The sequence below is a fragment of the Haloarchaeobius amylolyticus genome, from assembly GCF_042678045.1.
Lineage (GTDB): Archaea > Halobacteriota > Halobacteria > Halobacteriales > Natrialbaceae > Natrinema > Natrinema amylolyticus_A.
The window spans coordinates 1-54,326 of the sequence record NZ_JBHUDI010000010.1 but is presented as its reverse complement, the minus strand read 5'-3'; the positions used below and the strand labels follow the sequence as shown (position 1 = coordinate 54,326).

Annotated in this window: 61 protein-coding genes and 3 tRNA genes; 20 read left to right on the top strand and 44 right to left on the bottom strand. The window is 61.9% G+C overall.

What is annotated here, in order from left to right; all coding sequences use genetic code 11:
• Positions 1-107: 107 nt before the first annotated feature.
• Entirely contained in the window at positions 108-704 is a 597-nt protein-coding gene (locus tag ACFR99_RS15975; RefSeq protein ID WP_390289303.1) for a GNAT family N-acetyltransferase, read from the bottom strand.
• A 240-nt stretch (positions 705-944) separates the two neighbouring features.
• On the bottom strand, positions 945-3,761 hold the full coding sequence (locus ACFR99_RS15970; protein WP_390289300.1) for an ATP-dependent helicase: 2,817 nt from the start codon (positions 3,759-3,761) through the stop codon (positions 945-947).
• Between the two features lie 147 nt (positions 3,762-3,908).
• On the opposite strand from ACFR99_RS15970, the gene ACFR99_RS15965 reads away from it, so the two are divergent.
• Positions 3,909-5,126, top strand: a complete 1,218-nt coding sequence (locus tag ACFR99_RS15965) for a zinc metalloprotease (RefSeq protein WP_390289298.1) — start codon at positions 3,909-3,911, stop codon at positions 5,124-5,126.
• 728 nt (positions 5,127-5,854) lie between these two features.
• Positions 5,855-6,127 carry a HalOD1 output domain-containing protein gene (locus ACFR99_RS15960; RefSeq protein WP_390289295.1) on the top strand — a complete coding sequence of 91 codons (273 nt, stop codon included), beginning with the start codon at positions 5,855-5,857 and terminating at the stop codon, positions 6,125-6,127.
• Positions 6,128-7,285: 1,158 nt separating this feature from the next.
• On the opposite strand, the gene ACFR99_RS15955 is transcribed toward ACFR99_RS15960, so the two are convergent.
• The 4 genes from ACFR99_RS15955 to ACFR99_RS15940 form a co-directional block, all read right to left on the bottom strand.
• Positions 7,286-7,356, bottom strand: a tRNA-Pro gene (locus ACFR99_RS15955).
• A 76-nt stretch (positions 7,357-7,432) separates the two neighbouring features.
• The gene (locus ACFR99_RS15950) at positions 7,433-8,341 is read right to left on the bottom strand and encodes an RNA-guided pseudouridylation complex pseudouridine synthase subunit Cbf5 (RefSeq protein WP_390289292.1); all 909 of its coding nucleotides are present in this window, start codon (positions 8,339-8,341) and stop codon (positions 7,433-7,435) included.
• Positions 8,341-8,916, bottom strand: a complete 576-nt coding sequence (gene cmk / locus ACFR99_RS15945) for a (d)CMP kinase (RefSeq protein WP_390289289.1) — start codon at positions 8,914-8,916, stop codon at positions 8,341-8,343. The genes ACFR99_RS15950 and cmk overlap by 1 nt, the downstream gene beginning before the upstream one ends.
• 135 nt (positions 8,917-9,051) lie before the next feature.
• Positions 9,052-10,011: a DUF106 domain-containing protein gene (locus tag ACFR99_RS15940; protein WP_390289286.1), complete on the bottom strand. Its 960-nt coding sequence runs from the start codon at positions 10,009-10,011 to the stop codon at positions 9,052-9,054.
• 281 nt (positions 10,012-10,292) lie between these two features.
• On the opposite strand from ACFR99_RS15940, the gene ACFR99_RS15935 reads away from it, so the two are divergent.
• Positions 10,293-11,834 carry a DUF7289 family protein gene (locus tag ACFR99_RS15935; RefSeq protein ID WP_465260904.1) on the top strand — a complete coding sequence of 514 codons (1,542 nt, stop codon included), beginning with the start codon at positions 10,293-10,295 and terminating at the stop codon, positions 11,832-11,834.
• Between the two features lie 67 nt (positions 11,835-11,901).
• Here the strand turns inward: ACFR99_RS15935 and ACFR99_RS15930 are convergent, their stop codons facing one another.
• On the bottom strand, positions 11,902-12,537 hold the full coding sequence (locus ACFR99_RS15930) for an adenylate kinase (protein WP_390289280.1): 636 nt from the start codon (positions 12,535-12,537) through the stop codon (positions 11,902-11,904).
• Between the two features lie 58 nt (positions 12,538-12,595).
• Here ACFR99_RS15930 and ACFR99_RS15925 point away from each other — a divergent pair, with 58 nt between their 5' ends.
• The 3 genes from ACFR99_RS15925 (at position 12,596) to ACFR99_RS15915 (ending at position 17,172) form a co-directional block, all read left to right on the top strand.
• Positions 12,596-13,003: a hypothetical protein gene (locus ACFR99_RS15925; RefSeq protein WP_390289278.1), complete on the top strand. Its 408-nt coding sequence runs from the start codon at positions 12,596-12,598 to the stop codon at positions 13,001-13,003.
• A gap of 681 nt (positions 13,004-13,684) precedes the next feature.
• Positions 13,685-14,680, top strand: a complete 996-nt coding sequence (gene coxB / locus ACFR99_RS15920; protein ID WP_390289275.1) for a cytochrome c oxidase subunit II — start codon at positions 13,685-13,687, stop codon at positions 14,678-14,680.
• Positions 14,680-17,172, top strand: coding sequence for a cbb3-type cytochrome c oxidase subunit I (locus ACFR99_RS15915; RefSeq protein ID WP_390289272.1), 2,493 nt, complete (start codon positions 14,680-14,682; stop codon positions 17,170-17,172). Before coxB ends, ACFR99_RS15915 begins: the two co-directional genes overlap by 1 nt.
• A gap of 392 nt (positions 17,173-17,564) precedes the next feature.
• Here the strand turns inward: ACFR99_RS15915 and ACFR99_RS15910 are convergent, their stop codons facing one another.
• Positions 17,565-17,852, bottom strand: coding sequence for a DUF7410 domain-containing protein (locus ACFR99_RS15910; RefSeq protein ID WP_390289269.1), 288 nt, complete (start codon positions 17,850-17,852; stop codon positions 17,565-17,567).
• A gap of 106 nt (positions 17,853-17,958) precedes the next feature.
• Positions 17,959-19,386: a hypothetical protein gene (locus tag ACFR99_RS15905; protein WP_390289266.1), complete on the bottom strand. Its 1,428-nt coding sequence runs from the start codon at positions 19,384-19,386 to the stop codon at positions 17,959-17,961.
• A gap of 111 nt (positions 19,387-19,497) precedes the next feature.
• On the opposite strand from ACFR99_RS15905, the gene ACFR99_RS15900 reads away from it, so the two are divergent.
• Positions 19,498-19,761 carry a cytochrome C oxidase subunit IV family protein gene (locus ACFR99_RS15900; protein ID WP_390289263.1) on the top strand — a complete coding sequence of 88 codons (264 nt, stop codon included), beginning with the start codon at positions 19,498-19,500 and terminating at the stop codon, positions 19,759-19,761.
• A 372-nt stretch (positions 19,762-20,133) separates the two neighbouring features.
• Here the strand turns inward: ACFR99_RS15900 and ACFR99_RS15895 are convergent, their stop codons facing one another.
• The 27 genes from ACFR99_RS15895 to ACFR99_RS15765 form a co-directional block, all read right to left on the bottom strand.
• Positions 20,134-21,600 carry a flippase gene (locus ACFR99_RS15895; protein WP_390289260.1) on the bottom strand — a complete coding sequence of 489 codons (1,467 nt, stop codon included), beginning with the start codon at positions 21,598-21,600 and terminating at the stop codon, positions 20,134-20,136.
• Between the two features lie 387 nt (positions 21,601-21,987).
• A complete protein-coding gene (locus ACFR99_RS15890) occupies positions 21,988-23,148 on the bottom strand; it encodes a glycosyltransferase family 4 protein (RefSeq protein ID WP_390289257.1) in 1,161 nt (386 codons plus the stop codon).
• 750 nt (positions 23,149-23,898) lie between these two features.
• Positions 23,899-25,359, bottom strand: coding sequence for a preprotein translocase subunit SecY (gene secY / locus ACFR99_RS15885; RefSeq protein WP_390289254.1), 1,461 nt, complete (start codon positions 25,357-25,359; stop codon positions 23,899-23,901).
• Between the two features lie 2 nt (positions 25,360-25,361).
• The gene (locus ACFR99_RS15880; RefSeq protein ID WP_390289251.1) at positions 25,362-25,856 is read right to left on the bottom strand and encodes an uL15m family ribosomal protein; all 495 of its coding nucleotides are present in this window, start codon (positions 25,854-25,856) and stop codon (positions 25,362-25,364) included.
• 2 nt (positions 25,857-25,858) lie between these two features.
• The gene (locus ACFR99_RS15875; RefSeq protein WP_390289248.1) at positions 25,859-26,326 is read right to left on the bottom strand and encodes a 50S ribosomal protein L30; all 468 of its coding nucleotides are present in this window, start codon (positions 26,324-26,326) and stop codon (positions 25,859-25,861) included.
• Positions 26,323-26,979 carry a 30S ribosomal protein S5 gene (locus tag ACFR99_RS15870; RefSeq protein ID WP_390289245.1) on the bottom strand — a complete coding sequence of 219 codons (657 nt, stop codon included), beginning with the start codon at positions 26,977-26,979 and terminating at the stop codon, positions 26,323-26,325. The genes ACFR99_RS15875 and ACFR99_RS15870 overlap by 4 nt, the downstream gene beginning before the upstream one ends.
• Entirely contained in the window at positions 26,976-27,524 is a 549-nt protein-coding gene (locus ACFR99_RS15865; protein ID WP_008011529.1) for a 50S ribosomal protein L18, read from the bottom strand. Before ACFR99_RS15865 ends, ACFR99_RS15870 begins: the two co-directional genes overlap by 4 nt.
• Entirely contained in the window at positions 27,524-27,973 is a 450-nt protein-coding gene (locus ACFR99_RS15860; RefSeq protein ID WP_008011527.1) for a 50S ribosomal protein L19e, read from the bottom strand. The genes ACFR99_RS15865 and ACFR99_RS15860 overlap by 1 nt, the downstream gene beginning before the upstream one ends.
• Positions 27,966-28,685 carry a 50S ribosomal protein L32e gene (locus ACFR99_RS15855; RefSeq protein ID WP_390289241.1) on the bottom strand — a complete coding sequence of 240 codons (720 nt, stop codon included), beginning with the start codon at positions 28,683-28,685 and terminating at the stop codon, positions 27,966-27,968. Before ACFR99_RS15855 ends, ACFR99_RS15860 begins: the two co-directional genes overlap by 8 nt.
• Positions 28,686-28,688: 3 nt before the next feature.
• On the bottom strand, positions 28,689-29,222 hold the full coding sequence (locus ACFR99_RS15850) for a 50S ribosomal protein L6 (protein WP_390289238.1): 534 nt from the start codon (positions 29,220-29,222) through the stop codon (positions 28,689-28,691).
• 2 nt (positions 29,223-29,224) lie between these two features.
• Positions 29,225-29,617 (bottom strand): 30S ribosomal protein S8, encoded by a 393-nt coding sequence (locus ACFR99_RS15845; RefSeq protein WP_008011522.1) that lies wholly within the window; start codon positions 29,615-29,617, stop codon positions 29,225-29,227.
• 1 nt (position 29,618) lies between these two features.
• Entirely contained in the window at positions 29,619-29,801 is a 183-nt protein-coding gene (locus ACFR99_RS15840; protein WP_390289235.1) for a 30S ribosomal protein S14, read from the bottom strand.
• Positions 29,794-30,333: a 50S ribosomal protein L5 gene (locus ACFR99_RS15835; protein WP_390289232.1), complete on the bottom strand. Its 540-nt coding sequence runs from the start codon at positions 30,331-30,333 to the stop codon at positions 29,794-29,796. The genes ACFR99_RS15840 and ACFR99_RS15835 overlap by 8 nt, the downstream gene beginning before the upstream one ends.
• Positions 30,330-31,028, bottom strand: coding sequence for a 30S ribosomal protein S4e (locus ACFR99_RS15830; RefSeq protein ID WP_390289229.1), 699 nt, complete (start codon positions 31,026-31,028; stop codon positions 30,330-30,332). The genes ACFR99_RS15835 and ACFR99_RS15830 overlap by 4 nt, the downstream gene beginning before the upstream one ends.
• On the bottom strand, positions 31,025-31,381 hold the full coding sequence (gene rplX / locus ACFR99_RS15825) for a 50S ribosomal protein L24 (protein ID WP_390289227.1): 357 nt from the start codon (positions 31,379-31,381) through the stop codon (positions 31,025-31,027). Before rplX ends, ACFR99_RS15830 begins: the two co-directional genes overlap by 4 nt.
• Before the next feature lie 2 nt (positions 31,382-31,383).
• Positions 31,384-31,782 carry a 50S ribosomal protein L14 gene (locus ACFR99_RS15820; protein ID WP_008011513.1) on the bottom strand — a complete coding sequence of 133 codons (399 nt, stop codon included), beginning with the start codon at positions 31,780-31,782 and terminating at the stop codon, positions 31,384-31,386.
• Positions 31,782-32,219, bottom strand: a complete 438-nt coding sequence (locus tag ACFR99_RS15815; RefSeq protein WP_390289224.1) for a 30S ribosomal protein S17 — start codon at positions 32,217-32,219, stop codon at positions 31,782-31,784. The genes ACFR99_RS15820 and ACFR99_RS15815 overlap by 1 nt, the downstream gene beginning before the upstream one ends.
• Positions 32,210-32,614, bottom strand: a complete 405-nt coding sequence (locus tag ACFR99_RS15810; protein ID WP_390289221.1) for a ribonuclease P protein component 1 — start codon at positions 32,612-32,614, stop codon at positions 32,210-32,212. The genes ACFR99_RS15815 and ACFR99_RS15810 overlap by 10 nt, the downstream gene beginning before the upstream one ends.
• Before the next feature lie 10 nt (positions 32,615-32,624).
• Positions 32,625-32,840, bottom strand: coding sequence for a 50S ribosomal protein L29 (gene rpmC / locus ACFR99_RS15805; protein WP_390289218.1), 216 nt, complete (start codon positions 32,838-32,840; stop codon positions 32,625-32,627).
• Positions 32,840-33,778, bottom strand: coding sequence for a 30S ribosomal protein S3 (locus tag ACFR99_RS15800; protein ID WP_390289215.1), 939 nt, complete (start codon positions 33,776-33,778; stop codon positions 32,840-32,842). The genes rpmC and ACFR99_RS15800 overlap by 1 nt, the downstream gene beginning before the upstream one ends.
• Positions 33,778-34,257 carry a 50S ribosomal protein L22 gene (locus ACFR99_RS15795; RefSeq protein ID WP_008011503.1) on the bottom strand — a complete coding sequence of 160 codons (480 nt, stop codon included), beginning with the start codon at positions 34,255-34,257 and terminating at the stop codon, positions 33,778-33,780. The genes ACFR99_RS15800 and ACFR99_RS15795 overlap by 1 nt, the downstream gene beginning before the upstream one ends.
• A 7-nt stretch (positions 34,258-34,264) precedes the next feature.
• Complete coding sequence (locus tag ACFR99_RS15790) at positions 34,265-34,687, bottom strand: 30S ribosomal protein S19 (RefSeq protein WP_390289212.1); 423 nt, start codon at positions 34,685-34,687, stop codon at positions 34,265-34,267.
• A complete protein-coding gene (locus ACFR99_RS15785) occupies positions 34,684-35,406 on the bottom strand; it encodes a 50S ribosomal protein L2 (protein WP_390289209.1) in 723 nt (240 codons plus the stop codon). The genes ACFR99_RS15790 and ACFR99_RS15785 overlap by 4 nt, the downstream gene beginning before the upstream one ends.
• Before the next feature lie 2 nt (positions 35,407-35,408).
• Entirely contained in the window at positions 35,409-35,663 is a 255-nt protein-coding gene (locus ACFR99_RS15780) for a 50S ribosomal protein L23 (protein ID WP_390289206.1), read from the bottom strand.
• Entirely contained in the window at positions 35,660-36,412 is a 753-nt protein-coding gene (gene rpl4p, locus ACFR99_RS15775) for a 50S ribosomal protein L4 (RefSeq protein WP_390289203.1), read from the bottom strand. The genes ACFR99_RS15780 and rpl4p overlap by 4 nt, the downstream gene beginning before the upstream one ends.
• Before the next feature lie 3 nt (positions 36,413-36,415).
• The gene (locus ACFR99_RS15770; RefSeq protein WP_390289200.1) at positions 36,416-37,435 is read right to left on the bottom strand and encodes a 50S ribosomal protein L3; all 1,020 of its coding nucleotides are present in this window, start codon (positions 37,433-37,435) and stop codon (positions 36,416-36,418) included.
• 4 nt (positions 37,436-37,439) lie between these two features.
• Entirely contained in the window at positions 37,440-38,315 is an 876-nt protein-coding gene (locus tag ACFR99_RS15765) for a putative RNA uridine N3 methyltransferase (protein ID WP_390289197.1), read from the bottom strand.
• Positions 38,316-38,618: 303 nt separating this feature from the next.
• Between ACFR99_RS15765 and ACFR99_RS15760 the strand changes: the two genes are divergently transcribed.
• Positions 38,619-38,689: transfer RNA gene (locus ACFR99_RS15760), tRNA-Gly, on the top strand.
• Between the two features lie 351 nt (positions 38,690-39,040).
• Positions 39,041-39,111 (top strand) — tRNA-Gly (locus ACFR99_RS15755).
• A 226-nt stretch (positions 39,112-39,337) separates the two neighbouring features.
• Here the strand turns inward: ACFR99_RS15755 and ACFR99_RS15750 are convergent.
• Positions 39,338-39,748: a DUF4112 domain-containing protein gene (locus ACFR99_RS15750; protein ID WP_390289194.1), complete on the bottom strand. Its 411-nt coding sequence runs from the start codon at positions 39,746-39,748 to the stop codon at positions 39,338-39,340.
• Between the two features lie 236 nt (positions 39,749-39,984).
• On the opposite strand from ACFR99_RS15750, the gene ACFR99_RS15745 reads away from it, so the two are divergent.
• The 4 genes from ACFR99_RS15745 to mch all read left to right on the top strand — a co-directional run bounded on the left by ACFR99_RS15745 (position 39,985) and on the right by mch (position 42,062).
• Entirely contained in the window at positions 39,985-40,338 is a 354-nt protein-coding gene (locus tag ACFR99_RS15745; protein WP_390289192.1) for a HalOD1 output domain-containing protein, read from the top strand.
• 96 nt (positions 40,339-40,434) lie between these two features.
• Positions 40,435-40,749 carry an MTH1187 family thiamine-binding protein gene (locus tag ACFR99_RS15740; protein ID WP_390289189.1) on the top strand — a complete coding sequence of 105 codons (315 nt, stop codon included), beginning with the start codon at positions 40,435-40,437 and terminating at the stop codon, positions 40,747-40,749.
• An 85-nt stretch (positions 40,750-40,834) separates the two neighbouring features.
• Positions 40,835-41,044 carry a heavy-metal-associated domain-containing protein gene (locus tag ACFR99_RS15735; RefSeq protein WP_390289186.1) on the top strand — a complete coding sequence of 70 codons (210 nt, stop codon included), beginning with the start codon at positions 40,835-40,837 and terminating at the stop codon, positions 41,042-41,044.
• 85 nt (positions 41,045-41,129) lie between these two features.
• Positions 41,130-42,062, top strand: a complete 933-nt coding sequence (gene mch / locus ACFR99_RS15730) for a methenyltetrahydromethanopterin cyclohydrolase (protein ID WP_390289183.1) — start codon at positions 41,130-41,132, stop codon at positions 42,060-42,062.
• Between the two features lie 127 nt (positions 42,063-42,189).
• On the opposite strand, the gene ACFR99_RS15725 is transcribed toward mch, so the two are convergent.
• From ACFR99_RS15725 to ACFR99_RS15705, 5 genes are all read right to left on the bottom strand, one after another.
• Complete coding sequence (locus tag ACFR99_RS15725; protein WP_390289181.1) at positions 42,190-43,527, bottom strand: glutamate-5-semialdehyde dehydrogenase; 1,338 nt, start codon at positions 43,525-43,527, stop codon at positions 42,190-42,192.
• Positions 43,520-44,353 (bottom strand): glutamate 5-kinase, encoded by an 834-nt coding sequence (proB, locus tag ACFR99_RS15720; RefSeq protein ID WP_390289178.1) that lies wholly within the window; start codon positions 44,351-44,353, stop codon positions 43,520-43,522. The genes ACFR99_RS15725 and proB overlap by 8 nt, the downstream gene beginning before the upstream one ends.
• Complete coding sequence (gene proC, locus ACFR99_RS15715; RefSeq protein WP_390289175.1) at positions 44,346-45,122, bottom strand: pyrroline-5-carboxylate reductase; 777 nt, start codon at positions 45,120-45,122, stop codon at positions 44,346-44,348. Before proC ends, proB begins: the two co-directional genes overlap by 8 nt.
• A gap of 110 nt (positions 45,123-45,232) precedes the next feature.
• Positions 45,233-45,928, bottom strand: coding sequence for a TMEM165/GDT1 family protein (locus ACFR99_RS15710; RefSeq protein WP_390289171.1), 696 nt, complete (start codon positions 45,926-45,928; stop codon positions 45,233-45,235).
• Between the two features lie 231 nt (positions 45,929-46,159).
• Entirely contained in the window at positions 46,160-47,761 is a 1,602-nt protein-coding gene (locus ACFR99_RS15705; RefSeq protein ID WP_390289168.1) for a GTPBP1 family GTP-binding protein, read from the bottom strand.
• A gap of 187 nt (positions 47,762-47,948) precedes the next feature.
• Between ACFR99_RS15705 and ACFR99_RS15700 the strand changes: the two genes are divergently transcribed.
• Positions 47,949-48,125 carry a hypothetical protein gene (locus ACFR99_RS15700; RefSeq protein ID WP_390289165.1) on the top strand — a complete coding sequence of 59 codons (177 nt, stop codon included), beginning with the start codon at positions 47,949-47,951 and terminating at the stop codon, positions 48,123-48,125.
• A gap of 63 nt (positions 48,126-48,188) precedes the next feature.
• On the opposite strand, the gene pyrF is transcribed toward ACFR99_RS15700, so the two are convergent.
• On the bottom strand, positions 48,189-49,043 hold the full coding sequence (pyrF, locus tag ACFR99_RS15695) for an orotidine-5'-phosphate decarboxylase (RefSeq protein ID WP_390289162.1): 855 nt from the start codon (positions 49,041-49,043) through the stop codon (positions 48,189-48,191).
• Between the two features lie 161 nt (positions 49,044-49,204).
• Between pyrF and ACFR99_RS15690 the strand changes: the two genes are divergently transcribed.
• Positions 49,205-49,465 (top strand): hypothetical protein, encoded by a 261-nt coding sequence (locus tag ACFR99_RS15690; RefSeq protein ID WP_390289159.1) that lies wholly within the window; start codon positions 49,205-49,207, stop codon positions 49,463-49,465.
• A 38-nt stretch (positions 49,466-49,503) separates the two neighbouring features.
• Here ACFR99_RS15690 and ACFR99_RS15685 read toward each other — a convergent pair whose 3' ends face one another.
• A complete protein-coding gene (locus ACFR99_RS15685) occupies positions 49,504-49,923 on the bottom strand; it encodes a VOC family protein (RefSeq protein ID WP_390289156.1) in 420 nt (139 codons plus the stop codon).
• Between the two features lie 186 nt (positions 49,924-50,109).
• Between ACFR99_RS15685 and ACFR99_RS15680 the strand changes: the two genes are divergently transcribed.
• The 5 genes from ACFR99_RS15680 (at position 50,110) to ACFR99_RS15660 (ending at position 53,948) form a co-directional block, all read left to right on the top strand.
• On the top strand, positions 50,110-50,811 hold the full coding sequence (locus tag ACFR99_RS15680; protein ID WP_390289153.1) for an SDR family NAD(P)-dependent oxidoreductase: 702 nt from the start codon (positions 50,110-50,112) through the stop codon (positions 50,809-50,811).
• 114 nt (positions 50,812-50,925) lie between these two features.
• Positions 50,926-51,294 (top strand): methylglyoxal synthase, encoded by a 369-nt coding sequence (locus ACFR99_RS15675; RefSeq protein ID WP_390289150.1) that lies wholly within the window; start codon positions 50,926-50,928, stop codon positions 51,292-51,294.
• 79 nt (positions 51,295-51,373) lie between these two features.
• The gene (locus ACFR99_RS15670; RefSeq protein WP_390289147.1) at positions 51,374-51,868 is read left to right on the top strand and encodes a cation:proton antiporter regulatory subunit; all 495 of its coding nucleotides are present in this window, start codon (positions 51,374-51,376) and stop codon (positions 51,866-51,868) included.
• Positions 51,869-51,902: 34 nt separating this feature from the next.
• On the top strand, positions 51,903-53,234 hold the full coding sequence (locus ACFR99_RS15665; protein ID WP_390289144.1) for a cation:proton antiporter: 1,332 nt from the start codon (positions 51,903-51,905) through the stop codon (positions 53,232-53,234).
• 54 nt (positions 53,235-53,288) lie between these two features.
• Positions 53,289-53,948, top strand: coding sequence for an HAD family hydrolase (locus ACFR99_RS15660; RefSeq protein ID WP_390289141.1), 660 nt, complete (start codon positions 53,289-53,291; stop codon positions 53,946-53,948).
• Positions 53,949-54,326: the final 378 nt, after the last annotated feature.

Sequence of the window (54,326 nt, the reverse complement as noted above, 5' to 3'; positions counted from 1 at the left end):
GGAACGCCGAGCCGAGCCACGCCCTGTGTCCAGTGCGGCGGTCGAGGAGCGGGGACTCGAGACGAATGCCAGAGTAACGTCGCCGATATCGGTGTCACGGACGCCGCTTACGCGTTCGCCGGTCGCTCAGCCGGCGGCAGCTGGACGGTCTCGACGATCGGTTCGTCGAACGATAGCCGCATCCGCAACTCGCCCGTGTTTCGCTCGACCGTCTCGAACCCCAGCCGACGGTAGAGGGAGATCGCCCGCTCGTTCGTCGGGTCGACGTCGAGTACGAGTGCCTCGTGGCCGGCGTCGGCGGCTCGAGCGATCACGTGCCGACAGAGTTCGTTTCCGATACCACGGTTGTGGTAGTCCGGATCGAGGAACACGACGAAGTGGGGCTCCGGGCTCGAGCGGGGGACGTACGCCGCATGGCCGATGGGCTGTCCATCGTGGACGGCGACGAGGACGACACCGCGCTCGACCTGGTGCTCGAGCCAGTCTTCGATATAGCTGCGACCGATCGGCGGGAGTCCCATCGACCGATGGGTGGTGGGATAGCCGTCGTACAGCGAGACGAGCCCCTCGAGATGCGACGGCGAGGACGGCACGACGAGGACGGACTCGCCGTGGCGATCGATAAACCGCGGACAACGGGGCGGACACTCGGGGGTCCCCTCACACAGTGCCGGGTCCCACGCGGGACAGGTATCGGTCGTCATGGCCGATACATCGTCTGCCACGATCATGACGACTGGCCCCTCTATGTGTGGGGCTTTATCACGACGACAGGTCGCGTCATCTGAACGCCTGTCAATCAGTGTAGGCACACCAGAATCCGCAATACGGGCGCGCTGGGGCCCGGCGACACAGCCCCGTTTATATGGACTCCTCTCAGTCAGTGCCGGCGCACCCGCGACCCGTCCTGCGGGTGCGCCGGGAACCAGTGATAGCAGACCGTATCAGTCGATCGACTCGGAGAGGCCCCGAAGGGACTCGTCGCCGATCTCCTCGAGGACGTGTTCGTGGAACGCCTGCAGTGCGGCGCTCTCGTCGTCGGCGAGGACGACGTCGCTGGCCGACAGCGTCGCGAGCCCGAACGCCCGCGGCGTCGGCGAGTCGAGGAGCTGCCGCGAGAGTTCGAGGTCGCCCCCATCGATCGCGTCGACGATGGCCTCGATCTCGGCGACGTTCAGTTTGTCCTCGAGGATTTCGCGGTAGGTCTCCTCGATCACGGCGAACTCCTCTAAGTCTTCGGCGAAGCCGAGCAACATCTCGCTCGAGACCTGCTGTTCGCTGGCGGACTTCTCGTAGCCCTTGTAGCGTTTGAGGATCATCAGCGAGCGGGTCGCGTTGATCCGGAAATAGCGCTGGAGCAGGTCGGTTCCCGACAGCGCCGCCCGGAGATCCGCGCGAACGTCGTCGGCTTCGAGATCGGCGACGATCCCCTCGAGATCGACCTTCCGGTTTAACGGCATCGAGAGGACGAAGCCGTTGTCCGCGACCGCGACGCGGACGTTCGCCGTCGCCTCCTGGGCACAGCGATAGGCGAACAGGCGGGAGAGCCCGTCGTTGACCTTCCGGCCGTAGTTCGAACGGACGTAGTAGTGGCGTTCGTACTCCTCGCGGTCGCGGACGACCTCGATCGCGAGCCGATCGGGCGTGCTCACGCTTGCCATGCCGGCGTACTGACACTGGTGGTCGAACAGTCGGGCGATCGCGCGGACGCTGTCGTCGTCGAGAGGAAACTCCCGGAGCCACGCCCGAACCCGCGGGGGGCCGCCAGCGTCGTAGCGCTCGAGGAGGTCGCGCTGAAACGCGAGGATCTTGCGGCCCAGATCGTACGAGAGGGGGAGCCGCTCGGAGTACCACGAGGGGACGGTCGGCCGGGCACTCGTCCGATCGACGTAGACTTTCGAACCGCGTCGGTAGCGGTACTCGAAGTGATCGCCACCCAGGACGAAGACGTCGCCTTTCTCTAAGGTATCGAGGTAGTTCTCGTCTAACTGGCCGACCCACTCGTCGCTCGCCCGCGTGTGGACGTCGCAGGTAAACGAGTCGGGGATCGTCCCGATGTTGGTCATGTAGATGACTCGCGCGAGCCGACCGCGTTTGCCGATCAGCGACTCGCCGACCGGGTACGTCTCGTGGTGGTGCTCGCCGTCCGGCGGGTCGTTTTCGTCGCGCCAGACCTTCGCGTAGACGTTCTTGTCCTCCAAGCCGGCGTACTCGGCGGTGAGATATCGCATGAGCGATTCGTACTCCTCGTCCGTGTAGTTCCGGTAGGGATACGCCCGTCGGAGAACGCCTTTCAGTTCGGATTCGGGCCGGATCTCGGCGATCGCCATCCCGTAGACGTGCTGGGCGGCGACGTCCTGGGCGTTCTCGGGGATCGACACCGAGTCGACAAAGCCCTCCGTGGCCGTCTTGAGCATGACCGCACACTCGATGAGTTCGTCCCGGTCGAGCGCGATCACCCGCCCCGTCACGGTCTGACCGACGCGGTGGCCCGCCCGGCCGACCCGCTGGAGCAAGGCGGCGACGCTTTTGGGTGAGCCAACCTGCACCACGAGGTCGATATGGGGCATGTCGATACCGAGCTCGAGACTCGTCGAGGTGGTGACGACCTCGAGATCGCCGGCTTTCAGCCGGTCCTCGACGTCCTGACGGACCTCCTTCGAGAGGCTGCCGTGATGACAGGCCGAGTTGGCCTCGTCGTAGGCGTCGAAGCGCTCCCGGAGGTTGTGGAGGACCCGTTCGGCCCCCGAACGGGTGTTAGTGAACACCAGCGTGTTCGTGTGCGCCTGGACGTGGTCGTGGAGTTGCTGGTAGAACCGCTCTTGGACCACCTCGCGGGACGTGTTGATCAGATCGGCGGTCGGACACTCGAGTTGCAGGTCGAACTCGCGGGCGAAGCGGGCGTCGACGATCTCGTAGTCGCGCGGCGCACCACCCGGCTCATCGCGACCCACCAGAAACTCCGCGACCCGAGAGAGGGGTTCGATCGTCGCTGAACAGCCGATTCGCGTAATCTCACCGTCGGCCATCGCTTCGAGTCGCTCGAGGCTCACTGCGAGGTGGGTCCCCCGCTTGCTCGCCGCCAGCGAGTGGATCTCGTCGACGATGACGTACTCGACGGTGCGGAGTTTCTCGCGGAACTTCGGCGAGTTCAGCAAGATTGCGAGCGTCTCGGGGGTCGTGTTGAGGATGTGGGGCGTCTCCTCGAGCATCCGCTGGCGCTCGCTGGAGTCGGTGTCGCCGTGGCGGATGGCGTGGCGGATCTCGCCTATCGATACGTCCTCGCGCTCGGCTGCGATCGACTCGATGCCCGCGAGTGGCACCTCGAGGTTGCGATGAATGTCGTTCGCGAGGGATTTCAGCGGCGAGATGTAGAGACAGTACACCGAGTTCTCGAGGCCAGCGGAAGACTCCGTCTCCCGGGCAGACGGGCTCTGGCCGTCGATGTCGTCGGCGTCCCGTTCGCGTCTGTACAGGGAATTGATGATCGAGAGAAACGACGACATCGTCTTCCCCGAGCCCGTCGGCGCACAGACTAACGTGTTCGTCCCCGCGTCGATCTTCGGGATCGCACCCCGCTGTGGCGGCGTGAAAAAGCCCTCGTTCTCGGGAACGAACTCGCCGAACTCCTCGAGCCACCACTGCTGGACTGCCGGCTCGAGGGACTCGAAGACGTCGCCGTCGCTTATGGTCGTGGTGGCTGGGTCGAACGGCATAGAATCGTCGTCGACCGGCACCTCGAAGCGTTCGTCCCCGTCCATTATCGTCGTCTCCGGGGCCGGCGTGTAAGAGCGTTTGGACAGCACAGTGAAAGTGAAGCCACGATCCGACGGTTCCGATCGAGCCGGATCGATCCTGACTATGAATAACAGAAATTTAATTGGTCTCCTGGACGTGACCTTCAGGAAATGCGGTCATCGCGTCTCCTCGTCGGTCTCGTACTCACCGTCGGGGTGTTGACGGCGGGGGTCCTCGCCGGAACGACGGTCATCGACCCCGACGACGACGGGGAACCGGTGGTGGTGGAACTGCGCGACGGGACGGCTCCGTTCGACGCCGACACCGATGACGACGGGCTGGCCGACGGTGCGGAAACGCGACACGGGACCGATCCGACCGTCGCTGATACGGACGGCGACGGCCTCGACGACGGCGTCGAAGTGGACCGCGGAACGGATCCACTCGAGGCCGATACCGACGGCGACGGCCTCGATGACGCGACGGAAGTCCACGAGCATGGGACCGACCCGCTGACGGCTGATTCCGACGACGACGGAATAGCCGATCGTGCCGAACTCGAGACGTACGAAACCGACCCCACCGACCCGGATACGGACGGCGACGGTCTCACGGACGGTGCGGAAGTCCACGAGCACGGGACCGATCCGAGCGCGGCTGACACCGACGACGACGGGCTGGACGATGGCCCGGAAGTGCACGAGTATCGGACCGATCCGACCGTCGCAGATACGGACGGGGACGGGCTCTCGGACGGTGCGGAAGTCTACCGCCAAGATCTCTTTCCCGACGCCGATCCGCTCAGTACTGACGTGTACGTTGAGGTCGACCGCATGGAGGGGGTCGCCTTCGAACGCGCCGAACTCGAGCGGGTCGTCGCGGAGTTCGACGACGCGCCGCTTGCAAACCCCGACGGATCGTCCGGTGCGAACCTGCATATCGTCGTCAACGAGACGATTCCGAGGGAGTCGTCGACCGATATCGTCGATCTAACCCAATACCGGTCACAGTACTTCGACCGGGCAGGGCAGGGCTATCATTATCTGGTCATCGTCGAGGACGTCGCCGGCGACACCGACCGCGGGAACGTCATCGGCAAGGCCGGACTGGGAACGATGATGGTCGAATCACAGCCGGATCGCGACCATACTGGCACGACCGTGATGCACGAACTCGGCCACTCGCTTGGACTGTCCCCAGCCGACTTCGACGGCATCGATTCTACCCGGTACAGCTTCCGGCAGTACACGAGCGTGATGAACTACAACGCACCGCGGGACTACTACGGCTTTTCGTCGACCGGCAGCACCGACAGTTTCGACGACTGGGACTATCTCGAGAACCACATGTTTACGCCGGCAACGTCGTTCGTCACCGTCGACGACTAGCCGAGACACCGGGACGCTCGACGCTTCGTCCTCGAGTTCCATGCCGCCGGCGCCGCTCACGACTCCGTGAAAGAACCGCCGCGATGACTGAAAGAAGACAGTCCAATCGCATCGAGAGTGCCATGAAGCGATATCGACGATCGATACTCAGCAGCGTCACGATGGGGACGGTAGCGCTGCTGGCAGGCTGTTCCGGCAGCGGCAGCGGCGGATTCGGCGGCGGATTGACCATCGACGACACATCCACGGAGACGACCGCGTTCGGAAACATCGTCCTCACCGTCGCGGTCTCGAATACAAGCGGTTCGTCGAAGGCCGGGACACTGATCGGGCAGATCGACATCACCGGGGTGATACCTACACCGAACGGCGGGAGGTCTCAGTCCCCGGAGAGGGGTCGAACACGTACGAACTCGAGTTCGATATCGACATCTCCGAATCGCTCAGCGCCAGCGAGTACGAGTACAACGCTCGGATCGAGTGATCAATCTTCGAGCTGTGAACACTGACCCGTCACACAGGCACTCGTCCGCTCGAGCCAGGGGCAGAGAATTCACACCGTGTTCTCGCTGATTCGCTCCCCTCAATCAGATATTACGTTAGAAAGATTACCAGCAGTCATAGGATCCCGGATTATGAAATCATTTATCGGAAATCGTTCATAGCCGGTTTGTCTGACGCACGTCATTAGAGGAACGGTTGATTTTATATAGCAGTATCTGGCAGCGGTGATTGTGCAATCTACCCACTCGATCAGCCTCACGGTTGTGGAGGAAATCGCCAAACATGAAGAGGTTCCACCGGAAGAGCTCCGGCCGCCGCTTCACAGCGTTATTGACACAGACGCACTCGACTCGCTCTTTCAGTCAGTTGCCGCCGAACGGGCCCCTTCCACGGTTGAATTCGCGTACAACGGCTACATCGTCTCGATCGATGAGACTGGCGACGTGGACGTGACCGATCACGCGTCGGCCGTAGAGGCCGACAAAACGGCAGTGTGAAGCGATCCGGAGTTCCAGACCTCGATTTCGATCTCTTACTCGTCGGTCGTAACGGCATACGCAGTAACAAATCTATGACACTGTTGGACAAAGCGGACAACACGCCGATCGGACTTGAGACGCTGTCGCCAGCGGCGACAGAAAGTCGGCAACCGCCCACTTCGGAACGCGTAAAGTCCCCGCACTCGGGGGGGTGAGCTACCGAAAACAACCGTTTTCACCTCCGAATAGGCGCTTAGCGAGACCGCCAAGCGATACAAACAGTTATTGTAGTGTGTGTATACAGAATTTGTAATGACCGAGCCCGAGACGGAGAAACAGCGACAACTCGGTATCTGTGAACGCTGCGGAAACACAGCCGTCGTCTGGGTAGCGGTTGACGGAACAGTCTGGCCGGTAAGCGGATACAACGTCTGTCCCTGCAGTGACTGTTCGTTTCGTACGATAGATGACGCTCCGCTTCGAGAGCAACCGTAAGAACGCGAAAATTGGGTTTTCGGCCGCCTCGTGGGCACACCGCTCGGACGCTCGAGAACTCATAGTGGCCCTTCCCGCGGGTCCCGAACCCCGCGTGTACAGTTCGGTTCGGACGCGGCCAGCGGACGCGTTAACGCGGTCACCGCAGCGTTTGCACTCGCCAGAGTCGATGAGGCGACTCATCGAGAATCACCGTCCTCGTAATCGATGTCCAAATCAGCTGACCATTCAATTAGAAATAGTCTTCTTTCACTTCCAACAGGATTTGGAGGTACGGTAATTACGAAGCATACCGCTTGGACAATTACGATGACGACCCACAGTGTGCGCAAAAAGATCGCTGCGAGGTGTGTGAACTGTAGATCTATCTTCGCTTCAGAAATCAGTGAAGATGGAGAAATCCGCCCGATTGGAATCAGATCCGGCTGTACCTGCGGGAACGGTGATTTTCGAACACTGGCGTGACCCTCACGGTCTTCGAGAGCACGCCGAACGGCCTCGTCGATGGCCTGATGTCCGGGATGGGCGATTGGCGTCCGACCCCCGACGACGTACAGCCGACACGCCAGCCACCTCCCGGTAGCCTGTCGGCTACGTGGGAATGTACTGAAACCGAAAATTGGATTTTAGTTACTTCAGGGGTACAAACGGCTAGAAGTTGAACACGGAGAGAATGTGTAGTGGGACCGCCGAGAATTGAACTCGGGTCCTACGGACCCCATCCGCAGAGGATACCACTACCCCACGGTCCCGTACTTGGATCGATGGGCGTCTGCCGTTTAAGCGTGTCGTTTCAATGTCGGTGTGTCACCGGGTTTCGGACCAGTCTCAGACCAGCACGCGCTCGAGGTCGACGACGAGACCGCTGTCGGCCTCGGGGTCTCCGACGAACGTGCCGAGACACACCGCCGCGCCGTTCGGGGTGTAACAGGCGACCAGCGTGTCGCGCTCGATGTCATCGTCAGCGTCGAGAACACCCGGTGCGTAGACGGGTGCCCCCTCTGCCACCTCACGGGCGGCGCTGTCGGCGATCACGACGCTGGGGATCCCCTCGAGGATCCGTTCGGCGGGGTCGACGACCTCGTAGAGCGGGTCGGGATCGTCGTCCTCGAGCCAGAACGCCAGCGCATCGAGGAAGTCGTGGGCGCTGTGGAGCGTCCGGTCGTCGAACGGGTCCGTCGCGGTGCGACGCAGGTGGCCCATGTGCGCGCCGGTGCCGAGTGCCAGTCCCAGGTCGTGACAGAGCTTGCGGATGTAGGTACCACTCTCACAGCGAATCCGCAGGAGGAGGCGTCGCTCCTCGGCCTCGAGCACTTCGAGGTCGTAAATCTCGCGCACGCGCAGGCGGCGGGACACGGCGCTCTTGCGCGGGGGCTTCTGGTAAATCGGCCCCTCGAACTCGGCAACGACCGACTCGGCGTCAGCCGGCACCGGCGCATGACATTCGAGGACGGCGACGTATTCCTTGGCCCCCTCGAGGAAGACAGGCGCGAGGCGGGTCGCGTCGCCAAGCATGACCGGGAGACAGCCGGTCACTTTTGGATCGAGCGTCCCCGCGTGGGCAGCGCGGTCGATGGTGGTATCGGCATCGCGCTGGACGAGCGTCTCGTCGACGGCGTCGCGCAGCCAGCCGCTGACCTGGTGTGAGGAGGGACCCGGCGGTTTGTCGAGGTTGACGACGCCGAAGGTGAGCAACTCGGTAGGCGAACGTTCCTCGGGAGGACCACGGAGGGACATTAGAACTCGTAGCCAGTATCGACGGGTGTTTTCCCTTCGTCGCCGTCCGCCTCGTAGCGTTCGACGGCGGTGACGAGCATGTCAAGGACGGCCTCGGGTTCCCAGCGAGCCGTGTTCACCGAGAGATCGTAGATCGTCAGATCGCGAATATCGATCCCGTAGTACTCCTCGTAGCGCTGGGCCTCACTGGCTTCACGGGCCGTCGTTTCCTCGGTCGCGCGGGCAGGCTCTTTTCCTTCACGCTCGGCGATCCGTTCCCCACGAACCTGTGCCGGGGCGTCCAGCCAAAAGCGGAAATCCGCCTGGTCGCCAGCAAGCCAGCCGGCGAGTCTGGACTCGAGCACCAGATCGTCCTCCTCGACGGCGATCTCGCGGAGCCGGCGGTCGAGATCGCGATCAATCTCGTCGTTTTCCTCGGCGAGTTTGTTGAACTCGAGTGGGGTGTAGCCGCGTTCGTCGGCCAGTTCCCGGAAGATGTCACCGCCGCTGACGTGGTCGAGCTCGAAGGCGTCGGCGAGCAACTCGGCAGTCGTGCTCTTCCCGCTGCCCGGCGGGCCGGAGACGGTGAGTAACATAATCGATCTGCGAGCGGACGGGTAAAATGGGTTTTGAATCCACGAGCACGGTCGACGATGATGGCTGCGAACGACAGCCGACGAGTGGCCACCCTGGCGACGAGTCGTAACGATCGAAACGGGAAGCCGACGCGATTAGGCGCCCGTCGGCGACATGTCGATGTTCAGTGATTTGCGCAGGAGCTGGGAAAAGCCCATCGAGCACAGGAAGTACCAGACGATCCAGGCTGGCATCGGCCCGACCAGACCTGCCTGCCAGTTGGTCTCGCCGACGAGCGGCAGGATAGCTGTCGCTTCTGTACCGTCGAGGCCGACCGACTGGATCTTCCAGTACATCCAGAGGAACAGCGGGATCGTCAACAGCATGATCCAGACCATCGGACGGAACTGCTCTTTGAACATCCCGAGGTTGTCCGCCATGGCCTCCATCTGCTCTTCGCGGACCTGCTCGAGTTCGTTCTCGAGGCGTTCGATTTCGGCCTCGCTTGCGCCGCGTTCCTCGGCCTCTTTCTTGCGCTGGCGGATGTCTTTTTGCTCCTCCTGAACGGCTTTCATCCGCTCTTGATACTTGCCCATGACCTCCGTATTCATCAGGTTCGCCTGTAGCAACGACGAGTACAGGCCAGTGATCAGTGCAACGGAGAGGATCACGGCGTAGAAGGGCAATGCCGCGTCGAGCGGCCCGAGGACGATGTCGATCGTCCCGCCCACGACGTTCCGGATCGAATCGAACCAGTACCCCGGCATCAACAGGAGCGCACCAATGCCAGCGATCTTGTCCCACTGCGACCAGCTCGACTCCTCGTCGTCGATATCGACGTCGGCACTGGCCACGGCACCGCCACTGTCACCGTTCCCATCGAGGGCCCGATCGTAGGCCTCACGATCGGCGATTTCGAACCCTTCGTCGCCATCGACTAATACGCCTTTCTCGATCAGCCGCCCCCACTGGCCGCTCGTCAACTCGTCGCTGACGTCGGCCCACTGGACCTCGCCGCCGTTCCTGTCGGCTTCCTCGCGGATCGCCTCGAGCGCGTCCGCCATCGAGGAGTCCTCACGGACGAGGGCGTCAATCTTCTCGGCTGTACGCGTCATCTGATTGTCCTAGGGCACGTCCGATATACAAGTGTTTTTCTTCGGTAGTCTCGAGTCGACCGATGTCTGGGTTGTTGGTGATGAGAACAGGATTGTCAACGCGCAGCTGGTCGTGATCGCTTCGTCGCCATGACTGTTGACCGCGATGTCGTACCACCGAGCCGAGCTATCGCCCATCTAACCACGCCACGATGCAGTATCCTGCACACACAGTCCGGAATAAACTATCTGACCGGTCGAACCCTTTATTATAAGGATTCCCGAACTAGTCGACTGTATAAATGGGATTACGACGTGATGGCGGAGTCGTTCGTCCGTCGGGCCGCGGGCAATCCGCACTACTCGGACTCGTGTTGTTGATCGGAATGGTCGCTGCCGCCAGCGTCGGGATGTTACTCGTTGCCGGCGACATGATGTCCGATGCCGAACAGCAGTCGGAAAACGAGCGAATCGAACAGTCATTTACCGAACTGAGCCAGCAGATGTCGACGGTCGCAATGGACAGCGACGCGCCGCGGTCAATGGCGTTCGATGCCGGGGAGAAAGGGGCAATTGCGAAAACCGACACTGCCCGTATTAACATCACTGGTGACGGTATTGACGAATCGATCCGCGTCGGTGCGATCGAATACGAGGGTGATGATGGAACCAAACTCGCCTATCAGGCTGGCGGTGTGTTCCGGGAGACGGGAGCAAAAACGCGAGTCGTCTCCGGGCCCCCTCTCAAATACAACCCGAGTACACATACGTTCTCGTTTCCGATAGTGAAACTTGACAAGGAAACGGAACTCAGCTCAGGAGACGTTCGGTTCGATCGGACCAATAATAGTACGGCATATAGTGATTCGATCTACGTCGAACAAAGTCCGATACAGATCAATATTACCAGTGAGTACTGCGTCGGTTGGCAGACGTACTTCGAAGAGGAGACGAACCAGATTGACGGCGAGGCGATACAGAAGTCCTGCAACGAGGGCAAACAGGATACCCTCCGTGTCGAACTCGGCAGACTGGATATCGAGGAAGGAACATTCGAAAATGGCGTCGTCGTCAACTCAGCATCGGGCAAAACAGGCGAGACACCGGGCGAAGGGGAAGGTGGCTCGAGTATGGACATCACAGAACGACCTGGTCCGGGACCCGCATCGATCGATAAAACCATCGACCAGATGGTGTCTGACATGAAAGATGATGATAATGTTACGGATTTTAATGAAGTCGACAAGACAGAGGACGTAGAAAGCGGGGCATACTTCGTCGAAAACGAAACGATCAGCGAGGAGCGAGTCTTCGATCTCGAAGACGGAAACATCACACTCGTCGTCGAGGACGAACTCATTGTCAACGATATGCTTCGGGTCGAAAACGCGGAGCAACCCGGAGCCAATCACTCCCTTCAGGTGTATGTCAGAGATGGGATGAAAATAGACGGAGAAGCGTGTGTCGACGACTGTTCGGACGACGACGACGATTCGAGACACCTCCAGGTCTACGGAACGTCGGACACCCACTTCGGCGTCGGGACAGGAAGGTCGTACTTCGAGGGGATTATTTATGCACCGTCAGGTGACGAGAGTTGGGACGAAGAAAACAAATACTTCGAGAAAACAGCCCAGTTAGTAATGAAGTCAAAGACCGATATAGACGGGTCGGCCGTCGTATCGTCTATCCACGTGAAAACTGGCAAAGGTTCTACATCTGTCTCGTATGATGAATCCCTCGATTCGTTCAGCCCCGAGATGAACCCCAATGGATACGTCTTTCCGCCGAGACTGTCGTACCTCAACCTTGCCGAACACTCGATTGAAGTGAAAAATACCTGAGCCGCCCTGAAACGGCGATGGCCTGTTCAATCCGCTCGAAACCGTTGTATACCCTTCCAGACTGGAGTTATGCAGCGTCCTCGATCGTCGCCTTCACGTCTTCCCAAACTTCGTCGGGTGCCTGCTCGCCGTCGACACGTTCGAGGTCGCCCTGCTCGTCGTAGTACTCGATGACCGGTTCGGTGTTCTCGTGGAAGACGGAGAGTCGTTCGCGGACCGTCTCCTCGGTGTCGTCGTCGCGCTGGACGAGTCGCTCCTCGACTTCGGGGTCCTCCGGCGGGTTGTACTCGACGTGGTAGATGTCGCCCGTCTCGGGGTCCATCCGGCGGCCCGTCAGGCGGTGGACGAGTTCCTCCTCGCCGACTTCGAGATACAGTGCGAGATCGAGGTCGGTCATGTCCTCGAGCTCCTCGGCCTGCTCCAAGTTCCGTGGATAGCCGTCGAGAACGAAGCCGTCAGCCTGGTTGAGCGCCTCGTCGACGATGGCGTTGACGACCTCGTCGGGGACGAGTTCCCCCTGATCCATGTACTCACCCGGCGTGTCGTACTCGGTGTCCATATCGGAGATATCCATCTCCTTGTTGTTCCGCAGCGCGTCACCGGTGGTGATGTGATCGACGTCGAACTCCTCGATGATCTTTGCACTCTGGGTCCCCTTCCCTGCCCCGGGTGCACCCAGGATCAGGATTCGTGGCTGTGCCATATGGCACCGTTCATGCCCATCACATAAAGGCTTAAAGAATCGAGCACGTCCATCTACTATGACTCGCTTTGATGCGTCTGAACCTGCTGAGCGACGGAAACTGTACGTCGACGCGATTACCGCTCATCGCGAACGCGGCAGCAGATTTCTGACGCTCGAGGCCGACGACTCCGTCCGCGACGAAAGCGGTGACTCGGAGTCGCTGGGCACGCCGTGGATCCAGTTCGGTGATGGAACGATCAACATCGACTGCACCGACGCGGAGCTCGAGACACTGAAGGCGCTGCTCGAGGACTTTCCAGCGTTCAAGATCGACGACCTGACGCGGCCCGAGGAGGCCGAGGGGACCAACGTCCGGATCAGCGCGAAAGCGGATCCGAACCGGATCGCCCAGTTCATCGACGAGGTCTTTCTCGAGGTGTATGAATTCCAGTCGACGGTTCGAGTCTGGCTCGTCGACGTGTGAACGACCGCAGAGCTGCTCTTGTCGGGTGATTCGACTCATAGGACACCTGTCAATCAGTGCCGGTACACCCGCGACTTCGTCCTACGGATCCGCCTGGACATCGGTACAGCAGATCGTATCAAACATCATCGTGAACGGTCGTGGCCGATGGCGACGAGCTACGAAACGCCTCGAGATGGGAGTAGGTGCTCCGCTACCGACAGCGTCGTTCTGAGAGTACGCCTCATATTTCAGCATCCGAGGGAGCCGCCGGTCGTCGTGGCCCAGTACCACAACCGGAGCAGCGAGTTGAAAGTAATCGCTCTGGAATGAGGATATTTGGATCCGAGAGCTCACATGCGAGCGGGCGAAGGATTAAGAAGTAAATTCGTGAAGGCGGACGGTCCACTGTTCAGTGCTATTCGCCCACATACCGTCACTATTTTTAACGGGGAGCAAATAACAGGCCAGCACCGATATAACATGATTTATTGGCATCCATATAGTACCAGGACGAGACAACGATGGAGAAAAGATCATTGACGACAACAGCAGCATGATGAGGGGTACAGACGAAGTCGATGACCCGCAGTCGAACTGTACGAGCACCTCGACAGGCGACCCGGATTCGTCCGGGCGGTTTCCAAATAGATAAGTGCCCCCAGCAACCATCGTCCGACATATAACTGGCCTTCAAAAGAGATGAATACAATCTACAGCGCACTCATTGCCCCGATGCAGCGAACTCGCGTCGACGTGTTCGAGAATATCTTCCTGGTATTTCTCGGACTCGGGACGCTCGTCGGCATCATCGTGGTCGCGTATACCTTGTACAACGCGTACAAGTACCGTGATACCGACGAGGCTGGCGACGACGAGGATCTGCCATCACTCGGGGAGTTACCGACAGGCGGAAAGGGCGGCAAGAAACTGTTCCTCTCGTTCGGCATCAGCGCCGTCATCGTCATTTCGCTGGTGATCTGGACGTACACGATGCTTCTGTACGTCGAAGATCCCAGTGCCGATGACGGTGGCCAGCAAGAAGCGCTGGAAGTCGATGTGACCGGCGAGAGCTTCGCGTGGTTCTTCGAGTACGAGAACGGGATCGAATCGACGAGTACGCTTCGCGTCCCAGCTGACCAACGGATCTGGATCCAGGTAACCTCAGGTGACGTCTGGCACACGTTCGGCATACCCGATCAACGGGTGAAAGCCGACGCGATTCCGGGCGAAGTCGATGAGAGCTGGTTCGAGGCCGAAGAACCCGGCGAGTACAACATCAAGTGTTTCGAACTCTGTGGCGAGGCCCACACCTCGATGGTCGGGACGCTCAACGTCATGCCATCCGACGAGTTCGACTCGTGGATGGACGACCAGCTAACGATGGAGTTCGAGATGGTTGACGGAAACGAGTCCCCCGTGGCGGACGGCTACGAGATGACACTCGAAAGCCAGGAAGGGGACTTCGAGCAAACGTACACCGCCGATGACTTCGACGAGAACGGAACGATCACGATCGACGACGTCGATCAGGGTGGTGTCTACAACGTGACGATCACGTCGACCGACGGCCAGTTCGAAACTGTCGAAGAGCAGTTCGACATGACCGGTCCGGTCAGTGAGACGTACACGCTTGAGATGAACGCAACGGAAAGTGATGCCAATGCAAGCGATACGAACGATGGAGGTGACGCCTGATGAGTGATCTTCCGCCGATGCGGTCGGTCAAGCGATGGTTGGTGACGACCAACCACAAGGACGTCGGGATTCTGTACCTCGCGACGTCATTGTTCTTCCTGATCTTCGGCGGCGTCCTCGCGCTGCTGTTCCGAGCCCACCTCTGGGAGTCGGGTGGCCTCATGCTCGGTGGCGAGGCGCTGCTGACGAACGATCAGTACTACCAGTCGGTGACCGGCCATGGACTGATAATGGTCTTCTGGTTCCTCTCACCGATCGCATCCGGGTTCGCGAACTACTTCGTCCCTCTTCAGATCGGGGCAAAAGACCTCGCGTTCCCGCGACTGAACGCCCTGAGTTACTGGTTCTACCTGTTCTCGGGGATCCTGTTCATCATTTCGTTCTTCCAGGGTGGGTCGTTCTCCGGCGGCTGGACGATGTACGCCCCGCTGAACGTGCCCATGTACACGTCAGTGATGGAAGCAACGGCAGGCGGTACCGGTGCCATCCTCGGCGTCGTCCTGTTTTGTTTCTCGGTTACGATCGGGACGGTTAACTTCCTGACGACGATGCACCGCTCCCGTGCCGAGGGCATGGGAATGTGGAACCTGCCGATGTTCTCCTGGTCGTGGCTACTGACGGCCTGGATGATGCTGTTCGCGTTCGCCGCGCTGCTGGCGGCAGTAATGCTGCAGTCGATCGACCGACTGTTCCTCACGCAGTACTTCGCGACCAACGAGGGCTCGAGCCTGCTGTGGGCGCACATCTTCTGGTTCTTCGGACACCCGGAGGTGTACATCGTCTTCTTCCCCGCGCTCGGTGTCCTGTTCGAAACGTTCCAGACGTTCACTGGACGGCGTCTAGTCGGCCGCAAGTGGGTCATGATCGCAATGGTCCTCGTTGCGGTCCAGTCGTTCCTCGTCTGGATGCACCACATGTTCCTGTCGACGATCAACCTCCCGATCAAGACGTTGTTCATGGCGACGACGATCGGGATCTCGTTGCCCTTCGACCTGATGGTCTTCGCGATGATCTATACGATGATCAAGGGTCGGGTGCGGTTTACGACGCCGTTCCTGTTCTCGCTGGGTGCACTTCTATTGTTCATCCTCGGTGGGATCACCGGCGTCTTCCTGGGTGCCGTCGTCCTCGACTACGAGTTCCGTGGCACCTACTGGGTCGTTGCGCACTTCCACTACGTGATGGTCTCCGGTGTCACCGCACTGATCGCCGGCCTCTACTACTGGTGGCCAAAGATCACCGGGAAAATGTACTCCGAACGACTCGGGAAACTCAGCTTCGCCGTGTACTTCTTCGGCTTTAACCTGCTGTACTTCCCGATGTTCCTCACCTGGGAGACGCCCCGGCGTATCTTCCACTACAACGAAAGCGCACAGCTCTACCACCAGCTCGCAACCGTCGGTGCGTTCGTCCTCGGGCTCGGGTTCCTACTCGTGTTCGTGACGCTTGCAAAGAGTTTCATCTCGGGCCCCGACGCGCCCGATAACCCGTGGACGTACACGCGAACCGCCGAGTGGGCGATCCCCTCGCCACCACCGCTCGAGAACTGGCCAGACCGGCCAAGCTACGCCGGCGGGAGCCTGGAGTTCGTCGACGACAGCCGGACCGCGACCGACGGCGGTATCACACAGGAAGCGACTGCCGCGGCCGCAGCGGGCCACGAGGAAGAACACGCCGACCACGCCAGCATCTGGCCGTTGGGCATCGGTGTCGCGACGTTTACGTTCTTCCTCGGCCTCAGCGGAATGACGCCGTACGTCTACGACTTCGTCCAGTCTAACATCCACAGCGGTGACTTCGTGACCCTGTCCGAGGCACCGCCGAAGAGCATCGTCTATCCGGCCCTGACGGGACTTGGAATCGTCCTGCTCGGGATCACGCTGTTCCAGTTCGGTCGCGAGCAGTTCAACGCACCCGAAATGGAAGTCGCTGAACGCTGGCCGTTCGGCGGCATCAACAACGAGAAGCTGGGTGTCTGGATCTTCCTGGCTTCGGACGTCGTCGTCTTCGGTGCGGCGATCGGCGCGTTCGTCTTCATGCGCCTCAACATGGGCTGGGGCAACTGGCATCTCGATGCCATCACCGAAGCAGGGCTGTTCAACACCTACGTCCTGCTGACCTCGAGTTTCACGGTTATCCTCGCCCACGTGATGGCCGAACGCGGGAACAAGAAAGGACTGCTTGGCGCGCTGAGCGCCACGATCCTACTCGGATTCGTGTTCATGGGCGTCAAGGCCTTCGAGTACACCAGCAAGTTCGCTGACGGCCACTACTGGTTCAGTGGTCTCGAGTACTCGATCTACTTCGTGACCACCGGCCTGCACGCGCTGCACGTCATCCTCGGGCTCCTGATCGCCGGATTCATGATCTACCGCGTCGTCTCGGTCGACGCCTACCTCGAGGATCACATGCCAGTCGAGTACTTCGGTCTCTACTGGCACTTCGTCGACATCGTGTGGGTCTTCCTGTTCCCACTGTTCTACCTGATGTAGCGGCCCGCCGCTACACAGGCTCGTTCTCGTTCTGCGATTGTATTTTGAGCCTGTCCCGGACAGCGACGGCGTTGCTGTAGTAACAGCTGGAACGACTCACATACCGATCGTATCGTCCGCGATTCTCGCTCACAGCGCTCGCTCCGAACCGCGCTCCCGTCGTGCGATCGAGTGGACAGTGACGTTCAGTGGCCACTATAACCTGCACTGCTCTCCTATCTCGGCGACTCTCGACAACGGGGCGACGGCCCTCGCATGTGATCGGTTTGTCCAACAGTCTGCGTTCCGCGCGAGCGAGCCGCCGAGTGACACGGCCGAGCAGCTATGTCGTCTTCGACAGGCACCTCGATCGTCTCGCGGGCAGGACAGACAACAGAATCGCTGGCTCCCCACTACCCGGCCCAGACCAGCGCGTAGATGAACGTAAACAGAAAGTAGATCAGAAACACGGAGACCGCTGCCTTGAAATGAAACGTGAACAGGTCGTACTCCTCGTCACCGCGCTCTTCTTCGAATGCCTCGCGTTCGTCTTCGGAACAGACATCGGCGTGGTCGACGCCGATGTGGAACGTCGCGTATCGCTCGGATCGAAACGGTCGTCCACAGTACGGGCAGGTTGTAGCTGGCGTTTCGTCCGGAGGCACCTCGTACTCCCGCTCGAGCGGTCGGTCAGTCGCCATTCGCGTGGCACTTACAGGGGTGCGAGGAAGTGTTTGCCGGTTCGGCGTGCCGGCCGCGACCGGGCACGCCGACAACGAGTGCAGTCAGGCGCGTGTCACTGCTCGCTTAGTTTGGCACATATGGGGGACTCATCGTTCCCTGTGAGACGAGATAGAGACTCACCATCGTGAAAAAGACCATCACGACGATGAGCGGGAATTGGCTCCTGATCGCCTGGAGTTTGCCAGGGAAGAGGTCGAACGAAACGGTGTGCGAGACCCACACCGCGAGGATGTGGCCGAGCAAAATCCCGGCAATCTCGATGTATCCGAACCAGCCCGGCAACGTGTACCGGGTTGGGTTCGGCGGGGGATTTAACGGCGACGCGAGCGCGTCAACGAGTGCTGGCCATAGCGAGACCGCAAAGCCAATGTAGTGGGCGAAGTGGTAGCCGGCCGCAATCGCGAGCAACGGTGCGGCAAACCGGAGCGCGAGATACTCCCGGGAGAGATACGTCTCGGCTCGCTGGCGGGTCCGGTCGATCGCGACCCAGTACACCTTCCAGAACAGAGCGAAGCCACCGACGAGCAAGAGCAGATAGACGAGCACTGGCGGTATGCCGAGTCCAACGAGGGCTTCGACGGTCCCGACGCCGACTGGCGTGACGATGAACCCACTGTAGGTCAGCTCCCAGACCAGTGCGAGCACGAACGCCACGAGGGATGTATCCGTAACCACGTCGGCCTCTCCCAGTTTCGATCCAGGATAGCGGAGTTCGAAGCCGTCGTCAGTCCGCTGGATCGGCGCGACAGCGGCGTAGAGTCGAAACCACAGCGAGAGGGGGTCTCCGCGTCGGAACCACGTCTCCGGCGAGAAGACGACCGCACTCGAAACCGTAAACAGCGAATACATAACGAGCATCAACGCCAGCACAGTCGCCGAGGAGGTCAGTGGGGCGACGACCTCGAGCCAGACGAACGTCAACAGCGCCACGACGGCAGGCCAGGAGCCAAAGGCCGGCGGATACGCTTCGAAGTCGTTGGGGAGTACGGCTGCGATGCGTCGCCAGGGATTGAGCGCTGGCCACGGGTTTCCGACGGTGTACGCGCAGATCGTCAACAGCGCCCGCCCACCGACGAACGTCGCCAGCACGGTTACACTGACCAGCCCGATGGACGGACCGACGAGCCCGGCAACGAGGATGGTCGCGAGCCCAAGCAGTCCGATTGCGCCGAACAGGAGCGTGCCCGCAGTACGGAGGCGATCAGTAGTCGCCTCGAGTGTGCGGTCGTGGTAGGTTCCGATCACGTCACGATCGGTGACGAGCATGGTTAGCAGTGCCGACGCACCGATGGCACCACCGCCGGTCGCGAGGTACAGCCACGTTGGAACGGTCACAGTGTTGTCCCCTGTGAGACCGGACGCGACGTTGCTCGCGGTGACGATACCGGTGCCTGCAACAAGGGTCATCAGTGCGAACACGAACCCGATACTAGCTCGGCGAACGAAAGCCGAACGGCTACTCATTGTCGGCTCTTCGAACTGGCGTTGCATCTACGTGTCGCTTCGATGTGATCGTGATGCGGACGGCTGCGTACACATCGAGTCGCAGCCAATCGATCGTATGAGGAAGCTATAAGTATCAGTCCCCCACATTCCCCACCAATGGCGAGCATTCGGAACTACACATTGATTTACGTGGCACTGGTACTGCTGGCTACGGGGAAGTTCGTCTTCTTCCACTTCGACTTCTTCACCTACGGAATGGCAATAGGTGGTACGATGGTTCTGGCAGCCATCAAGGTTGGACTGATCGCTGGTTACTTCCAGCATCTCAAATACGAGCCACGAGCGGTCAGTTACATGATGGCCGTCGCGGCGTTTATGGTCGTCCTGCTCACGCTCGCAGCAGGCTACTCGATCCAGTAAGGCGCTGCAACGCAGTGTCGACTGGGCCACTGAACTGACCTGTTCTCGCCTCGGCAATCGATCGGTATCGACCATGAAGCCTCATCGTTCACGGTTCGCTTTTCTTTCTCTCTCGACGAACGTCCGCGATTCCGAGTGACCACGTCACGTCTCGAACACCGAGTGTTACCGCCCGAACTGTATTCGTGGATGTCGTCCGAAAACACCGCAAAATCGACCGAAGACGCTGGTTCGGGAGAGACTGCATCGCAGCTGCCCTCTCCTCCGACATCAGTCCAGGGGGTTGCGATGAGTATTGTCGGATCGTCTCGTTTGAATGGAGACTGCAGTTTCGTCGGCTGTGGATCGCAGCGTTATCTCCGAAAGCGGAGACTACATCAGTTGTGCGACAGTCTCACGGGGATCTACCATTCCACTAAGGGTCGCTAACACGCCCCAGATGAGTACGCCAAACGCGATCACACCCAGCAGCGCCGGGATCGTGGAGACGTACTGAACGAAGAACAGCACCGAGATACCCATTACGGCAGCGATCGCACTCGCAAGTACGAGGGCGCGCCCGATTCGACGAAAATTCAGCGAGAGCTCTAGATGCATAACGTACACGTTCACCAGGGTGTAGATGCCGAACGTCACTACCGTTGCAAGGGCCGCCCCGGCAGCGCCGTAGATCGGTATGAGTACGATATTGAGAAGAACGTTCCCGACCGAGGTCACCCCCTTGGCTATCGCGCGCGCATTTGCCCGCCCTAAATAGTCCAGTCCGTTCGTCGTCACGTCTGTGATGGATTGGAACACGACGTATATGCCGAGAACCTGCAAAACGGGAGCCGCATCTGCATAGTCGGCACCGAAGATGAGCGTAATGGTCGGCTCCGCAACGAGGACCATACCGACCGCAGCGGGGATATAAAGTAAAAGGATGTACTGCAGCGACGTTTCGTAGATACGCGCTGCGCGATCGAGGGAATCGTTCGCTTTTTGTTCGCCGAACGCTGGAGAGACGGAGAACCCGAGCGATCCCGACGGGACGGTCACGAATTCAGAGATCTGTTTCCCGAGTACGTAGTAACTGACCGCGACGGGATTAATGAAGAAGCCGACGAGGATCGTGTCGACGCGTCGATCGAGGATATTTGCGCTGTGAGACGCCGTCAGGGGAACGCTGTATTTCAGAAGTTGGTTTCGGAGTAAACGGCTCCCATCACCGTCGGGATATTCCGTGTAGAAGCGGCGATAGAGGAGTACCGACCCGATAATCGTCGCAAAGGCAAGTCCGAGTATATATCCGAACAGCGCACCGACGACACCGAACCCAAGAAGCGTTAACGCGACGACGAACACGACACGTGTAACGTTATTAGCGACTTCGACAATAGCACTCAGATCCACCTGGTTGAATCCCTGGAAGATCGTTTTGTGATAGGTGCTGAGCGACAGGAAAACGAGGTAGACCGCGCCGAGTACCAGCAGAACAGATAACTCTGGCACATTGAGGACAGTAGCAAAGAGGTGGCGCCCTCCGATGAGAATCCCGACAACAAGGCCGATCAGCACTAACCGATACTTCAGGGAGAGTCGGAGAATGAATGGTATCGACGACGGATCGGTTTCTTTTCGCTCCGAGACATACCGTGCAGCCGACCGTGCGAGTCCGAGGTCGGAGCCGAGCTGTGCCACAGAGACGATCGCAATCACGAGAAACAGGAGGCCGTACTCATCAGGCGTCAGTAAGACACGCGCAAGTAATAACATCAACAGCCCGTTGGCTATATTATTAACGAGTCGCGCGCCGAGCGTGGCCTTGAACCCCCTGATAATTCGGTCAACTACTGCCATTATTTTGCTCTCGGAAGCGTCTCTCGAGTTCGGTCCGATGCATTGTTCGGCCGAGTTATTGCACCACTTTTGTCACTTCCGTCGGACGAACACGACAAGGTGATTTTCCGACACCAGTCGCTGAACGAAGTGAGGATCATTTGGTTCTCAAGTGTGTCACAAGAGGAGTAGAATCATTGTAATCCACCTCATATCTTCGTTTCACGGAGCCTATCGGTCGTCGCCGGTATTCTACGTAGTCAATTCCTGCAGTAGCCACTGCACGTCACTGCACACCTGATCGCACGACTGCTGTGCGATCGGTGTGTCAATCGTCTCAGTTGTTACTATAGAATACGAAGCGCCTTGAGCCGATTTTCGCGACTCTGTACCCTCCTCACGCGTGAGTTAGGCAGCCACCAAGGGAGCCTCTTTGGTACGGTCGACGCCCAGAACGGTAGCGCAGAATTCTTCGAGTTGCGTTGCCTGTTGACTCCAGGTGAACTCGCAGGCTCGACGCCGCGCTTGTACCCCCAGCATTCGGCGCCGACTCGGGTCGGAGAGGAGTTCAGCGAGCGCGTCAGCGAGCCGATTTCGGTCGCCCGGCGGGACGACTACCCCGTTTTCATCCGGCGTTAGATAGGTTTTGATCCCCTCGAGATCAGTGGTTACAACCGGTGCTCCGCAGGCCATCGCTTCGAGGTTGACCGTAGCGAAACTATCGACGTGAGTGGGGAGACAGAAGATATCGGCGGCGGCGTAATAGCCGGGGAGGTCGGTGTGTGGTACTTCGCCCTCGAGAGCAACGCGATCCGCGATACCGAGTTCCGCAGACCGACGGTCGACCGCCTCCGCTTCGCTCCCCGTTCCGACGATACGCAGGTGGACTCGTTCCTCGAGTCGCGCGACGGCTTCGAGAAGATCGAAGATTCCTTTCGACTCGACGAGTCTTCCGACGAAAAGAACGGTCGGATCGTCATGCTGGAACGCTGGTTCGGCCGTCGGACGGAACGTCTCGGTGTCTACACCCGTAGGGATGACTCCGTGGACCTCGGTGTCGAACCTATCAGCGACCTGCTCGGCGAGGTACGGTGTGTTGGCAAAGTTGGTTTCAGTCTGGGAGTATTGCTCGCGAAGTCCCGAAGCGATTCCCGCGCTTCGGTCGCTGAGAAAACCCCGAATCGTCGGGACGTCCACGAGATTCGACAGTAAGAGATCGTCGATCGTTTGGAATGTGATGAGAACATCCACGTGGTCGTCGATGTGATCGATCACACCGTTGTGTGCCGACCAGCCGATCATCCCGAGTTTAGACACGTCCTGCCGGCCGAACGGGAGCGGATTTCCGACGAGTGACGACAGCCGACCGCTAAACGACGGCAGGTCAAACGTCGGCGTCTCGACAATGTTGGCATCCGATTCCACCAGTGTCGATACGACGTCCCCACCTTGCGTGTAGACGTGAACCTTGTTCGATTTCGCGAGTTCGATCGCCATCTTTCGCGCGTAAATGGCGATGCCACCGGCGTGTCTGGTCCCCACGTTATCGTGATATATTCCGATTTTCATACGGGACAGTAGACAAGAATCCTATAATAGTATTACATTACCAGAGATGGTAAGGTACACTATCATTTGAGTGTATTATCGGATTGCCATCCTTTGTTGTCATCTATTCGTGATATTACGGAGAATGGTAATTTCTGCCTATCTATTCACTAGCAATCGGAAACACTGACAGCGGTGGGGACTCCGTTTACCGGCTGTACGAGGCGAATGCGACGAGTCGTTCGGAAGACCGGAGGTGGCCCGTGAGCGGGCGAAACCGAAGGTTATGCGGATCGGCCGATCTCATCGGAATCGCTACCAGTCGGGTTACGTTGCCGTGGGAGGCGAAGTTTTCTCGTGAGGGAAAACGCGAAGCGGCTGTGATACAGACACATAGTGCAAATCCGCGCACCTTCACTGACGAGACGCGGAGCGTCTCGAACTGCTCATACTTCCGAACAGCAGTCAGTGCGGAGTCGATCGCGACAGCCGACCGTCGGCGGCGACAGCCGCGTCCGAGCGATCGAGCTTCACATAGTTCTGTCCGGCAGTATCAGCTCCAGGGCACCTCACACGGTGACGATGGCTGAATTCGTACCGCTGGAGTGGCTGCTACTCGTTGTTCTGCTTTTTGGAGGTCGTGTTCGCACCAGCGCCAGCAGCTTCGGCGCTCGTGGGAACGCTGTCGGGGCGACCACCCCTCGCTGCAGGCTCGATCAGAACGAGACAGATGTATCTGATTTATCGAATGGAGAAAAGCCCAGGTGTTCGTTATTCGTTACCGAACATCTGGCGCATCATCGGGTGCATCTCCATGAGCTGCTCTTCGGCGATCTCCTCGTAGAGCTTGTACGTGATGGAGACAGCCAGCAGCAGCCCGGTCCCGGAGACGGAACCGATAGTACCGAGCATGTTCGCCCAGACGGCCAGCAGGCCGACCAGTGCACCACCGATGACGGTCACCTGCGGAATGTACCGCTCCATGACCTTCTCGATGACGCCGACGTTTTGTCGGAAGCCAGGGATCTGCATCCCGGAGTTCTGGATCTGCTTCGCCGTCGCTTCGGGGCCCATGTCCGTAGTCTCGACCCAGAAGATAGCGAAGATCGCACCACCGACGACCATGAACGTGACGTCGATGCCGATCCGGATCATTACCTGCCACCACTCCTGGGAGACGTTCGCCGTCCACCACATCCAGTCCTGTGGCGCGTAGATCGGTGCCAGATAGTAGAACAACCCACCGTCAGGCTGGCCCTGCGAGTAGGTGCCGAGCCAGCTCGGCATACTGCCCAACTGGCTGTTGAGGATCTGGCCCATAAACTGGACGTTCGCCTGGACTGCACGAACGAGGATCATCGGCAGGACGCTCGCGTAGATGAGCTTCACGGGGAAGCGTCCGCGTGCGCCCTTGACGCGGGCGTGGCTCAGCGGGATCTCGACACGGACCGACTCCGCGTAGACGACGATCCCGAAGATCAGCAGCGTCGTCAGCAGCGCGATGATGTGTCCGTCGCCGATCAACAGCGTCTGTAAACCGGCACCCGAGACGAGTGAGCCGACTTCGACCTGACCGGTCAGAATGCGGTACCAGTCGAAGAAGAACCCGCCAGTCGCGGGCTGAACAAGTCCAGCGACCAGTCGCTGGCTCACGCCGGCGATGATGAACAGCCCGATCCCGCTGCCGACGCCCCACTTGCTGACGACCTCGTCCATGTAGAGGATGAGGACCCCGCCAACGAAGATCTGGGCGAAGATGAGCAGCTGAACCTGCGTCTGTTCAAGGACGAGTCCGCCGAGTTGCAGCGACGGCTGGGCTGGCAGGAAGCCGCCGGCGAACACCATCGGGAGCGCAGTCAACGCAACCATCACGACGACCAGCAGCTTCTGAAGGCCCTGGTAGAGGACCTGATCACGCGGATCGTCCGTATCGAGGCCGAGCAGGTTCGCACCGCCGAGCAACTGCAAGACGATGCTCGCAGTGACGATCGGTCCGATACCAACCTGGAGCACCGACCCCTGGGCACCCGCGAGGATCGCGCGGAACTGCCCAAAGAGGTCGCCCCCTTGGCCCGTCTGCACACCGAGCAGCGTGATGTTCGTCAGGAAGAAATACAACATGAGGATCCCGGCCGTCCACATCAGCTTCTCTTTGAAGGGGACGTGCCCCTCCGGACGGCGCACTGCTGGCATCCTCGTTAGGACCGGTTCAGCGGCTTCCTTCCATCCCATAGTTATTCCTCGTCCTGTTCGGTGTCGGCGTCAGCGTCCTCGGCCGCCCGTTCCTCGCCGCGCTCGGAGAGGACCGCCTCACCGCCGGCGGCCTCGAGTTTCTCCTCGGCTGCGTCGGAGAAGGCGTCCGCGGTGACCGTCAGCTGGTTGCGGACCTGACCCGAGCCCAGGACCTTGACGACGTCGGCCTCGTGGCCGTCCTCGACGATGTCGCGTGCGTCGAGTTCGTAGCCGTCGCCGGTCTCCTCGGCGAGATCATCCGCGACGTAGAGGATGGCGTCCTCGTCGAGCTTCTGGACGTCGATCTCGAGGACCTCCTCGCGGATGTCGTGGGGTCGCTTGAAGCCGTGTTTACCCTTCGGTTCGTAGTTGTGGAACTCGTGTTTGCTGCGCCCGGCACGGCCGCGGCCACCGCGATGGCCCGCACCACGTCGGTTTTTGTGGGAGCCGCCGCTGTGGGTTCGCGAGCCGCGCTGGCGTCGTTTTTTGCTCGTCATGGTTATCGCATCGATTCTAGGAGGTCGTTAATCTCCCCGGTTGTATGCTTTCCGAGTTGGCCGCCCTCGGCGGTCGGCTTCTTGATACCCTCGTGACCGCCCCGCGGGGGGTGAAGCCGAAGCGTCGGCGACAGGCCTTCGTCACGGAGCGTCGTCTCCTCGGCGAGCAGTGCCTCGGCCAGCGCACCGAAGTCGTCGTAGTCGGTGTTCTCGGCGAGCCACTCCTCGTCGACGTCTGCCTGCTTGCCCTCAAGGGGCTCGGCACGTTTTGCGAGCAGCGTCTCGAGCACGTCGGCGTCGGGTTCGCCGTGGGCAACGTAGTCGTTGACCTTGGCGACCATCCCGTTGTACGCGTCGGTCTCGGGGACGAGCGCACAGTGGTTGACGCTGTGGATGTTGAGCATCTCCAGGGTGTCCTGGACGTCTTCCTGTCGGTTCACTTCGCCGCGAACCTGGACGATCGCTTTCATTGATCGGCCACCTCGCGTTCCTCACCGCGGTTCCGGCGTGGCTGGCGCGACTGCGAGGCGTTCTCGAGTGCGTTGAACGTCGCCTTCGCCAGGTTGACCGTTGTTCGGGTGTTGCCGTGGCTCTTGGTCCAGGCGTTTTCGATGCCGGCCAGTTCGAGGACGGCACGGACGGTGTCGCTTGCAGCCAGCCCGAGCCCTTCGGGGGCTGGAATGACCTCGACTTCGACGGAGCCGGCCTTGCCGGTCGTCCGTCGGGTCAGCGAGTGGGGCCGGTCCGAGCGGTCCTCCCAGGAGCCCGAGCCGCGGGGCACCTTGATCATGTTCAGCTTCGCGATGCCGATCGCCTTCTGGATGGCAGACCCGACCTGGTCGTCTCGACCCTCGGCGTAGCCGACGAAGCCATCGCGGTTCCCGACTGCGACGACGCAACGGAACTTCACGCGTCGTCCGGAGTCGGTCATCCGCTGGACCATGTTGATGTCCAGTACCTCGTCTTCCAGTCCGGGAAGGAGTTGGTCGACGAGTTCGGGTTCCTTCAGCGGGAGGCCCGAGTTGAGGGCGGTCTCCATGTCGTCGATCTCGCCCTCCTGGACCATCCGGCCGAGACGGGTGACGGGCTGCCAACCGCCGTCGTTGTAGTCGTTTGCGCTCATTCGAGAATCGCCTCTCGTACCTCGTCGAAGTGTTCTGGAAGCTCGGTTGCGTCGAAGTCACCGCTGTACAGCGGCTCGTCGAGCTGTTCGGCGTACTCGGCGATGTGCTCGCCGCGAGTGCGCGACCAGTCGGCCAGCACGCTGTCGTTGTGCGGGATCTCGAGGCCGGCGTCGATCGCGCCCTCCTGTACCGCGAACACCTTGTTCCCGGGCGTGGCCGTGTTGAGACCGATGTCGAGGACTGCTTCCTCGAGGCCGGCCTCGACGGCTCGTGTGCCGGCCAGCAGGCCGGTCAGGTACGCCGCGGAAATGTTGCTCGTGGGTGCTTCCCAGCCGTACTCCGCCAGATCGCTCGAGTGTGCGCTTGCGAGCGTCTCGTCTCCCTGAGGTCCGGGAGTGATCAGCTGCGCCGTAGTGTGCTTGTTGCTCTTGCGAGCAACGAGACGGGGCTTACCCGATTTCAGCAGGCGCAACCTCTGGTGGTAGTCCGTCCGGACCTCACGGCGACGCCGCATCGGCACTTTGTATCGTGGTCCTGTCGCCATTATTGGTCACCGTAGTTGTCGTCGATGTAGTTCAACAGGTACCGGACGCTACGGAACTCGCCACCGCCAGCCTTCTTGTAGAGCTCGCGGTACTGCGTGGGCGTCAGCTCGCCCTTGTCGCGGAGTTCGCGTAGTTTCCGTCGCTGTGCGCGGATCTTGTTCTGCCAGTCCTCTTTCTCGTTCTGGCGTGCGCCCTTCTTGCCGCGGCGCTTGCCGTGGCCCTTCTGGTGGCCGTAAGAGCGCTTTGCGTTGCGCTCGCGGGCGCGACCACGGGAGTTGCCCGAGGGTTCGTCAGCCTGAATGCGACCGTCGTCAACGAGTTCGCGGATCTCGTCGCGGGTGATCGCTTCGGCGATGTCGCCCTGGGCTTCGGGGTCGAGCCAGACGCGGTTCTCGCCGACGTCTAAGACGTCGGCCGCCAGTCGCTTCTGTGCGGAGAGATCAGTCATCTGATTCCACCTCGACTTCCTCGTAGGTCGGGTTCAGGACGCGGACGCCCTGCTCCTCGGCTTCCTCTTCGATCCGTTCGCGCTTGCGCGCACCAACGGCGGAAGCGATGCGGACCGCCTCGCGAGAGCCGTCGACGCCCTCGAGGTCGTCTACGTTCTCGACGTAGACTTCCTCGAAGCCGCTGGGGTGTTTGCCCCGAACGGCTTTCGGCGTGCGGAAGCCGGCCTGGACTGTCGGGCCCTTGCCCTTGACGCCGCGGCGCTGCTTGGACAGCTGCCCGCGGGGTCGACGCCAGGATTCCGGTGTGCGCTTTTTCTTGTGGTAGTCCTGTCGATTGAACTGCGGTTTCCCTTCGCTCTTCCGACGGGCGAGGAGTCGCTCCTCGTCCTCGGAGAGGTCGGGCGTCTTCTCGGTCAGCCCGCGGGGCTGCAGTTCGGTCTCGACGTCCTCGTCCGGTTCGGCTTCTTCCTCGACGCCCTCGTCTTCGATCTCGGCCTCGGTCTCCTCGGTGACCTCGAGGTCACCGACGTCGGCTTTGATACGGGCAGCGAGTGCGTTCCCGATACCGTCGGCCTCGGCCAGGTCGTCCTGGTCGGCCTCCTTGACGTCCTCGATGGACTCGAAGCCGGCTTCGCGCAGGGCATCTGCCTTGCTCGAGCCGACGCCGCTGATGTCCTCGAGTTCCTGTGGTTCCGATTGGTCGTCTGCCATCTATCAGACACCTCCTTTGGCGGGTTTGTTGGTGATGTAGACCCCGTCCTGGAAGACACGGGTGTCCTTGCCGCTGACTTTCGTCAGCTGCTCGATGTCGGCCGCCGTCTGTCCGACGTCTTCCTTGTCGGGGCCGGACAGGACGAGTTGCTCGTCGTCGACGGTGACTTCGGTCTCACCGTGGATAGTCGTACGTCGCGGTGCCTTTTCGCCGAGGAAGTTCTCGATGACGACGTCCTCGCCTTCAACGCGGACCTGCATTGGGAAGTGAGAGTAGAAGACTTCCATCTCGTACTCCCAGCCCTCGGTCACGCCGTGGAAAGCGTTGCTGATGTGGCTCTCGAAGGTGCCGACGGTCGAGTTCGTCTTCGCGTCCTCGGCGTCGCTTTCGATGACCACCTGGTCGTCGTCGGCTTCGACGGTCACGTCAGGGTACCAGAGGCGGCGCGAAACGCTGCCTTCGGGACCTTCGACGGTCACGTCGAATCGATCGACCTCGACGGTTACGTTTTCGGGGATTTCCAGTTCGACTCGCATGGTTAGTAGACGTATGCGATCACCTGGCCCCCAATACCCTTCTCGCGTGCCTCGTAGTGGCTCATGATGCCACTGCTCGTCGTGACGACGAGCGCACCGAAGTCTCGAGCGGGGAGATAGCGCTTCTCCCACTTCTCGAAGTCTTCAGCGCCAACGGCATAGCGGGGCTTGATGGGGCCGCACTCGTTGATCGCTCCTTTCAGTTCGACCTCGAACTGACCGGCTTTGCCGTCATCGACGTACTCGAAGCCGTCGATGTACCCGCGGTCGTAGAAGACCTCGAGTACGCTGCCGATCTCGTTCGAGGCGGGCGTTACCTCGTGGGTGAGATGACCCACACTCTCGGCGTTGTCGAGTCCCGAGAGCGCGTTGCTGAGTGGATCGTTTCCAGTCATGTTATCGATACTTCTTGAATCCCATGTCGCGGGCGATCTCGCGGAAGCACTGTCGGCACAGGTTGATGTCGTACTTGCCGACCAGTCCCTGCTCGCGGCCACAGCGCTGACAGGACTCGATCTGTCCCGTCCGCTTTGCGGCGTGCTCGCCCGTGTGGTCGTTTTCTGTTTCGCTTTCACTCATCGTCTGGGCCCTCCACGCTGACGTCGAAGTTCGCCTCGAGGAACGCGATGGCGTCCTCGTGGGTCAGTCGGTGGCTCGAGGGGATCGAGCGGGTGGCCTTGTCGCGCTTGGCGATGCGGTAGCCCGGACGCACCAGGTTGACGGTGACGTCCAGCCCGTAGATCCCGACGTTCGGGTCGTACTCCTGGCTCGGGAAGTCGGTGTGTTCCTCGACACCGAAACTGAAGTTGCCGGTGTCGTCGAACTGCGTCGCGGAGATGTCCGCGAGCGGCAGCGCTTTCTCGAGGAAGTCGGAGGCGTCGTCGCCACGAAGGGTAACCTTCGTGCCGATCGGATCGCCCTGACGGATGCCGAAGTCGGGTTCGGTCCGCTTTGCCTGCGTGCGGACGCTTTCTTGCTCCGTGATCTCCTCGATGATGTCCTCGGCCTTGCCGAGTTCGCGACCACCCTGGCCGACGCCCATGTGGACGACGACCTTCTCGACGCGCGGTTCGCGCATCTCGTGGAATTCGCCTGCGTCAGCTTCGCTCATTCATCATCACCCGTGAAGTTCTCGTCGATGACGACGACGTACTCTTCGATCGTTTCGAAGCCGCCATCGTCCGTCGAGACGCCGACGGTGTTCGAGCCACTGCCGGGCGTGATGTCGATTGCGTCGACTTCGCCGATCTTCCCGCCGTGGTTGCCACGAACGGCCGTCACGAGCGCGCCCTCTTCGTAGGGGAAGTGGGCGACGATCGACTTGTCGTCGTTGTCGATGACGATCGAGTCGCGGGCGTTGTACTCGTCGTCTTCGACGAGGACGTTCGTCCCGTCGTGCAGCGTCAGCTGCGTCTGACCGCCGGGAACCTGCTGTTTGCCCTCGATCTTGCCGAGACGGCTCTGGGCTGCGTCCTCGTCGATCTCGGTCAGTGCGAGTCGACCGCCTTCGTCGGGGAAGACGCGGTAGTACTCCTCGCGTGCGGGGAACGCGACGATGTCGAACATGCCGATCGGGCGCTGTTCGTCGTTGATCGCGTCCCCGTTGACGAGGATCGCATCCTCCGAAAGGGCGTATCGGGCTTCCTTGCGCGAGTCCACGTAGCCGAGCACGTCCCGCAGGAGGACGACGAGCGGCACGCCGTCTTGGCCGTGCGGGCCGGCACCGGCCTTCACGGTGAAGGTCTCGGTCTTTCGCTCGACCGGCCAGGACTTCGGTACCGATAGTCGCTTCTGGTGTTTCGTCATTCGTTATCACCTTCGAGTCGCGCCTCGCGACGCTCGTCTTCGAGGTCGAGCTCCGTGATGCGGACGTTCGACGGGTCGAGCGGCCGGGGAACTTCTTCGCCGTCGGCCGTCTCGATGGTGACGTCCTCGACGTGGATCGTCCCGTCCTCGAGGATCGCGCGGAGAACCTCGCCTTCCTCGCCGGCGTGGTCGCCACGCATGACCTCGACAGTGTCGCCCGCGTTGACGCGGGTGCGTCGAGTGTCGTATTCCTCGCGAAGCTCGTCGGACAGCGTCGCGTGCAGCTGCTTCTGTCGCTTGTGCAGCGGCGCGTTTCGCGTCTGCGTTCGCTGTTTGTGTGGTTGTTCAGTCATATCTATACGATCATCGTCGCCGTGCTGGCGATTGCTCCGAAGCGTTCTGCGACTTCGCGGGCGATCGGCCCCTTGATCTCCGTGCCGCGGGGCTCTTCGTTCTCGTCGATGATGACCGCCGCGTTGTCCTCGAACTTGAGTCGGGTGCCGTCGGGCCGGCGGATCGACTTCCGCTGGCGGACGATGACGGCCTCGAGGACCTGGCGGCGCATCTCGGGGGTACCCTTCGTGACCGAGACGGTCACTTTGTCACCGATTCCCGCCTTCGGCTGGCGGCTCTTGGTGCCGTGGTAGCCCGAGACGCTGATGACCTTGAGTTCACGCGCGCCGGTGTTGTCGGCACACGTGACCAGCGAGCCCTTCTTCAGGCCCTGGGTGACGTCGGCTTTCATTGCCTCCATCACTGATCACCCTCATCTTCGGCCGCGGCGAGATCTTCCGCCGAGAGCTCGGGCTCAGGCTCGGCCTGGCCCGTCAGCTCCGCGACGTCTGCCGCAGTCGCTTCTTCGGTTACTTCGACAACCACGTGCGATTTGGTCTTCGACAGTGGTCGGGTCTCTGCGATCTTGACCGTGTCACCGACCGAGAGCGGCTCGAGCACGCCCGGCACGTGAGCCGGGATGCGCGAGCGACGTTTCATCTGGCGGTCGTATTTCGGAACCGCCACGTCGTACTCTCGCTCGACGACTACAGTCTTGTCCATGTCCGTCGAGACGACGGTGCCTTCGAGGATCTGGCCTCGAACGGCAAGGTCGCCGTAGAACGGACACTTCTCGTAGTCGTATTCCTCCGGGTTTTCTGGTTCCGGAGGGGTTTCAACGTCTAGTCCTATTGCCATGGTGAGTCACCATTCGTTTCCGTGCGTCGGGCGGGTCGTGAGAGCAGCCGCGATCCATCGACCGTAACGTAGGCTACATCCTCGCCAGCGCCGTCCACCGGCGTGGATTGCTCCACCCCAGCAGGTTGAGTATCGGCCAGTTTGGACGCAGTCCCCGACTCCTTCGCGAAGTCGGCGGCGTCATCTGTGATCGCGAACTCGAACGTCGAGCCCGACTTTGGCACCATCACCACCCGCGACTCGCCGTCCGTTCGAACTTCTATCGAGAGGGTGTTGGTCGTCTCGATGACGACGCGACCCTCGAGGCCAACCCGCGAGGCGTCGTCGCTCTCGACGACGCGGACGGGCAGCCCGTTGAGTTCGTGTCGCGGCAGGGTCTCGGGTGTCAGTGCCATTGGTAGTGTGTTATTCTTCGTCTTCGAGATCGCCTTCCTCGCGCTGGATCGTCTTGATCCGTGCGATGGTGCGACTCAACTCGCCGATGCGGCCCGGGTTCTCCGGGGCACCACCGGCTGCGAGGACGGACTTCTGGTTCAGCAGTTCCGTCTCGAGTTCGTCGAGTTCTTCTGCCCGTTCGGCGGGCGTCATGTCACGGATTTCTGCGACGTGAAGGATCGCCATCAGGCGTCACCTCCCTCGTCATCCTCGTCTTCCATCTCGGAGACGAGTTCTTCCGCTTCCGCTTCGACGTCTTCCTCGAGTTCCTCGAGTTCTTCCTCGACTTCTTCGTCGCCGCCGGGGACCTCGACCTCTTCGAACTCCTCGTCGGCGTCAGCCTCGACCTCTTCTTCGATGACTTCCTCGACGACGTCCTCGTCGAGTGCTTCCTCGTCGGCCTCCGCAGCCGGCGTCTCGGCCTCGGCTTCGGCGGCCTCGGCTTCTTCGGGTTCGCCCTCGAGGAGTTCCTCGACACCCTCGGCCTCGTTGGCCTCGACGGCGTCGGGGACGAGCTCTTCGGGATCCATGTCCTCGTTGACTTCGAAGTCGTCGGGGAGTTCGGCTCCCGGCGGGATGATCTTGACGTCGACACCGATGGTGCCGAGCTTCATCACCGCAACGCCCTGACCGTGGTCGACGACCTCTTCGGCGGGCTCGCCGTTGTGCTTGATGTAGCCGCGGTTGAACTTCTCGACGCGCGATCGCGCACCGGTGACCTTCCCGGAGAGGACGATCTCTGCGCCGAGTGCACCGGCTTCCATGATCCGGTCGATCGTCGTGTGACCGGCCTTCCGGAAGTACCAGCCACGCTCGAGTGCGTTGGCCAGTCGGTCCGCGACGATCCGTGCGTTGAGATCGGGTTCTTCGACCTCCTGAACGTCGATCTGGGGGTCCTCGAGGTTGAACTTCTCCTCGAGGGCCGTCGTGACCTTCCGGATGTTCTCGCCGCCTTTGCCGATGACCATCCCGGGCTTTTCGGCCTTGAGGACGATCTGGGTTCCCATCGGCGTCTTGGCGACGTCCATACCACCGTAGCCTGCGCGGCCGAGTTCTTCCTGGAAGAACTCGTCGATCTGGGACCGCTGGAGGCCGTTCTCGATGAATTGGTGTTCGTCAGCCATTAGCTATCACCTTCTTCGTCCTCGTCGACTTCTTCGACGACGATCTCGACGTCGACCTGCGGCGTGTTCCAGGAGGACGCCCGCCCCATCGCGCGGGGCTTGCGGCCCACGGATTCGCCGACCTTGTGGGCGGCGACGTGGACGATCTCCATGGACGCGCCGTCGAAACCCTGACTGTCGGCGTTGGCTTCGACGTTCTCGAGCAGGTCGAGGAATTCGCCCGAGACCTTCTCGGGATATTTGCCGGCGTCCCAGCCGTCGACGTCGGAGCGGTGACCCGCGCCAGCGTTGTGGGACTTGAACGGAACCGACTGTACTTCGTCGATGACGTCCTGGAGGTACGCCTGCGCATCCGCGACGGTGCGGCCTTTGATCTCGCGGGCGACCTCCTTGCTGTGCTTGTGGCTCATCTGCCGCTCCCGAAGCATGGCTTTCGCCGTGGTGTCGGGATCGGCGTCGACTGAGTAGTTGATTCCCATGCGTGGATCACTTCAGTGGGACGAACTTCGACGATCGGGTCGCGCCGATACCGGCCTGACCGTGCTCGACGGAGGTCCGGGTGAGCCGGAACTCGCCGAGGTAGTGGCCGATCATTTCTGGTTCGACGCGTACGCGCTCGAACGACTGGCCGTTGTAGACCTCGAAGGTCAGGCCAACGAACTCCGGCAGGATCGGCATATCCCGCAGGTGCGTTCGGATCGGCGCGTTCGCTGTCTCTTCTTCGTCCGCGTTGCGGGCCTCCTCGAGCAGCTTCTGCTTCTCGACGGAGAGGCCACGCTGAATACTTCGCCGCTGTCGTGCGGGCAGCAGTTCCACGACCTCGTCGAGCTCCATGTCCTGCAGCTCCTCGACCGTGTAGCCGCGGTAGGTGAACTCACCTTCACGGCCGGTTCGGTACTCCTGACTCATTTGTTGCCACCTCGACCGGTGCGTCGGGACGAGATGTCACCGACCTTCCGTCCCGGCGGGGCGTCCCGCGAGACGGACTTGGGTTTGCCGGGGTGCTGGCGGCCACCGCCACCGAACGGGTGGTCGACGGCGTTCATCGCAACACCACGGACGCGAGGCCACTTGGTGCCCCGGGCCTTCATCTTGTGGTACTTGTTCCCTGCCTTGACCATCGGCTTCTCCGTACGGCCACCGCCGGCGACGACGCCGATCGTGGCACGACACTGCGGATCGAGGCGTTTGACCTCGCCGCTCGGAAGCTGGATGACCGCGGCGTTGCGGTCGTGGGTAATCAGGTCTGCGTTGGTCCCCGAGGCGCGGGCGAATCGACCGCCGTCGCCTGGGTTGGCTTCAACGTTACAGACCGGCACCCCTTCTGGAATCTCCGCGAGCGGGAGCGTGTTGCCGGGCTTGATCTCCGCGGAAACGCCGACCTGCAGCTCCTCGCCGACGGTGATACCCTCGGGCGCGAGGATCAGTCGCTGATCGCCGTCTTCGAACTCGACGGCGGCGATCGGTGCGGATCGGGCCGGGTCGTGTTCGATGTCCACGACCGTCCCGCGCACGATGTCGTCGTCTTCCTCTTTCTTGTGGTCGAGCTTCGCCTTGTATCGGTGCGACGGGGCACGGAACGTGGAGGTCCCGCGACCGCGTCGTTGTCCTTGAATGCGTCGTCCCATGCTCAGAACACCCCGATTCGCGAAGCGACTTCCTGTGCGTCGTCGTCCTCGGAGAGGCGGACGACCGCTTTCTTTTTGCCGTTCATCGTTACCTGCGTGTTGATGTTCTCAACCGAGATCTCGAAGCGCTCCTCGACCTCGTCCCGGATTTCGGGCTTGGTCGCGTCCGGGTTGACGATGAACTGGAGCTTGTTCTCGAAGTCCATGTCGTCCATCGCCTTCTCGGTCACGAGCGGGTGTTCGATGATCGAGCTCATCGGTCAGCCACCTCCTCGAGTGCGCTCTCGGTCCAGACGGTTAGCCGTCCGGGCTGTGCGCCGGGCGCGAGATCCTCCGCGTTGACCTCGGCGGCGGTCGTCACGTCGGCACCCGCAAGGTTGCGGGCGGCACGCGACGGACCGGTCTCGCTCGAGGTGACGAAGAGGATCGACGTCGGCGTCTTGTACTTGCGGCCACGGGCTTTCCCCTGACCGGAGCGGACGCTGCGACCCTCGTCGGCGCGTTCGATGTCGTCCGCGAGGCCGGCAGCCTCGAGGAATTCGACGACCTCTTTCGTCTTCTGAAGGTCCTCGAACTCGTCGGAGACGACGACCGGAATCTCGGCGTCGTCGTCGAACTCGTGGCCACGCTCGGCGACGAGTTCAGCGTCGGTCGTCGCAGCGATGGCGCTGCGGACGGCCAGTTTCTTCTCTTTCGTGTTGATCGATTCAGTCCAGTCCTTCTCGGTTTTCGGCGGGTGGGCCTTGCGTCCCTTGATGGTCTGGGGAACGCGTCGACCGCGACCCTCCTGTCGTGGGACGTGGGCCATACCTCGGCCGCTGCCGAACGATTCGGCCGGCGTTCGAAGGCCGGCGAACTCGTCGGCGCCGTAGTCCTGTTTTCGGTTGGCCTGTGCGGCACGCACGGCGCGGCCGATCAAGTCCGGGCGGTACGTGGTCTCGAAGACCGCCGGGAGCTCGACCGTGCCCGCCTCGGAGCCGTCCAGGTCTCGTACTGTTGCGTCCATGTGTTATCCCTGGTTGGATGCGGTGGAGACGTAGCGCACCTCGGGATCGAGGCGCGGCTGGTCTCCGGGTCGGATCGCCGGGCGGAAGCGCACGAGGCGCTTCTGTGGCCCGGGCAGCGAGCCCTTGATCAGCGCATGTGGTCCGTCGACTTCGCCGTAGTTGACGAAGCCGCCGTCGACCGTCGCGTCGGCACCGTTGCCGATGTCGACGAGGCGCTTGTTCAGTTCCGTCCGCTGGTGGTAGCCGGTCTGGCCCTGCTGGGGGACCGTCGAGCGGACGCGGGACGGGTTCCAGGGGCCGAGGTTGCCGATGCGGCGACGCCAGCCCTGCCGAGCGTGTTTGCCCTTGCGTTTCTGGACGCCCCATCGCTTGACGGGACCCTGGGTCCCTTTCCCTTTCGTGACGCCGCTTGCGTCGACATACTCGCCGGCGCGGAACACGTCGTTCATGACGTGTTCACCGCCGTCCTCGAGCAGCTCGAGGGCGAAGTCGACGCGTTCGTCGACGGAGCCGCCGCCGACGCGCGTTTCCATCACGTCCGGTTTCTTCTTGGGTACCGAGGGAACCTCCGACGGTACCGTGTGGGTGATGACGCGGACGTCGTCGACGCGACCCTCCTCGTGGAGGCCACGGAGCTCGTCCGTGGCAGCGTCGGCGTCGTAGTCGTCACCGGGAAGGTCCAGCACGCGATCGAGTTCGGGAGCGAACTCGTCGGTCCAGACCTCAGTTAGCGGCTTCATACCGTACGGCGTGTCTTCGTACGCTCGCAGGGACACGGCGCGCATTGGCGGCGTCTCCACGATCGTCACAGGGACGGTCTGTTCCATCCCTTCGGTCGGCGAATTCGCTTTATCGTCGACCATGACGACGTGAGTCATGCCGGCCTTGTAGCCCGCGAAACCCTGAAGCGTCGGCTGTCCGTCGTCGTCCGGCCACGAGTTGAAACGTGGGACCTCGCTGGTCGCACGCTTTCGTGGGCCGAACCCGAGTGAGCCTTTGCGTGGTCTATTTGCTTGTGGCATTCTATCACTCTCTGAGTGAGAGGGGAGCGAGGGTAGCGAACAGAGCTTCCTCCGTTCGCACCACCTCGCTTCCCTGGTTCGGAACCGTGTTTAGCCAGAGGTCGAACCCCGGATCGGCAGTGGGTTCGACTCCGTCATCCCCGTCCGTGGCTGTCTCCTGGACAGCCCCGACGGCGGATGCCTCGATTCCGAGGATATCCGGCAACCCTCGCTCGGGCGCCCCAAAGGCGACGGTCATCCCGTCGCCCTCGACGCGTCCGGCCAGCGTCTCGAGCCGTCCCACGGTGAGTTCTTCACCGAATCGGGAGGCTGCGATACAGACGCCGGCGTCCTCACGGCCGAGTGCTGCCGAAAGGTCCGTCTGCTCGACTGAGAGCCCCGGAAGGGGCTCGTCGACGAGCTTCGCCCGGACCGGTCGTCGCGAAGAGATCCTGACGGTCACGCGCTCTCCCTCCTCGACCTCCATATCAGGAGGCGTATTGAGGGAGATCGGGTGTTGCAGTCCGCAATTGACCCGGACGCGCCCTTCAGGTCCGACCTCGGTCACGATCCCTTGTCTTGACGACCCCGAACCGTTCGATTCGGAGCCGGTCTGTGACACCGCGCGGAGCGGCGGCAAGACACCAGCGTACTCCAGTTCGTCCCGCATCCCCCAGACCTCGTTGCGGAGGTAGGGTGGCGTTGCGGCGTACCGTAAGACGGTTGTGACGAACCCGCCGTCGAATCGCCCCGTTTCGCCCTCCCGGTCGGGATAGACGATGAGGCGATCGGCCCGGAAGATCGTCGCCGCGCGGGCGACGTATCCAACTTTGCGAGTTGCCTCGCGTTTGTCTTCGGCTTCCCGGGTGAGTGACGACGGGACGAGTACGCTGATGGTCATGCCGAAACGCTTCGGCGCCGCGTCACTAGACTGTAGCGATGTATTGCGGAGAGGGTCTTAAAAGAATAGCGGATTCGATCCCGGCTGACAACCGCTCACACCCCCGAATTCGTGCCGAACGGGCACACACTCACGTTCGGCAACTGGTCGCAGACACCACTCGTAAATGCGGACGATATTGCTTGCACTGGGGGAGGCTGTGGCTGCTGGTGGGGTCGAAAATCGGCATGCTTCGGCATGCCGAAGGCGGGCCGATTCGCAACCCTTATACATCTATCCGGCAGTAGGTATGAGTGCAGCAGGGCGCTGGTAGTGTAGTGGTATCACGTGACCTTGCCATGGTCACAACCTGGGTTCAAATCCCAGCCAGCGCACTTTTCGCTGAAACAACGACGACGAGCGCAGCGAGTCGTCCGTTCAGCGAAAATCGTCCTGGATTTGAAAGGCTAGACGCGCAGTGAAACGAGCACGTCTGAACGTGGTTCAAATCCCGGCCAGCACGTATTGCTGCAGTCTCTCCTGCGAGTTATCGTGATTACTTCGTTCGACAGTACGTTCGTCCACTATGTGATAGTGATCTCGAGCCACCACCAACCGACTCTCACGAGACCACGAGATTGAGTTGTTAGCGAACGTCCGCTTTCGATGTTCGTCAGTTATAAATAGGGATGGCACAATTGTCTACTTGCACTCGAGACGAACTGGCTGACCGATGCCAGTCGAGGGCGCTGGTAGTGTAGTGGTATCACGTGACCTTGCCATGGTCACAACCTGGGTTCAAATCCCAGCCAGCGCACTTTTCACTGAAACAACGGCGACGAGCGCAGCGAGTCGTCCGTTCAGCGAAAACCGTTCTGGATTTGAATAAGGCCAGGCGCGCGCAGTGAAACGAGCACGTCTGGACGTGGTTCAAATCCCAGCCACCGTATCGCTCTGTATCTTCCCCACTCGAGACTGCACGAGCACGTTGCAAACACGCGGGACGAGTACTCGATCGTGACTGGTTCGGAACCGCGTTCTGACTAGTCGTGTTCCGCAGCGAGGTCCTCGAGCGCCAGCTTGAGATTCCACGTGTTCGCCTTCCAGAAGGCGTCGAAGACGACGCCGAGAACGGGGATGGAGCCGATGACGGTGTCGACGCCGACGTTTGCAAGCATGCGAAGCAGCGTCGAGTTGGAGACGCCCATGCGCGCGGCTTCGACGATGAGATACAGCGAGACGGCCGCGGCTGCGGTGTCGCCAGCTCCCGGGAGGATCCCGACGATCGGGTCGAGCCCGACTCTAAAATCCGTGCCTGGGACTCGAATTCCCTCGTCGAGTGTGTGCGCGACGAGGCGCATACGCTCGATCGCGCCGTCGTCGACCGTAGCAGGGAGGTCGTCCTCGAGTGCCTCGAGGTCTGTCTTGAAGGCGGCGACTGAGTCGGATGCCATACCGTCGGTTGGCTCTCCCCGTCGATAAAGTCGGGGGTGGCCGTGGCAAGCGAGCGAGAGTCGTCCGTCGACTCCACGTCGGCTCTCGGGTGGGCCCGGAACGGAGACCGCCACAGTTCAAAGAACGTATTCGTATCTGAGTGTATTTCACATTTGAGTGCCGTTACTGGCTGCGAGTGACTTTTATACTATGAGAGGGTACTAAACGGTGAACGATTGAACGATCAGATCTAGCAATGCAGACGGACTTCTCACCTGCAGACGGCACGACGGACCTCCAGTACGACCAGCCCAACGACCGCTACGTCTTCCACCACGACACCGAGGGGACGGCGACGATCACCACGACGATCGTCCACGCGCTGGCGTCGATCGCGGACACCGACGTCTCGCAGGGGGAGTTCTCCCTGTACGATAGCGTCGATCCGGACGCGCTCGAGCGCATCTTCGCCACGAAAGCCGACGGCACCGACCGGACGGGCGGCCACGTCGCGTTCACCGCGCTCGAACACGAGGTGTACGTCTACGCGAACGGCGACGTGATCATCTACCCACCCGCTGAGACGCCCCGGACGCCGACCAGGAACTGATCGTTTTTTCCGCGCCACAGTGTGGCCACCGAGTCCGTTCGGATCGACGGCACCGGAGGGACGGCTTTAGGTCGCCGCCGCCCGTCAGCAGTTCGTATGACGGTAGTCGCGCTCCTGAGTGTTGCACCGGTGATCGAAGACAGTATGGCCGGCGAGGTCGCGAAGGCGGTCGATGCACTCGAGGACTACGATGTCACCTACGAGACGAACCCGATGGGGACGGTGATCGAAGCCGAGACGACGGACGAACTCTTCGCGGCCGCACAGGCGGCCCACGACGCAGTCGACGCCGACCGCGTGAGTACCGTTCTGAAGATCGACGACAAGCGGACGCGGGATATCGACGCCTCCGAGAAGGTCGACGTCGTCGAAGATCAGCTCGGTCGGCCGGCCCGAAGTCGCGAGACGTGACCCACCGTTGACCGAGTGACTCACGTCGGTGGGTGCTTGGAGTGGCAGGCTCAACACACGATCCCGCGGAGCGACTGGGTCGGGTATGGACCGAACGACGCTTACGGTCAGAGAGTTGTCCGATATCGATGGCGAACGAACCGTGACGACTGCCCTCGAGTCCTTCGAGAGAGTCGCTGCTGCCCGCGCGGATCACGAACGCGACGAGATACGGGTCGAACACGACGCGTCGACGGTCGACGCGGCGTCGCTGGCGAAGATGATCGAGGATGCAGGATACAGCGTCGACGAGTAGCAAGCCGAGATAGAGCGCCGCTCGTCAGCCGCCGAGCGGATACGAACTGACAAACGGTTTTACCACGGAGGCTGAATCCCGTCACATGGAAAGTCTCAATCGAATGGCGATCGAGCTGGTCGACGAGGCCCTCGACTACGCCGAGGAGCTGAACATCGGCGGCTACGACCTCGCGAACGACGCGACGGTACTCGACTTCGGGCTCGAATTCGACGGCGGGATCGAGGCCGGACTGCTGTTGACCGAAATCCAGACGGCCGGGATGGCGACGCCGAGCTACGAACTGGGAAAACTCGGCGACGCATCGATTCCCTACGTCGAGTTGTCGACCGACCAGCCCGCGCTCTCGCTGTTGTGTTCCCAGAAGGCCGGCTGGGAGCTGACCACCGAGGACTTCGAGGGGCTGGGTAGTGGCCCCGCACGAGCACTCGTGGCCGAAGAAGAGGAGTTCCGCCGCGTCGGCTACACCGACGCCTTCGATCTGACGGCGCTGGCCGTCGAGACCGAGGAGGAGCCGACCGAAGCCGCAGCCGAACAGGTCGCCGACCTCGCCGAAGTCGAGACGAGTAGCGTCTTCTTGCTCGCGTATCGAACCGCCAGCCTCGTCGGCAGCATCACGAACGCCGCTCGGACCGCCGAACTCGCCACCTTCCGACTCGCCGAGTTGGGGTACGATCCCCTCGACATCGTCTCGGCGACCGGCCGCGCCCCGGTCGCACCTGTCGCGGGCGACGAGCGGACGGCCATCGCGCGGACGAACGACGCGATCGCCTACGGCGGACGCGCCCACCTCACCGTCCGGGAGGACGCCGATTTCTTCGACTCGGTACCGTCGACCGCCGCCGAGGATCACGGCCGCCCGTTTGGCGAGGTCTTCGACGACCTCGACTGGGAGTTTGAGGAAGTGCCCTCGGATCTCTTCGCGCCCGCGACCGTGACGATCGACGTGATCGGCGGCCCGACGTACGTCTACGGCGAGACGGACGAGGAGCTCCTCGTCGACTCCTTCGATCTCTGAGGGGCTCGAGGCCAGATAACAGAGCCGATTATTTGGTACGATCATAGGCTCTGTACCGCGCCCACGCGGGCGAGACAAGAAACAGGGTGAATCGAGAAGGGAGGATCGAGACGAAAACGGAGCGTCGCTAGTTGTCGGAGAGCCGGCCCGGCGTCCACTCGCCGTCGAACTCCTCGTGAGTGAACGGCTTCGCGTCCTCGCCGGCGTAGGTAGCGACGAGCTGGCCGTCGCCCTCGAGGTGGTACTTGTAGGTCGTCAGTCCCTCGAGGCCAACGGGGCCGCGGGCGTGGATCTTGCCCGTGCTGATGCCAACCTCGGCCCCGAGCCCGTAGCGGTAGCCGTCGGCGAAGCGCGTCGAGGCGTTGTGGAAGACGCTCGCCGAATCGAGGCTGCGCATGAAAGTGCTCGCGCGGTCTGCGTCCTCAGTCACGATCGACTCGGTGTGTTTGGAGCTGTGGACCGTGATATGGTCGATCGCGGCTTCGAGCGAATCGACGACTTTGATCGAGACGATGAGGTCGCCGTACTCGGTGTCCCAGTCGTCATCGGTCGCGGCCTCGACGTCGACGATCTCGCGGGTGACCTCGTCGCCGCGCATCTCGACGCCGGCGGTCTCGTAGCGGTCGGCGATCGCGGGCAGGAACTCGTCGGCGACGTCCGTGTGGACCAGCAGCGTCTCGACGGCGTTACAGACTGCTGGGTACTGGACCTTGGCGTCGTAGGCGATGTCTTCAGCCATCGAAAGGTCGGCTTCGTCGTCAACGTAGACGTGACAGATCCCTTCCGTGTGGCCGAGCACGGGGATGCTCGTGTTGTCCTGGATGTAGCTGACGAACGCAGAGCTCCCACGGGGCATGAGCAGATCGATCGCGTCGTCCATCTCGAGCAAGGCGTCGACGTCCTCGCGGGCCTCGATGTGCTGGGCCCAGCCGTCGGGGATGCCGGCGTCGGCCGCGGCCTCCTCGATGATCTCGAAGAGGATGCGATTCGAATGCAGTGCCTCGCTGCCGCCTTTCAGGATCACCGCGTTGCCCGATTTCAGGCCGAGCGCGGCGATCTGGACGAGCGCGTCGGGTCGGGACTCGAAGACCGTACCGACGACACCGATCGGGACGGCGACCTTGTACAGTTCGAGGTCCTCGTCGAGTTCCCGGGCTGACAGCGTCTTGCCCAGCGGGTCGTCCTGGCCAGCGACGCTGCGGACCATCTCGGCGATGTCTTCGATCTTCGATTCGGAGAGCTTGAGCCGATCGACCAGTGCCTGCGTGTACTCGCCTTCTTCGAGCAGCCGCTCGCCCTCGGTGACGTCTGTCTCGTTTTCCGCGAGGATCTCGTCAGTTCGGGCCTCGAGCGCGTCGGCGATCGCGTGGAGTGCCGCGCTGCGGTCCTCGTCGGAGAGTTTCGCGAGCTCTAGGGCCGCGGTCTGTGCCTCCTCCACGTCACGTTCGATATCTGTTTCAGTCATCGCTCACACCGTTGATGGGGACGAATATGGTCCCCACGGGTTTGGCAGTAGCGATCTTCTCGAGCACGTCAGGCTCGGTCGACTTCGCGATGACAGCCGGGATACCGTGTTCGCTGACGTCGCGTGCGCCCTCGACTTTCGTCTGAATGCCGCCGAACCCGTCGGAGGTGGTCTCGGAGATGATCTCCTGGACCTGGTCGTAGTTGGCCCCGACGGCCTCGATCCGCTCGGCGTCGTCGTCGTGTTTCGGGTTGCCGGTGTAGACGCCGCCGACGTCGGTCAGCGTGACGAGCAGATCGGCGTCAACGCCCATCGTCGTCGCCGCCGAGAGCATGTCGTTGTCGCCGATGCGGATCTCCTCGGTCGCGACCGCGTCGTTCTCGTTGATGATCGGAACGACACCCCAGTCCAACAGCGTCTCGATCGTGTTCCGAAGGTTCGTAAAGCGCTCCGGGTTCTCGAGGTCGTGCTGAGTCAGAAGGAGCTGGGCGACCTTCCGGTCGTAGCGGTCGAAGCTCTCGGTGTAGCGGTGCATGAGGAGGCTCTGGCCGACAGTCGACAGCGCCTGGGACTCCTCGACGGTCCCGCTTGACTGTTCGATCCGGCCCGTTCCGGCCCCGATCGAGCCCGACGAAACGAGGATGACCTCCTTGTCCCGCGAGAGGAGGTCCTCGAGGTCGTCGACGAGTTTGTCGAGTTTTTCGTCGTCGAGGTTTGAGTCGTCGTCGGTCAGGGAGTTCGTCCCGGCCTTGACGATCACGCGATCGGCGTCGGCCGCGAGCTGTCGTGCCTCGTCGACGGTCGCTTCCTCGAGTCCCTTACTCATCGGTGACCTCCCCGGCGAGTTCCGCAGAGCGTTCTTCGGCTGCGGTGACTGCTGCAGCGACCTCTTCCTGGACGTCGCTCTCCCAGAGAACCTCCATCCCCTCGATGGTCGTCCCGTTGGGCGAACAGACGGCGTCGATCAGGTCGTCGAGGTCCTCGTCCGACCGGAGGACCGTCTCGGCAGCGCCCTTGAACGTCTGGGCGGCCAGCGTCTCGGCGTCGTCGGCGTCGAGGCCGCCCTCGATGCCAGCCGCTTTCATCGCCTGGATGAGATAGAAGACGAAGGCGGGGCCGCTGCCGTTGACGGCGGTCGCAATGTCCATCTGGGTTTCGTCGACCTCAGCGTATTCACCGACGTCGTCGAGCAGTTCCAGCACCTCGTCGGGGACGTCGTCGCCGGTAACTGCCGCAGCCATGTCCCCGGTCTCGGCAGCGAGGTTCGGCATGATCCGGACGACGTTCGCGTCGGTTCGAGCCTCGACGTAGTCGGTGGAGACACCTGCAGCGATAGAGACCAGTGTCTGCTCCGGCGAGAGATCGAGATCGCTCAGGACCGCGCCGACGATATCCGGCTTCACCGCGACGATAACGACGTCGGCATCGGTCGCGTCGGCCACGTCGGACGTCGTGGTGTCGACGTAGTCGGCGACCGCCTCGAGTGCGTCGGGATCGAGGTCACACGCAGTCACCGTGTGATTTCCCGACCGATGGAGCCCCTTGATCAGGGCGCTCCCCATGTTGCCACAACCGATAACGCTCGTCTGTACCATCTTGTCTAGGGTGACGAACCGAGACGGACATACCAACTTTGGTTTCGATCGGGCGGCGGTGCGAGTCACGCCGTGGCTGAATGCCAGCACCAGGACACAAGCACGCAGTCTCAGACGAGTCCGAGAATCACGGTCGCGATCCCGTCGACGATCGTCTCCCAGACCGAGAACCCGGTCAGGATTTGCAATATCGTGTCGAACCCGAAGAAGAGAAACAGCGCCGCGCCGGCGAAGTGAGCCAGCCTGGCATCAAAGCGATGCGAGAACCGGTGGAAGAAGTAGGCGTTGATCGCACTCACGGGAATGATCGCCAGCATTTCACCGACCCAGATGGCGGGGTGAGCGCCGTACTGGACGGCGAGCCCGATCGTGACCAGCTGGGTCTTGTCGCCGAACTCCCCGACGGCCATCAACGCGAAGATCGGGACGAACCCGCGGAGATACGGCGGAATATCGTACCCGAAGACCGAGACGTCGATCGCCTCGGCCGTCGCCGCACCGCCGTTGGTCGCGGTCGGCCGGTGGCTCGTCTCGGGCATCGACCAGAGGAGCAGCCCCGCAAAGAGCAGGAACAGCCCCGCCGTGATCGCGTCGAGGTAGACGGTCGGCAGGACGCCCCTGATCGCCCCACCGAAGAGGATCTCGAGGGCCGTCCACCCGGCGAAGGCACTCCCTGCAGCGGCGACGACGATTCGCGGGTCGTACTGTGTCGAGAGGCCTGCAATGATGAACTGGACCTTCTCGCCGGGAAGCACCGACAGCTGGAGGACGAACGCGACGACGAGGATCTCGAGCCAGCCGGTCATGCCTCGAGCACAGCGAGAGCGCGCAGTCGTTCACACTGTCGGACGGACCGAGCGATCGCTGTTCGATCACCCACGTGATCGAACAGCCGAAATGATGGATGATACACAATATCGCTGCTGCCGCCAGTCATGTTATGCTTTAGCCTCGTCTAATGTATACGATTTACGGAGCAAAATCCAGAGCGATCGACGCGATCGCACAGGGTCGGCGACCACACTCGATACTGTCGGTCACTCCATCGGGGTGACGTCAGTGACCGTGCCGACGCCCTTGCTGCGACCCTCACGGAAGACGAACTTCTGGCCTTCCTCGACGAGATACGGGCGGAACTTGAACTCGACAGTGGTCACTCCCGTATCGCCCGGCAGCAGGCGGCCGTTCTCCGGGGAGAAGACGGCGGCTTCGCCGATCGTCTCGAGATGAACGACGGGTTCGTAACCTTCGCCGATGCGGGTCGGATGGTTGAGCACCATGACCTCGGCTTCGAACTCCCGGACGGGGTCGGGATCGGCATCCCGGGGCAACAGGACCATGCCGCGCTCGATAGCGGTTTCTTTGATCCCCTTCAACGCGATGCCGACGATCCGGCCCGCCTGTGCCTGGTCGACCCGGTGGTAGTGCATCTCGATCGAGCGAACCTCGACCTCCTGAAAGCGGCCGTCCGACATGGGACCGATCAGGAGTTCGTCGCCAGCCTCGACCTCGCCGGCCATCACGGTGCCGGAAGCGACCGCACCGACACCGGTCACCGAGTAGCTCCGGTCGACGTACATCCGGAACTCGCCAGTGTCCTGAGCGGTCTTGGGGAGTCGGTCGAATAGCTCATCGAGCGTCTCGAGGCCGTCCATCGTGATCGCGCTGGTCTCGACAATGGGGACGACCCGCTCGCTGATCTCTTCGACGGCGGCGTCGACGCCGTGGCGGCTGACCCGTAGCGGTGACTTGTCGACCTCCCGGAGGAGTCGTTCGACCTCGCGTTCGACTTCCCCGACGCGCTCCTCGTCGACGACGTCGGTCTTCGTGATCGCGACGATCGTCGGGAGATCGGTCGCGAGCAACACCCCGAGGTGCTCCCGTGTGGTGCGGGTGGGGCCGTCGTCGGCGGCGACGACCAGCAGGCCGTAGTCGAGTTTCTGACCGACGAGCCCGCGGATCGTCGTCCGGAGCCACGGTTCGTGACCGACGGTGTCGACGAAGGACACGAGCCGATCTGCTTCCTGGACGACTTCGGCGCGGTCGGCCTTCCGATTCGGATTCCGCACCCGGACCGGTCCCTCGTCGTCGAAGCCATAGACCGCATAGGACAGATCGGCCGAGAGGCCGCGCTCAACCTCGTGAGGCTGGACGTCGAGGAACGCTCGCGTCGCCCCATCACCGTCGTCGGCTTTGCCCGTCACAAGCGACCCGACGAGCGTACTCTTTCCGTGGTCGACGTGGCCCGCCGTCCCGACGACGACGTGTTCGTCGTCCGTCTCGAGGACACCACCTTCCCGCACCTGCGCGACACCGACTAACCCGTCATTAATGCCCCACGTCTGGACGTCCTCGATGTGTGCGTCGGCCTCTTCGGCCAGCAACGAGAGGACGTCCATCGTCTCGGAGAAGGTGTCGGGATCGATGCCAGCGAGGCCGCCGTCGTCAGTGACGCCGACCACGTACGTCGCCTCGCCGTCGCCAGAGAGGAGACGATGTCGGAGTTGCGCTGCCAGGCTTTCCCGTCGCCCACCCTCGAGGTGGACGTTTCGTGACAGTCGTTCCTTGAATTCGACGTTGCCACCGTCCTGTTCGCCACGGTCCAGGGCTCGCTCGAGGAGAGCCCGGTCACGGCTCATATCCCCTGGTAGTGGGCCACATGGCAAAAGCCTTCCCGTGGATTGACACTGTATGACACAGTAGGGATACCGAACCGATGGTCAACGGTTGCCGGAGCGGTCGGGACGGATCACCGCGAGCCAGAAACGATGGCCAGCCGAACGTGCCGGGGGCGCTTTCAAGCCGCTCGAGTGCGTATCACGAGCCATGAGCGTCAGCGGTCTCTGTCAGATCTGTGAGTCCCGCCCCGCCCAGAAGCGGTGTCCCAACTGCGGGACGCTCGCGTGTGAGATCCACTACGACGACGAACTGGGGCTGTGTGCCGACTGCGCCGCGCAGGCCCGACCGGGACAGCACGAAGACGTGGACATCAACCGCTTTTGAGCGGCGACCAAGTCAACAGCAGTCGATCGTGGCCGTCTCGGTGAGGTGGCTCGGGACCGACGCTTAGTGGTCTCGGTACTGATTGAGCCGCTTTTTGAGGCGCTTTGCAGCCTGACCGCTAGCACTGGCGAAGTCCTCACCGTCATCGTCTCGCGGCTCCGCCGCTCGACTGTCCGAGGCGCTTCGCGCCTCGCTATCCTCGCCTGCAAAAATGATCCCGCGCGAGGAGTTGACGAGCCCGACGCCGTTTGCCAGCCCGTACTCGACGGCCGCCTCGGCGTCGCCACCCTGTGCCCCGATGCCGGGGACGAGGAAGGGGAGGTCGGGAACCTGCTCGCGCAGTTCCTCGAGTTCCGCAGGCTGGGTCGCACCCACGACGAGTCCGACGTTGTCGTTCTCGTTCCAGAGGTCCGCAAGCGCCGCGACCCGTTCGTAGACGGGCTCGCCCGTCTCGAGTTCGAGATCCTGAATGTCGGCTCCACCGGGATTCGAGGTCCGACAGAGGACGAAGACGCCGGACTCCTCGTCGGCCAGGAACGGCTGCAGGGAGTCCCGACCCATGTAGGGGTTGACAGTGATCGCGTCGACTTTCTCGAGCATCTGGGCGTACTGCCGGGTCGTGTTCCCGATGTCGGCTCGCTTGGCGTCCAGCAGGACGGGCACGTTCTTGCCGTGGGCGTAGGCGATGGTCTCCTCGAGTGCGCGCCAGCCGTCGGGGTCCTCGTAGAAGGCCGCGTTAGGCTTGTAGACGGCGGCGTGTTCGTGGGTCGCATCGATGATGCGGCGATTGAACGCCCATCGGGGGAGGTCGTGTTCCTGGAGGTGGTCGGGAATGCGCGACGGGTCGGGATCGAGACCGACGGAGACGACGCTGTCGACCGTTCGGATGCGGTCGTGCAAGCGGTCGAAGAAGTTCATGCCGGAACTGACCTCGGGACGGTCGAAAAGGTTGCTATCCACGGGCCGGTCGATGGGGCGCACCGCTGGCCGCCCGAAACGGCGGACGTGGTGTCAGCCCCGGCCGATGTCCAAATATATTAGACAGTACCTACTTCGTTCGTGTCCCAGTCGACTACTGTATGAGAATCCGACGGACCGCGACGACAGTCTCGTATCGTCTTCGCGACCGAATCCAGTCGGCGCTAACGAGCGAACGAGACGAGACGAAGACGACTCGGGGTGACCGCGAACCGGGGAACACCGTCTCGGATTCAGTCGGCAATCTCTTTCACTGCTCGCGGTGTCGCGTCGTCTACATCGCTACCGAAAAGCACAGCTGTTCGCAGTGTGACGGCGACGTCGAACAGGTACGGTCGACGCTGGCCTGCCGCAGTCCGTAACGCGGCCGGCTCGACCGAAACGCGTGTTCTCGCCCGTATCAGGCCTCGAGGAGTTCGATGAGGTTCCCCTCGGGATCCCGGAGGAACATGATCGTCGTCCCGCTCTCGGTCGTCCGCGGGCCGCTGATCGTCGGCACGTCCTCGGGGAGGTCGTCGGCGAACGCTTCAAGATCGTCGACCGAGAGCCCGACGTGTTTCGCACCCGGCTGGTTGAGCCCCGCAGCCGGCGAGCCCCGCGCTTCGGGATCGTATTCGACGAGTTCGATTCGAACGCCGTCGGCCTCGAGATGGGCGAAGTCGGCGCTCGCACCCTCGACCCCGACGGCGTCGGAAAAGGCCTCGCCGCCGACGCTGAACCGATCGGCGAGCGACAGGTCGAGTACGTCCCGGTAAAACGCAAGCGTTTCTTCGAGATCGGTGACGGTGATACCCACGTGGTGTGCGCTGAGTTCGGTCATGCGTCGTGGATCGACGCTGCATTGACGAAAAACGTTCGTCTACGCGCTGGCACGCGCCCGCATCGCTTGACGCGGTTCGGAGTCGCCCGCGACTGCTCGTGAGCAGCGGTGGCTGCCGTGGCCGTCCCCACGTTCCGTTTCGGGGTGCACGCCACGGTTTTGTACCGCGCCGCCGTCGACCACGCCATGGCACGAACTGCTGTCATCGCCGGTGTCGGTCCTGGACTCGGCGCATCGATTGCCAGGAAATTCATCACCGAGGGCTGTCAAGTGGGGTTGTTCGCCCGCTCGACGGATTTCCTCGAATCGCTCGCAGCCGACCTCGGTGACGACGCACTTGCCATCTCGACGGACATCACCGACCCTGAGGCCGTCGAGGCTGGGTTTCGCGAGGTTCGCGACGCGTTCGGCCCCGTCGACGTCCTCGTCAATCACGCGAGTGGCGGCTCCTGGAAGGGCCTCCAGGACATCTCGCCGGACGAGTTCGAACAGGCGTTGCGCGTCTCGGCACAGGGAAGTCTGTTGTGTTCACAGGAGGCCGTCGACGATATGCTCGCCGACGATGGTGGAACGATCATCTTCACCGGCGCGACCTCGGCGATTCGCGGTCGCGGCGGCGCGCTCGGTTTCAGTGCGGCCAAGTTCGCCGCTCGTGGGATGGCCGAATCGATGGCACGCGAACTCGGTCCCGAGGGGATTCACGTCGCCCACGTCGTGATCGACGGCCAGATCGGGTCGTCGCAGGGCCGCGAGACGCAGCCGAATCGCGACGAAGACGAATTCCTCGATCCGGACGCGATCGCCGACTCGTACTGGCACCTCGTCACGCAGGATCGGTCGGCATGGACGCTCGAACTCGACCTGCGGCCGCACGTCGAGGAGTTTTGACCACCACGGACGTCCGTCTCCGGTGGGAAAGACCGCTCGAACCGATCCGAACGAGCCAGTGTCTCTCGCTGGAACCAGCGGTTCGTTTATTCTCCACGGGGTTGACGGACTGGTATGACACGCATCGCGCTGATCGCCCACGACCGGAAGAAACCGGACCTCATCGAGTTCGCACAGACCCACGAGTCACAGCTTCGGGAGTACGACCTGATCGCGACGGGAACGACGGGAAAACGGCTGCGCGAGGAAACCGACCTCGAGGTCGAGCGCATGGAGTCCGGCCCCCACGGCGGCGACCTGATGATCGGTGCCGAAGTCGCGGCGGGAGACCTCGATGGCGTCGTCTTCCTTCGCGATCCGCTGCGAGCCCAGCCCCACGAGCCCGACATCTCGGCACTGTTGCGGATCTGTGACGTGCGAGATACGGCGCTGGCGACGAATCTCGCCTCTGCGGCGTTTCTCATCGAGGGGTTGGCCGAGTAGAATAGCCTCCGGGGAAGACCACGTCCGACCGAGTGAACGGGTCACGCCATTTATTGCCGCACAGTCCACTCGTTGTGTTATGACCATCTACGAGAGCGACCTCCCCGGTGTCGGGAAGAAATTCGAGGTCGAACTCGAGGACGACTCCCGGCTCGTCATCGTGACCCACAACACGGGGAAACGAGAGGTGTACCTGAAACCGAACGCGGACGCCGACGGTGACAAGCTGTTCGAAGTCTCGGATCGGCTCGCCCGAAAGATCGGCACGATTCTGGAGGGGGCATACTTTCAGCCGGTCCAGACGGAGGCGGTCGAGACGATGCTCTCCGACGAGACTTATCTCGAGTGGTATACTGTTACGGAATCGGCCGAAATCGCCGGCCAGAACCTCGCTGAAGCGGATGTCCGCGATCGAACGGGCGTCTCGATCGTCGCCATCCAGCGCGGCGACGAACTGATCTCACCGCCGACGCCGGAGACGGTCCTCGAAGTCGGCGACACGTTAGTCGTCGTCGGCGATCGCGAGGACTGCACACAGTTCGAAGCACTGCTCGGGGACGGGTTCGAGGAGTGATCTGAACGGATGTCTCCGTCGGAGGTGACCACTAGTGGCAACTGAGACGGCACTCGTCGATGTCGGGCTCCTCTTTACTGCGGTCGCGCTCGCCGGCGTCGTCGCGAATCGGATCGGCCAGTCAGTCATTCCGTTATACATCGTCACGGGGGTAGTGCTGGGATCGAACGTCCTCGGTGAGCTCACCGGGCTCGCCGGCAGCGAGATCGCCGTCGGCGGCGTCTCGGTCGTCGTGCCCGCGTTGACGATTGCCGGCGTCGATCTCCTGGCGGCACTCGGCGGGCTCGCACTCGGCGAAACGGACTTCATCGTCGTCGGCGCGGAGCTCGGGATCGTCCTCCTGCTGTTCTTCCTCGGCCTCGAGTTCAATTTGGACCGGCTGCTCGCGAGCAAGGAACGGATCGGTAAGGCGGGGACAGTAGACCTCGCTCTCAACTTCGGGATCGGGCTGTTACTCGGCTATCTCGTCTTCGGAGACATCCTCGCTGCCGTTCTGACCGCCGGCATCGTCTACATCTCCTCGAGTGCGATCATCACGAAGTCGCTGATCGACCTGGGCTGGATTGCGAACAACGAGTCCGAGCCGATGCTCGGCACGCTCGTCTACGAGGACCTGTTCATCGCCGTCTATCTGGCGATCGCCTCCGCACTCGTCCTCGGCGGGGGCGACCTCGGTGCGGCAGCGGGCCAGATCGTGATCGCGATCGCCGTCATCCTTGCGTTGCTCGCGCTCGTTACGTACGGAACCGACTTCTTCCAGCGCTTTCTCGAGGCCGACACCAACGAATTCGTCGTCGTTCGAGCGCTCGGCATCACGATCCTCGTCGCCGGCACCGCACTCGCGTTAGGTGTCAGTGAAGCTGTTGCTGCTTTCTTCGTCGGCATGACATTCTCCGGAACTGACCACGTTCACGACCTCGAACAGTTGCTCGAGCCACTCCGGGACGCCTTTGCGGCGGTCTTTTTCTTCTGGATCGGCCTCGTCACCGATCCACGGCTGTTCACGCTCTCGGTCGTCGGGATCATCGTTGCTGCCGTTCTCGTGACGACGCCGACGAAACTCGTCAGCGGTTATCTCGGCGGTCGAATCTACAACCTCGACGAACGCCGGTCACTCCGCGTCGGGCTCGGTATGGCCACCCGCGGCGAGTTTTCACTGATCATCGCGAGTCTCGCACTCTCGGGTGCCGGCAGCGGACTGCCCGTCAAGACCGCGGAGACGATCTATGCCGTCGCTGTCGGCTACGTCCTCGTCATGAGCATCCTCGGGACGTCACTCATGCAGTACTCGAGCCGGATCGAACCCGTCTTCCTCTCGCTGCTCGAGCGGAGACGCGACCGGGCTGGCCGCACGAGCGACGATTAACGTCGATTCTGCAGAACGGAAAGCTTCAACCGGCTCGAGCCCCCTCTCATGGCTATGCCACAGGCGGTCGTCTTCGATCTCGATTACACGCTCGTTGTTCCGAAGCGCGATCGGGCGACCATCCTCGAAGAGGCCACGACCACCACCGGTGCACCGTCGCTATCGCGTGAGGCGTATCTCGCGGCCCATCGCCGGAACCTCACCACCGAGACGCGCGAACCAATCTTCGCCGACCTACTCGAGGATACTGACAGCGACGCCGACCCGGCCGCCGTCGCGACAGCATACCGCAAGACGATCGCCGACGCCCTCGAGCCACTGCCGGGCGTCGAAGCCATGCTTGCCGACCTGCGCGGCGACTATCAGGTCGGCCTTCTGACGAACGGTCCCGTCCGCGCCCAGCGGGACAAGCTCGAGACGCTGGGCTGGGAGACGGCCTTCGATGCCGCGCTCGTAACGGGCGAACTCGAGGCAGGGAAACCGGACCCTCGCGCGTTCGAAGCGATCACCGACAAACTGAATGTCGCACCCACCGAGGCGGTCTATGTCGGCGACGAGGTCGAAGCCGACATCCAGGGCGCGACCGAGGCCGGACTGGCCGCGGTGCAGGTACTGCTCGAGGACGGCCCTGAACCGGATCCACGTGCTGTTGCGCATGTCGAACAGAGCGAGATTGCAACGGCGATTCCGGACCTCGTCGCGGGGCTCGAGTGAGAGGTAGTCTCCGATCGGGCTTGGCGCAGATCTCCCTTCGATAGTAGAGAGCGTACTGATTTCGGGCGACTGTGCGATCCTGATTGCTCATATTGTCGGATAGAACTATTTGAAGATCGATCGGTTAGACGCGGCCGTCGCCGTCGGAGACGGGGGTTTTCGCGATCGACTTCGCACTGACATCTGTCCGACAGTATTAACCAGATTTAGTCTCTGAACGTGTCGGAGACATCGCTAACCAGTGAGTGTCTGCCAGAAATGCAGAAAACCCCACACAACCAGTGCTCGAGCGGTGGCTGTGGAGGGTTGAAGTATGAGTGGAGGCGGCGAAACGAGTTTCCCAGAGGGTCGCCCACTCCAGTACTCACCGTAACGCAG

Coding starts and splice junctions, on each gene's coding strand:
- ACFR99_RS15975 (WP_390289303.1), bottom strand. CDS start 704: ATGACGACCGATACCTGTCCCGCGTGGGACCCGGCACTGTGTGAGGGG.
- ACFR99_RS15970 (WP_390289300.1), bottom strand. CDS start 3,761: ATGGACGGGGACGAACGCTTCGAGGTGCCGGTCGACGACGATTCTATG.
- ACFR99_RS15965 (WP_390289298.1), top strand. CDS start 3,909: ATGCGGTCATCGCGTCTCCTCGTCGGTCTCGTACTCACCGTCGGGGTG.
- ACFR99_RS15950 (WP_390289292.1), bottom strand. CDS start 8,341: ATGTCCCTCCGTGGTCCTCCCGAGGAACGTTCGCCTACCGAGTTGCTC.
- cmk (WP_390289289.1), bottom strand. CDS start 8,916: ATGTTACTCACCGTCTCCGGCCCGCCGGGCAGCGGGAAGAGCACGACT.
- ACFR99_RS15940 (WP_390289286.1), bottom strand. CDS start 10,011: ATGACGCGTACAGCCGAGAAGATTGACGCCCTCGTCCGTGAGGACTCC.
- ACFR99_RS15935 (WP_465260904.1), top strand. CDS start 10,293: ATGGGATTACGACGTGATGGCGGAGTCGTTCGTCCGTCGGGCCGCGGG.
- ACFR99_RS15930 (WP_390289280.1), bottom strand. CDS start 12,537: ATGGCACAGCCACGAATCCTGATCCTGGGTGCACCCGGGGCAGGGAAG.
- ACFR99_RS15925 (WP_390289278.1), top strand. CDS start 12,596: ATGACTCGCTTTGATGCGTCTGAACCTGCTGAGCGACGGAAACTGTAC.
- coxB (WP_390289275.1), top strand. CDS start 13,685: ATGAATACAATCTACAGCGCACTCATTGCCCCGATGCAGCGAACTCGC.
- ACFR99_RS15915 (WP_390289272.1), top strand. CDS start 14,680: ATGAGTGATCTTCCGCCGATGCGGTCGGTCAAGCGATGGTTGGTGACG.
- ACFR99_RS15910 (WP_390289269.1), bottom strand. CDS start 17,852: ATGGCGACTGACCGACCGCTCGAGCGGGAGTACGAGGTGCCTCCGGAC.
- ACFR99_RS15905 (WP_390289266.1), bottom strand. CDS start 19,386: ATGCAACGCCAGTTCGAAGAGCCGACAATGAGTAGCCGTTCGGCTTTC.
- ACFR99_RS15900 (WP_390289263.1), top strand. CDS start 19,498: ATGGCGAGCATTCGGAACTACACATTGATTTACGTGGCACTGGTACTG.
- ACFR99_RS15895 (WP_390289260.1), bottom strand. CDS start 21,600: ATGGCAGTAGTTGACCGAATTATCAGGGGGTTCAAGGCCACGCTCGGC.
- ACFR99_RS15890 (WP_390289257.1), bottom strand. CDS start 23,148: ATGAAAATCGGAATATATCACGATAACGTGGGGACCAGACACGCCGGT.
- secY (WP_390289254.1), bottom strand. CDS start 25,359: ATGGGATGGAAGGAAGCCGCTGAACCGGTCCTAACGAGGATGCCAGCA.
- ACFR99_RS15880 (WP_390289251.1), bottom strand. CDS start 25,856: ATGACGAGCAAAAAACGACGCCAGCGCGGCTCGCGAACCCACAGCGGC.
- ACFR99_RS15875 (WP_390289248.1), bottom strand. CDS start 26,326: ATGAAAGCGATCGTCCAGGTTCGCGGCGAAGTGAACCGACAGGAAGAC.
- ACFR99_RS15870 (WP_390289245.1), bottom strand. CDS start 26,979: ATGAGCGCAAACGACTACAACGACGGCGGTTGGCAGCCCGTCACCCGT.
- ACFR99_RS15865 (WP_008011529.1), bottom strand. CDS start 27,524: ATGGCGACAGGACCACGATACAAAGTGCCGATGCGGCGTCGCCGTGAG.
- ACFR99_RS15860 (WP_008011527.1), bottom strand. CDS start 27,973: ATGACTGATCTCTCCGCACAGAAGCGACTGGCGGCCGACGTCTTAGAC.
- ACFR99_RS15855 (WP_390289241.1), bottom strand. CDS start 28,685: ATGGCAGACGACCAATCGGAACCACAGGAACTCGAGGACATCAGCGGC.
- ACFR99_RS15850 (WP_390289238.1), bottom strand. CDS start 29,222: ATGCGAGTCGAACTGGAAATCCCCGAAAACGTAACCGTCGAGGTCGAT.
- ACFR99_RS15845 (WP_008011522.1), bottom strand. CDS start 29,617: ATGACTGGAAACGATCCACTCAGCAACGCGCTCTCGGGACTCGACAAC.
- ACFR99_RS15840 (WP_390289235.1), bottom strand. CDS start 29,801: ATGAGTGAAAGCGAAACAGAAAACGACCACACGGGCGAGCACGCCGCA.
- ACFR99_RS15835 (WP_390289232.1), bottom strand. CDS start 30,333: ATGAGCGAAGCTGACGCAGGCGAATTCCACGAGATGCGCGAACCGCGC.
- ACFR99_RS15830 (WP_390289229.1), bottom strand. CDS start 31,028: ATGACGAAACACCAGAAGCGACTATCGGTACCGAAGTCCTGGCCGGTC.
- rplX (WP_390289227.1), bottom strand. CDS start 31,381: ATGACTGAACAACCACACAAACAGCGAACGCAGACGCGAAACGCGCCG.
- ACFR99_RS15820 (WP_008011513.1), bottom strand. CDS start 31,782: ATGGAGGCAATGAAAGCCGACGTCACCCAGGGCCTGAAGAAGGGCTCG.
- ACFR99_RS15815 (WP_390289224.1), bottom strand. CDS start 32,219: ATGGCAATAGGACTAGACGTTGAAACCCCTCCGGAACCAGAAAACCCG.
- ACFR99_RS15810 (WP_390289221.1), bottom strand. CDS start 32,614: ATGGCACTGACACCCGAGACCCTGCCGCGACACGAACTCAACGGGCTG.
- rpmC (WP_390289218.1), bottom strand. CDS start 32,840: ATGGCGATCCTTCACGTCGCAGAAATCCGTGACATGACGCCCGCCGAA.
- ACFR99_RS15800 (WP_390289215.1), bottom strand. CDS start 33,778: ATGGCTGACGAACACCAATTCATCGAGAACGGCCTCCAGCGGTCCCAG.
- ACFR99_RS15795 (WP_008011503.1), bottom strand. CDS start 34,257: ATGGGAATCAACTACTCAGTCGACGCCGATCCCGACACCACGGCGAAA.
- ACFR99_RS15790 (WP_390289212.1), bottom strand. CDS start 34,687: ATGAGTCAGGAGTACCGAACCGGCCGTGAAGGTGAGTTCACCTACCGC.
- ACFR99_RS15785 (WP_390289209.1), bottom strand. CDS start 35,406: ATGGGACGACGCATTCAAGGACAACGACGCGGTCGCGGGACCTCCACG.
- ACFR99_RS15780 (WP_390289206.1), bottom strand. CDS start 35,663: ATGAGCTCGATCATCGAACACCCGCTCGTGACCGAGAAGGCGATGGAC.
- rpl4p (WP_390289203.1), bottom strand. CDS start 36,412: ATGGACGCAACAGTACGAGACCTGGACGGCTCCGAGGCGGGCACGGTC.
- ACFR99_RS15770 (WP_390289200.1), bottom strand. CDS start 37,435: ATGCCACAAGCAAATAGACCACGCAAAGGCTCACTCGGGTTCGGCCCA.
- ACFR99_RS15765 (WP_390289197.1), bottom strand. CDS start 38,315: ATGACCATCAGCGTACTCGTCCCGTCGTCACTCACCCGGGAAGCCGAA.
- ACFR99_RS15750 (WP_390289194.1), bottom strand. CDS start 39,748: ATGGCATCCGACTCAGTCGCCGCCTTCAAGACAGACCTCGAGGCACTC.
- ACFR99_RS15745 (WP_390289192.1), top strand. CDS start 39,985: ATGCAGACGGACTTCTCACCTGCAGACGGCACGACGGACCTCCAGTAC.
- ACFR99_RS15740 (WP_390289189.1), top strand. CDS start 40,435: ATGACGGTAGTCGCGCTCCTGAGTGTTGCACCGGTGATCGAAGACAGT.
- ACFR99_RS15735 (WP_390289186.1), top strand. CDS start 40,835: ATGGACCGAACGACGCTTACGGTCAGAGAGTTGTCCGATATCGATGGC.
- mch (WP_390289183.1), top strand. CDS start 41,130: ATGGAAAGTCTCAATCGAATGGCGATCGAGCTGGTCGACGAGGCCCTC.
- ACFR99_RS15725 (WP_390289181.1), bottom strand. CDS start 43,527: ATGACTGAAACAGATATCGAACGTGACGTGGAGGAGGCACAGACCGCG.
- proB (WP_390289178.1), bottom strand. CDS start 44,353: ATGAGTAAGGGACTCGAGGAAGCGACCGTCGACGAGGCACGACAGCTC.
- proC (WP_390289175.1), bottom strand. CDS start 45,122: ATGGTACAGACGAGCGTTATCGGTTGTGGCAACATGGGGAGCGCCCTG.
- ACFR99_RS15710 (WP_390289171.1), bottom strand. CDS start 45,928: ATGACCGGCTGGCTCGAGATCCTCGTCGTCGCGTTCGTCCTCCAGCTG.
- ACFR99_RS15705 (WP_390289168.1), bottom strand. CDS start 47,761: ATGAGCCGTGACCGGGCTCTCCTCGAGCGAGCCCTGGACCGTGGCGAA.
- ACFR99_RS15700 (WP_390289165.1), top strand. CDS start 47,949: ATGAGCGTCAGCGGTCTCTGTCAGATCTGTGAGTCCCGCCCCGCCCAG.
- pyrF (WP_390289162.1), bottom strand. CDS start 49,043: ATGAACTTCTTCGACCGCTTGCACGACCGCATCCGAACGGTCGACAGC.
- ACFR99_RS15690 (WP_390289159.1), top strand. CDS start 49,205: ATGAGAATCCGACGGACCGCGACGACAGTCTCGTATCGTCTTCGCGAC.
- ACFR99_RS15685 (WP_390289156.1), bottom strand. CDS start 49,923: ATGACCGAACTCAGCGCACACCACGTGGGTATCACCGTCACCGATCTC.
- ACFR99_RS15680 (WP_390289153.1), top strand. CDS start 50,110: ATGGCACGAACTGCTGTCATCGCCGGTGTCGGTCCTGGACTCGGCGCA.
- ACFR99_RS15675 (WP_390289150.1), top strand. CDS start 50,926: ATGACACGCATCGCGCTGATCGCCCACGACCGGAAGAAACCGGACCTC.
- ACFR99_RS15670 (WP_390289147.1), top strand. CDS start 51,374: ATGACCATCTACGAGAGCGACCTCCCCGGTGTCGGGAAGAAATTCGAG.
- ACFR99_RS15660 (WP_390289141.1), top strand. CDS start 53,289: ATGCCACAGGCGGTCGTCTTCGATCTCGATTACACGCTCGTTGTTCCG.